Below are 50973 nucleotides of genomic sequence, written 5' to 3'. Positions count from 1 at the left end.
AGCCCCCCTCAAGATGAGATTTCCCAGTATGTAAGACCCCTTGTAGACGACGAGGTAGATAGGTTCGAGGTGGAAGCGCGGCAACGTGTGGAGCTGACGAATACTAATCGGTCGAGGGCTTAACCTAAATAGCCCCGGAAGGTCAACACCTGAAGGGCACAACAAACTCACACTTTACGCAAGTTTCGTATCTAGTTTTCAGGGATCAAACAACCTCTTATATGGCGGTCGTGGCGAAGGGGTTAACGCACTGCATTGTGGCTCCAGCATTCGTGGGTTCAAGTCCCATCGATCGCCCTTTTCCATTCCATGTTGGGGATTAGCCAAGCGGTAAGGCAACGGACTTTGACTCCGTCATGCCTAGGTTCGAATCCTAGATCCCCAGTTTTAATTTCATACGCGGTCGTGGTGGAACGGCAGACACACCATCTTGAGGGGGTGGCGCCCACTGGGCGTGAGGGTTCAAATCCCTCCGACCGCATCCTTCTTGAAAACACAGAAAAATCCCGCAACAACGGGATTTTTCTGTGTTTTTGCATTTTCGTTTCGGTAAATAAATGGATGAAGACCGAGAGTGGGTGGCATCTGATTCTGGGCAAAAGTGTTGGTTGCAACGTAAGCGTCAAACAGCCCCCACCATGCGATCATGATGAGGGCTATCGTATATTGTAGTTATTGTTGTTTAAAAACGCGGCAAACAAACGGCAGCGTCGGCGAACACGAATCAAGGACAACACGTTGTATGGCTGGATGAAGAAGTTCGGTGGTGAGCCGGAAATCGCTCAGCAGCAAGCGTACAAGTCGGAAGATCACCAATTGCGGGGAATGCAAAAGCAAATACGAGAACTACAAGAGGAGAACGAAATCTTAAAAAAGGCCATGCGCTTCTTCGCGAAAGACCGTCGGAAAATATGCTTTCATCCACGAATACCGCTCCGAGTACCGGCTGGAGAAGTTGTGCAGAGTAATGAATGTATCTTGCAGCGGATATTACAAATGGCGTGATCGCCCCGAAAGCGAGCGAGAGCGTCAGCACAAAGAATGGATGGAGCAGGTCAGGGAAGTGTTCGCCGATTCCCATCAGCTTTATGGAGGTCCAAAGGTCACACAGAAGCTGCATCAGCAAGAGTCAGTATTTCGGAACGGACCGTGACAAGGATCATGAAGAAGCAAGAATAGGCGGTCTAGAACCGTCAAGAAATATAAAGCCACAACGAATTCCAAGTACAACCTGCCGGTACAAGACAACGTGTTGAACCAAGACTTTACGGCAAGTAAACCGAATGAAAAATGGGTGACGGATATTACGTATGTCGCGACCGGTGAGGGCTGGCTGTACCTGGCAAGCGAAATGGATCTATACTCCCGCAAGATCGTCGGATGGCATATGAGCGACCGCATGACAAAAGATCTGGTGCTGCAGGCGCTGAGGCAAGCCTACGGCCGTCAGCAGCCCGATGGAGAAGTGTTGCATCATTCCGACCGCGGCAGCTAGTGCGCCTCTCAAGACTACCAGAAGCAGCTTCAGGTCTATTCCATGATGGGGAGCATGAGCCGAAAAGGAAACTGCTACGAGAACGCTTGCATTGAATCATTTCACAGCATCATCAAAAAGGAACTTATCTACTTGAACAAATATGAGACCCGTGCTGAGGCGGAGAAAAGCATCTTTACATCAAAGTTTTTTACAACAATGAGCGTATTCACTCGACGATCGCTTACTGTACGCCGACTGATTTTGAACGGCAATTCTACTTTAATACGGTAAATCGTTAAACTGTGTGTCTACTATCTTGACAGAGGTCCAGATTCTCAGCGCCTCGCGACGGGCAGTACTCACAGAACGATGGCAACGTCCATAAGCCCCGTACGGTACAGCCACATGTAGGCATTGGACTGGGCGTCGACTCGTCCGCATGGGCAATGCCCTTCTCCAGCAGATGCATACGCATCCGGTCAGTAAGGCGAACGAGCCGCTGCTCCGGGACGTAAATCATCCGGTTTGCGAGCGTCTGCCGCGAAAGGATGAGACCGAGCCGCGCGAACTGCTGCTCCTGCCTGTACAACGGCTGGCTGTCCACATACTTCTGGCTCATGACATGCGCCAGAATGGACGGGGAAGCTAAGCTCCCCGGGGAGACGGCTTCGGCATGGAAGGGTCACGATGGGCGTACGAATTTCTTCGCGCCTGCAATGACGACACCCGTAGACCTACCGCATGTGACGCACGATCTTGACTTCCACGGGAACGATTTTGAGCTCGTTACACGTCTCGATGCTCATCTCGTGTAGCCGAACCGCCGCAACACACGCATGTCCACTCATCTTCAGGCAGCTCGTAGTGAATGGGCTCCACCGGGAAGTGTTCGAGCTTGGCCTCGCGTTTTCCGGGTTTCTTGCGGGAGTAGGTGACCTTATCAAGGGAAGGCTCTTCACCTGCCGTCGTCGCCAGCGTCTCGGCTTCGTTAAAGAGATTCAGTGTGAGTTGATCGGGATGCGTCTTCTCTCTCGAGGCACCGGAACACTTGTGCTGCGCCAGACGGAACTGTTCTTCGTACCACTTCAGCTTGGTCGTAAGCTCGGCGATTTGTGCATCTTGTTCCGCGATCTTCGCTCCATAGTTTTCGGTTTGGGATTGAACATTCGCTCGATTTTCCATACGAGATGAATTCAAGAAGCGGACCTGCTTTTCCTGGCGAAACGGCGAACATTGCCCGTTAAATGACCGAATGGCCGTAATCTTGGCGTGCGCCTGCCGCTGGCTGAGAGAAAGATCGTCGAGCAGCCAGCGTAGCTCACGCGAAGAGACGGCTGTGGTGCGCTCCGTGCCAGTCGGCCATTGAAATGTTCCACGCTCAAGGCGGCGATAGAACAGCCCAAAGCCGTTGTGCTCCCCGTACAGATCTTTAGTTGATTGCAGAATACGAACAAAGAGGGAGCGAACGGGTCGAGGACGAAGCCCTCCTGAACGAGGGCGGCATGACCGTCGATGGACTTGCGCAGATCCGTTGACCACAGGCAAGGTAGACGCGATGGCTACTTGAGAGCGTCAGCATAGCGGCTCTAGCGCCTGTACGATAAACTGGAGTAAGGCGGGGGGAGAATCCGGGACAAAGTTCTGTGATTTTTTCCTTTATTTCGTCAGAAATAAAGGGCATTTTTGCATACGAAAACCCCCAGTACGACTGGGGGTTCAGGAAAGCTTATAGCTATGAGTAGTCAATCCTTTGACCTCCATGATAAGATGAGTGCCGGTCTGCCAACCGCACAAAAGAAATCAAAGGAGAGCAAAGGATGGACAACAGCAGTCTAGCACATACGAAATGGAACTGCAAATACCATATTGTATTTGCACCGAAATATCGCAGACAAGTGATTTACGGAAAGTTGAAACGGGAAATTGGAAGGATCATTCGTCAGCTGTGTGAGAGAAAAGGGGTAGAAATTCTGGAAGCGGAAGCATGTCTGGACCACATTCATATACTAGTGAGCATCCCCCTGAAGTTAAGTGTCTCAGAATTTATGGGCTACCTGAAAGGAAAAAGCTCGCTGATGATCTTCGATCAATTTGCGAATATGAAATACCGATACGGTAGTCGCCAATTTTGGTGCCGTGGGTATTACGTGGATACGGTAGGTCGAAACAAAAAAAGTGATTGAGGCGTACATTCGCAATCAACTTAGTGAAGACAAGAACTACGAGCAACTCACGATGAAAGAACTCATCGACCCGTTTACGGGGGAGTCGGCCAAAAAGGGTAGGTAACGTAGCCCCTTTAGGGGCCAGCCCGTGAAAGTCTCGCGGTTGGCAGACTTTCAAAATGCTGAAAACCATCCGTCAATTGCCTCTCAACTTGCTTTTCAATACGGACTACGGCAGCAGACTAGTTGTCGTACCAAATCCGCCGCGGAACGCCTCCCATTTGTTCAAACATTTTTTAGGGCTTCCAAGAAGAAGCACTCCTGATTCTCTGCTGGTGTGGGGGGACACGAATGCTGCATTGCTGTAAGGAAGTGATACGACCAGCAACTTTTAGGTCAACAGCCGACGCCCTTGACTACCTCCATGGTGGCAAAATCCACTTGCGCTTCACCTGGCGGATGTTCTAGAAGCTCATTAGTTTTCGCACGCCCTAGCTCCAGCCCGGTCTTTCTTTTGCATACATAAGTGAGCACGGTTCGTTACCCGCCTGTAAATTGATGTTCATCACGAAACCGTTGAAAGATTCGCACTCCAGTATGCCGCTATTTGCGAAGGAGTAACCGATCTTCCTCCAGCCATGTATCAATAATGTCTGTAAACGGTCCTATCACGAGGCTCATTGAATCCCTTGAAACGTACAAATCGTTTCTATCCGAAAGTTGTCCTCGCGGGTCAAATTTATCGTACTCGCGAGAACCGAACATTCTGCAAACTGCACGGTATACGGCTTAGCGGACCAGCCAGCTAATCTTTGCCATTTTGGAATCGTCCAGCAAGTCTTAATTATGTTTAGATTTAACAAATTCTTTAATTTTGAGTACCATATATTCTACCATTTCATCTGTCAGGCCAGGATAAACACCTACAAGGAATGTGTCATTTAAAATTTTGTCGGTATTTGTTAAATCTCCATGAATCCTGTACGTAACTCCTTGAAAAGCAGGTTGCCTTGTTAAATTTCCAGCAAACAACATACGTGTTTGAATTCTATTAGATTCTAGATAATGAACAATTTCATTTTTTGTAAATCCGACATTTTCACGAAGAGTTATAATAAATCCAAACCAGCTTGGCGTAGAATTTTTAGTTGCTCTAGGCAAGATGAAATAATCATTAAGATCTTTCAATCCTTCTGAAAGTCGATTGAAATTTCGTACTCTTGCCTCAACAAAAGAAGGCACTTTCTTAAGTTGTTCAATTCCAACAGCAGCTTGCATGTCTGTTACTCTAAGGTTATAACCAATGTGTGAGTACGTATATTTATGATCATAACCGTATGGTAGCGTTCCAAGCTCCCAGCCAAATCGTTTTTTACATGTATCATCACATCCGGAAGGACACCAGCAATCTCTTCCCCAATCTCTGAAAGATTCAATAATCATTTTAAGCTGAGGATTATTTGTATAAACGGCTCCCCCCTCCCCCATTGTCATATGATGTGGGGGATAGAAGCTAGATGTGGCAATATCGCCAAATGTACCAGTCAATTTCCCGTCAAATTTTGATCCAAGTGCATCACAGTTATCTTCGATTAGCCAAAGATTATATTTCTTAGCAAGATCAACTACTTTGTCTAGCTCAAATGGATTACCCATTGTATGGGCTATCATAATGGCTTTGGTTTTTGAAGTAACGGCACCCTCAATTCGGTCTACCATGATGTTATATGTTCCTAGCTCAACGTCGACAAAGACAGGAACTGCCCCGTTCTGTACAATTGGAGTGACTGTTGTAGGGAAACCAGCCGCTACGGTAATCACCTCGTCCCCAGGTAGTATTTGACGATCTCCTAGCTTAGGTGAGGTTAGTGCTGAAAACGCTAATAAATTTGCTGATGATCCTGAGTTTGTTAGCAAAGCATATCTAACACCTACATACTCTGCAAACTCTTTTTCGAATTGCTTACTAAACCTTCCTGCGGTTAGCCAGAAATCCAAAGATGAATCGACAAGGTTTTTCATTTCTCTTTCATCGTAAACACGTCCGCCATAGGCAATGGAGGATGACTCTGGATTAAAGGACTCTTTCTTCTTATGAAATGTTTTATAGAACATCTCTACTTTAGAAAGTATCTCAAGTCTCATGATCTTCTCTGCTAGTTCTCTAGGCAAATCTCTTAAATAAACAACTTCTTTCTTTTCAACATACTCCTTTTCTCTTACATCAAGTAGAACATTGGAGGTATCGTCACCCTCAATATCAATAATCAATTGAAATTTTGGATCGGAAAGTTCTTTTATACTTAGTTTTAGAACTTCATATTTTTCCATTGTTACATTTGTAATAATAGCAAATTCATTTGTTGATTTCTTTTTTACCAAATCATTTATTTTCAACATCTGCTCCACTCCTTTGATGTGTGCTACTAACTTTAAAGCTCCAATATTTATGACCAGCGAAACTAAGTAAAGTTGTTAAGAATAAAAACTCTCTATACCATATATTCGACATGAGAGTCTGTTTACCCTTCAAGTATTTTATGAGGTGGAACAAAGAGATCGATTTCAAGCCATTTTCTCTGCGATGAACATCGCTCCAGTGTTACGTTTGGTTAATAAAAAATCACTATATGGAGCGCCAGTTGAAGTCAACTTTCAAGCAATGATTTATTCGTTAATCGCTAGGATTGTGGAGCGAGTTTCGACAATCAATGATTTATTGAAACGACTTCGTGATGACATCCTGTTTAGCATGGATTGTTTTTTTCCCTAGCTGAGAAGATCCCTTCTGCAGCTTCATATTCTAGACTCATTCAGAAAATAAGTCAAAGTGATGTTCTTGAATCCATTCAGGAACAAACTTTTCAGCAAGCCCTGAATGAGGGCTTTGTTACAGAAGATACTGTTGCGATTGACGGTACACATATCGAAGATCGAGACCAAGCGCCGGCAAAACTGGATAAGCCAGAACCCAAAATGAATCTTACGCTACCTTAAGAGGGGAGATTCCACTTGCCCTACAATGGGGAGTGAAGAAAAGTAGCGAAGGAAAAACATGTTTTGGTATGGATACAAAGGTCATTTGGCGGTTGGATCCCAGAGTCAATATAATCTTGGCTCACTGCTTTCTTCGGGAAATCTTTTCGACGGGATCGCAGCTTAAGGGTTATGCGATCAAGTATACCACAATGGACGCAGTTTACGATTACGAACCGATCAACAAGCAAGTTCGTTCGTTTGAAGGAATGTAAACGTTGTCCGTTGGCTCAGGATACACTATGTCAAAGAGTTTACAAGTTAAAGTTGACAACAGATCTTCGCAAATATACGGCCCCAGCACGTGGATCGCAGTCATGGAAAGATATTGCGAAGAAGAGGTACGCGGTCGAACGAGTCAATGCTTATTTGAAAGAGTTCTTTCAGCTAAACAATGTACGGTTTCGGAAAGGACAAAAAGCTAAAGTTCATTTCAATCTTGTAACTCTGACATACAATTGCATGAAATTAGCTTATAAGAAATTTGTCAAGTGATACATAAGTCACCTAAAATACTCCGCAATATCATATTTTGGATAATCTTTTAAATTAAGATGCTTGCTCCTTAAAGCACTCAAATCTTTATCATCTATCCTAAGGATGTGATCTGCATGAGAGCAAATCAACTTCCCATTAGGATTAACAATAATTTGTTTTTCACTGTTAAAAAGCTTTAGACAATAATCAACATCAGAAAACGATGTTTTGAACGTCTCAACATCAAAGCAATTTACATTTTCAAAGTTTTTTTTGCTTGTCATCATTCCCAAGTATGAAAGGGCGTTTACATTATGCAACAAAAACCCTTTGCCATAGTATCCTGGATAATTTGCCTGTTCATCTTTCATTCCATGTTTTATTGTGGTTGGTGTGGTAAAATATATTCCTTGGCTTTCCACTTTTTTTCCTGTGGTGTTAAGAATTTTCGATCCTACTGCACCTACGTTATCTAATTGGCAATAGCCCAATAATTCTGAAATGTATGAACTGTCAACACACCTGACGCTTGAATGTAGGAATAATAAATACTCCCCAGTTGCTGCTGAGACAGCAATATTAAAACTTTCAAATATATCTAAATGATCAGTAGAGATGTATCTCAAATTTTCAGCATAAAAGGGCTTTCCTACAATAATAATTTCATGGTTTTTATATGAATCCATATTTATAGAATTTAAGCAGTATTTAAGCTCTGTTGAATTTTCATTGTAAATGATTATTGAAACTTTTTTAATACACAAGCTAAATATGGGCCTGTATCTGCCTTTTTGTGAATATTCAATAATGCTGACTGTGCGCGTAGGCTCAAATGAATTAAAGTAGCTTGATAATGTACGTATAGCCGATTTTTGCGCATAGTCCTTGTTGTCCATGGTTTGCGCCACAGAGTTTGAATGAACTCTCCAATGATACAATATTTTTCTTATGTGCAGTACAAGATTTGCCTGTTTAGTAGCGTTTAAAACAAGATCATAATCCTGACTTCCGTCAAACTCACTTCTTAATCCTCCAGTTTTTTTTAGTAATTCTCTTTTTATAGTTACAAAATGGCAAATATAATTTAGACAAAATAAGTAATATGGGGAATAGTCAGGCTTAAAAAAAGGTGATTTTCTTTTTCTGTTTTCAATCATATCTTCGTCAGAATATATAAAATCAGCATCTCTATTCTCATTAATGCCCTTAACCACTTCAAACAGTGCAAAAGGAGCCAATAAATCATCATGGTCTAAAAAAGAGATGAAATCTCCCTTTGCTATAGATATGGCATGATTGGTATTTTCAGCTATGCCATAATTTTTATCAAGTTTAATGTATTTTATTGATTTGTTCTCGAACGACTTAACAGTCTTTTCTAAATCAAAATCATCACTGCTTGCATCTGCAAGGCATAATTCAAAATTTATATAGGTCTGTGCCAGAACAGACTGTATCATTTCAATCAGAAACTTTTCAGGTGTGTTGTATAAAGGGCAGACTATACTTATAAGGGGCTTGTATGCAAATTGGCAAGTTTTTTGCTTTTCTAATGTATTTGCATTGGGCTCATGTTTTTTTATCCATAGAGGATAAAATATGGTTTCATTTATTTTTAGAATAACTTTGCGAAATACATACTTCATTCCATATTTTTGAAATGCGGTTTTAAATTTGGGGAAAATACGCATGGATACATGAAACCCCTTATATAATCTATGTGATTTCTACTGCATGTTTTTTCATAAAATCAACTCAAATCAATAAATTTTAAAGTTCGGGTGTTTCGGCTATTTTTAGAACAGCCAATGCATGAGCTATTGGATTGTTATTGGTTTTTTTGCCTAGATATATATCAATAAAATAATTCATCTCATTGATATATTTATCATTTGGTAATTCTTCATATTTAGCAATAATATTGTTATTCTCTATGATGTTACCCTTTGCAAAATCAAACTTAACAGTGGCTCTCTCTGAAAAAATTTCTACATAACGTTGGGTTTCTTTTCCAAAATAATCTAAATGAAGTTCGATAATCTTGTCTTTATATTTGCCAATATAAACGGCTAGGTCTTCACTGTCTATTTCAAGATTAGAGTAGTTACCGAATACGTTAAAAACTTTTAGTGGAAAGCCAAACAAATCAACTAGGTAGTCCCATTCATGTATTATATCAATGCAAACACCGCCACCTTGCTTTTTAAAAGCGCTGTAAACTTGTCTGTAATCAGCATCCGGACGCCAATTAGGTAGATAAGACGAACAAATGCTACGTGCAGAATATACAGTGTTTTTTGAGACAAAGTCTTTTACCGCCCCAAAAATTTTAGTATACCTAAGGGGACAAGCTATATAATAGATGCTGTCAGTTGATAAATTTAGTTCTTCTAAAGCTTTGCTGCTGCTTTCAAATAGCGGCTTCTCAATAAAGAAACATTTAGAAAAGGCGCTAAGCTCTGCTATTGTTTGAAAGTGTAGACTGGTTGGGTTTGCTATAAATATAATATCATAGGGGGGAGTTAATTCGTCTATGCTATAAGCTATATTGATATTATTATCAATAGGTCTACCTTTTGAATGGCGCAATGCTGTTATATTTAACGGAATACCTCTATTGGCACATACAGTGGTCAGATTGTCTATATGTCTTTTACCTATAGAGCCTGTCCCAACAAAGCAAACCTTCATTACTGATTCCCCTCAATGTGATCGATTAATTTTAAAGTGTATAAGTCATCAATAAAACTATATCTAGCAACATCTTTGCCTTCGATAACACCAAAGAATGTTAAAATTTCATCCGTATAGGCATTTTCTATTATGTTATTGCTGTATCTCTGGTCTTTTTGAATTTCTTCATAAGTTTGAATTTGTTCAAATTGCTTTGTATCTAGATTCAGAATTTGTAGGGAGTTTGGTGTTCCTTCCCAAACTATATATAAATCCTCGGAAAAAACGACGAGTCTACGAGTAGGCTTACGTGATACAACATCAACACATACAGAACCAGTTGAACCAGATGTGTGCTCAAAGGTAACAAAATAGTAATCATTATAATTAACTTCAAGTTCACTGATTTTCCCTTTGGAAACTGTAAAATTCTCAACCTGTCCCATGGCACTCAGTATCCATGGAAGGTCGATTGCAAAAATTTCCCGGCAAGCATTGCTTCTTATATCGTTTACGAAGAAATCCTTATAATTTTCCCATGGATGCCAATCGGGAAGGTACTGCCCCGAATGATAAATATAATTTACCTTTTTATTTTTTGTTGCATTTATTACATATTCAAGGTCTTTTCTGTATAGCAATGTTGATGATAAAAACAAGGTGAGATTGCGCTCGCTAGCCTTTTTGACTAATTCCTCGTATTGGTCACTTATGAGATTCAGCTCTGTAAAGACGTGTAGACCCAAATCAAGACATGTGCTGATTATTTTATGGTGTGAAGTTGGAGAAGTACAAACAAAGCAAGCATCAAGCCTTACATCTAAAAAAGCCTCATCAACTGATGGGTATGATTTTAAAATTCCAATGCTAAGAGCTTCTTCACGTCTTTTTTCTGAAAAATCAACACCATATACTTCTATGTCAGTAAATGCTTTCATTAACAATCTAGTTCGTCTTTTTCCCATTGAACCTAATCCAATAACCAAAACTTTCATGATTCATCACTCTTTCAAAAATAAAAGTTAAAACATAAGACTATCTAATTCTTCTTTATCTAAAAATGGCCACATATCATGCAATGCTGGTGTTGAAAATGTGCCATCTTCATTCATACGAGACATGACCTTTGGAGAAACCGGATCATCAAATTTTTGAAGAACCTCCAAGAAAGCGCGGCCCTTTTGTTCAAATAACCATTTCAAAGACTCGGCTATTTGACCGTTGGTTTCACATTTTTTATATGGAAATGAAAAAGTTTCAGCCACTTTTTCAAATGGAGGAAAACTTAGTCCAGAATCCTCAGTGCAACCAATGTATACTCCATTAAAGAAATTCTTTGAGGTTTGTCTAATGGCGCCGTACCCTTCATTATTAAAAACAACTATTTTAGCTGGCAGATCATAATGTGCAATAGTTTGTAGCTCTTGTAGATTCATCATGATATTGCCGTCTCCAGTTAGACAGATTACCGTATGACCTGATGCAACAGCAGCGCCAATTGTTTCTGGCAAGTCCGCACCCATTGAGCCGCAATTATTGCTAGCAACTATACGCTGTTTCTCTTTTTTTACGCCGATTTGAAGTTTTGCAGAATTGGCCGTATTAGCTCCCAAAATAGATATACTGTCTTCAGGTTCGTATTCTGCATATACTTCCCAAAATTTGTATGAAGTAACTCTTTCTTCATCAGAAACTGACTTAGCTGGTTCAAAGGGAGAAAATCTGTTTTTTAACATTTTACAATAATCCAGCCATTCTTTTGAAACAGAAATATGTTCTGTGGTTGGTAGTACTTCTTGGAAGAACAGTGATAAATCTGTATGAACAAAATGTTCTATATTAAAACTAAGCTTTTTCATTTCATCTTCTTCGATGTCAATCATAATAATCTTGGCACTAGGCGCAAAATATTCTGGTGCAAATCCTGTTACCTTGTAACCAAGAGGAGAACCCAAAGATACGATAACATCTGCATTTTGAAGTATAAAATTACCAGGCCTTGGGCCTATAGAACCTGACATTCCAAAAAACAAGGGGTCATCATAAAACATTACATCTGCGGCAATACATGATGCAATAACTGGAATTCCTGTCTTTTTTGCAAACTCGCGAAACTGCGCGGTGTTTCCACTGTTTACAACACCATTGCCTGGCAACAAACAAGGTCTTTTTGCATCTTTGATTAGACTCCACATTTTGTCTAAAACGTCCTTACTTGCATATGGAAGTTCTATGTAATTATTATCCTCTACAGGATAAAGCTCGTCTTCATTTACTTTTGCACTTTGTACATCAAGCGGAATGTCTACCCATACAGGGCCGCGTCTACCGCTCATTGCAATATTGATTGCTTTTTGCACCTCACGCTTAACAGCAAGGGGGTCTTTAATCATCACAGTATACTTGGTCATGTTTTTAACTGAGTTAATTATGTCAAATTCCTGAATACCTCTATAACGAAGATTATTAAGACCGATGGCTTCTACTGTTGTTGCATATCGAACTTGACCTGAGATTACAAGCATAGGAAGGCTGTCTTGCCATGCACCCAGTACTCCGGTAATGGCGTTTGTTCCGCCAGGGCCGCTTGTCACGCAAACCAAAGGCATTTTACCGCTGATTCTTGCATATGCATCTGCAGCCATGGAGCAAGCTTGCTCATGGTGATTAAAGTACTTGTTTATTTTGTCGTTAAGTGCTAAGGCATTATTTAAATGCATTGCACCACCACCTACAACTGCAAAGCTATCTGTTATACCATTTTCAACAAGTATATCCATTATTATATCAGCGACTCTTCTCATTTCTATGACTCCTTTGCCATTCTATTTGCATTTGTATTCCTTTTACTAAAGAAATTAGATCTAGATCTTTTCCGTACTCAGTCTTCAACCTATCATTTGAGCCTGTGTACTCCTTGTTAAATCCATCGCTCAAAAGAGTAATTTCAAGTGAGCTGTTTGTTTGCCTGCGCACTTCCTCCGCTATTTGAAAGAGAGTATAGCGTGTACCTGAGCAAGAGTTATAATCATGATATTTAAGTGGTGATTCAATTAGAAACTCTGCAATTTTTGCAACGTCGAAAACGTGCATATAATCGAAATAGCAGTCTTGTCTAATCGTTATAGGCTCATTATTATCACAACAGTTTATGCAATGAGTTATAAACTTGGAGTAATGATCTGTGGGGCCGTAGCAAGCAAAAATTCGCATATTAACTATGTTCTGGGACTTTAATGCTATCTCATTCATTATATACTTACCAAAACCGTATATATCTTTTGGAATACTTCTGCCAAACTCAGTTTCCTTTATAGACGAAATATCCAGAGTTTTATCAAATTCGGCACCTGAGCCAGAGTAAATCATTTTCCCATAAAGATCTTGGCATCTTGATAAATTTAAAAATCCGGTTAAGCTATCTTTTAGCATATTAGACTCTGCATCATTTTCTGAATTTTTTACTGGGTTAGGGTTTGCCAGATGAAGAATGACATCAAACTTGCCACTTTTTAAATATTCATAAACTGAATTTGAGTCTAATAGGTTTAGTTCCTGCCTAGAAGGGGCCCAAACATCAAATTTTTCAGTTAATATGGGATAAATATTTCTACCAATGAAACCAGTTCTGCCAGTGATAAGTATTTTTTTCATGAAAACCTCGAATTTTATTATTGACTTAGTCTATCATAAAGCATGATTGCGAACAAATCTATATCATCATCTTTTCCATGTGCAGAATTAGCTTTGCGTGTTTAGTGGTATATAAAACAAGGTCATAATCTTGACTTCCGTCAAATTCACTATTTAAGGGACGTATGCATGAAACTCTTATATAATCTATTTGATTTCAACTGAAAAATATCTCTGTGCCATACATTGGTCTTTTTTGCGTTTTGAAATTCTAACATTTCCTGTGCTATCCCTAATGACAACACTATCTGATTCTATTGCCGTATTGTGTACTAAAGCATCAACTCCAATTGAAACTCTAGCCCCAATAGGTTTGTTCCCGATTATTTTAGCTCCAGCTCCCAAAAATAAACCTTTACCCAAACAAGGTGCTGGGTTTCCATTTCCATCTTCATCTGTATTAATTGTTACATTCTGGAAAATTACTAAAAAATTTGAATATGACGCATTACCGATAATGGTACCCACAGGATGTCCAAACAAAAAAATATCTGGCAGTCCTGATTTGTACGAGTAAAACAATCCGTTTAAAGTTTTATTTAAAAAGATTAATTTATCACACAAAGGCCTATTTTCAGATATTTTCCATAAACTATTGGATAAAAAAAACAAAAACTGACTATATTGATCAGAATGAAGATGTGAAAAATAAGCTTGTCCATCTTGGGAAAAGCCTCTTAAAGTAATATGTTTAAAACAATACTCTGTACGTTCAAGTGCAAGATCAATTGCCGAGTCTACATCTTGACCTTCAAACTTATATTTGTCAGGAAAATAAAGATTAAGTTGAGAAGATATATAATTTTTAAGTTCCGCTTTTGTAAGTGACGTAATCATGTAGCCATTATCCCTCCTTCATTTTACGTTTCTTAAACACCCACAGTTTATTCAGACAATAGTTCAAAGGGATTGTGAATGGCAAAGATATAAATGGTGCAATATACTTATTCAAATGTAGTATATCAATATATAGATATAAAAGAACTATACCTAAAAACAAATTTAAAGTATATACACTAACATATTTTATAGCTCGTCCAGGAGCTTTTGACTTTGCCTGGTTTTTAAAAACCCAAAAACAGTTCAGCAGGTATCCATTTAATACACTTAGCCCAAAAGAGGTTAAATTTGCTACCTGATGATGAACATTAAGATAAATTAAAAAAGCGTATATTAAATATGACAGTATCATATTGATAAGGCCAACAATAGAGAAATTTAAAAACTGCATTATCCAAGGGAATTTTGTGAAAATATGCTTAGTAAATGGAAAATACTTAATAATATAATCCGTTAGTTGTTCGTTACTCGTTTCTTCCATCTTCGGCCACCGTATCAAAATTAATTCGTTCTTTTTCAACTACTAAAGGTCTTTTGGTTACTCTTTGTAGAATTTCATAAATATATTCTCCAATAATGCCAACAAAAAGCAGTTGAATAGAGCCTAAAAAGAAGAGCCCGATGACGATAGGGGCTGTTCCAATATCAAAACTGTTCCAGAAAATAATTTTTAGTATAAAATAAAATAGTCCCACTAAAAAACATAAGCCAGAAGTCAAGAAACCCATGGTTACAGCGAATCTTAGAGGTGCTTTTGATGTATTGACAAACGAAGTTATGGCAGTATCAAAATATCTAATTAAATTATAGCTGGATTTTCCTGCTTTGCGCAGAGGTTGAACATATTCAAAAAATCCAATTTCATATCCAAAGTCAGCAATCAGGTTTCTGAAATTTGGAGAAGGTTCTTCTGCACTTCTCATTAAATCGACTACTTCTTTATCGTATAAACCAAATCCGGTGACGTGGTCATATTGAGGAGCGTCTGAAAAGCTTTTAATTAACTTATAATACAGAGACCTGAAAGCAAATTTTAATTTACTTTCCTCACTTTTATGCTTTTTTCCCCAAACAACTTTATAGCCTTGTTTCCAGAGCTTTAGGAACTCAGGTATCAATTCTGGCGGGTCCTGAAAATCACAGGCAAGACATATATTGCAGCTGCCTGTTCCAGCAAAGAAAGCATGGCTTCCAGAACGACCAGGTCCGAAATTCCTAGTGTTAAATATAACTTTAACATTCTTATCTTCTTTTGCAATGTTTTTTAATATTTCGCGGGTATTATCTTTTGAACAGTTGTCTATAAAAATGTTCTCATAGGAATAATCGGGTAACTCCTGCATGGTTTTTTTAATAGCCATATACATGTTGTACACGTTACCCTCTTCGTTATAGCAGGGGACAATTATGCTGATTCTAGTCATTTCTTACTCCTATCTTCTACAAATACTGCAAGCAGAAATTAAATCGGACATCTTCCCTAATAAGGCATCTTAGTAAATGTGTTTAAATTTTTGGGTGTGAGACGTACCTGATTCTAAAAAGAAGTTCTTGTCTGTATGTTGTCATATATTTTCAAATGATTATCCATTTCCCCTCAGAGGATTCCAAAATTCCGATATCTGCTCTTCCATACATTTTATAACATCACCGTTTGCAACAAATACTTTTGACCATTCTACGGTCTTTTCAACCGCTTTTTCTATATCCCAACGTGGTTCCCAATTTAGAGCCCTTTTTATCTTTGAACAATCAAGTTTCAAGAAATTTGATTCATGTGGACCTTCATTTTGACCTGTATGCCATGTTATTCCATCTCCCCAGTTTTTACAGAAAAGGTCTGCAAGTCTGCCTGTGGTAATACAGTCGCTATCGTTTGGTCCCACATTATAAGAACCTTGAAAATCAAAATTTTCATACTGCTTTTTTATAATTTCAAGATAGACGCTCAATGGCTCTAAAACGTGTTCATATGGGCGGACTGAATTAGGATTTCTAACAAAAATGTCCTTTTTGTCTTGTGCAGATCTTACACAGTCAGGAATGATTCTATCAACCGAAAAGTCCCCCCCACCGATAACATTGCCAGCTCTAGCCGTAGATACGGGCAATTTTCTCTCGCGAAAGAAAGAACGTTTATAGCTATTAGTAACTAATTCTGAGCAAGATTTGCTGTTGGCATAAGGCTCAAACCCATCTAGACTGTCGTGTTCACGATAGCCCCATTCCCACTCGTTATTATAATATACTTTATCGGTGGTTACATTTAAAACTGACTTGACACTGTTTGTAAGGCGAATGCAATCCAATACATTTACTGTACCCATAATATTTGTTTCATAAGTATAGACAGGGTCTTTATAGCTCTCTCTAACTAGAGGCTGTGCCGCCATGTGAATAACAATCTCTGGCTGTTCTTTTTCAAAAACCTCCATAAGTTTCTTAAGATTTCTTATATCCTCAATATACGATTTAACAATGGTGTCGATTTTACATGCATGATATAAACTTGGGTTTGTAATTGGCTCAAGTCCATAACCTATAACCTTGGCACCAACATCTGATAACACTTTGCAAAGCCACGAACCCTTAAAACCTGTGTGGCCTGTTATTAAAACAGTTCTATCTTTATAAAATGATAAATCCATCATTGTCACCATACTTTCCAAGGTGCGTTGTCTTCTCGCCATAGCTCTTCCAGTGTGTTTTTATCTCTTAGTGTATCCATGCATTGCCAAAACCCCTTATGTTTGTAGGCTGCAAGGTTATTGCTTTCTGCTATCTGTTCAAGTGGTTGTCTTTCAAAAATGGTATCATCGCCCTCAATATAGTCAAAAACTTCGGGTTGCAAGACCATAAAGCCACCATTAACCCAACCACCGTCTTCTACGGACTTCTCTTTAAAGCTTGTAATTGTATGATCTTTGTCAATATTTAAAACTCCAAATCTGCCTCCTGGTTGTATGGCAGATATGGTCGCAATCTTTCCATGTGATCTATGGAAACTTAGTAGAGCAGGGATATCTATATCACTGACCCCATCACCATATGTAAGCATAAAAGGCTCATTTCCTACGTACTCTTTTACTCTCTTTATTCTTCCGCCTGTCATGGTGTTAAGCCCTGTGTCAATAAGTGTTACCTTCCATGGTTCTGCAAAATTGTTATGAATAGTCATTTTGTTGTCGTTTGAAAAATCAAAGGTAATATCCGAATTGTGAAGATAATAGTCCGCAAAAAATTCCTTGATTGCATAAGCTTTATAACCGCAGCAAATGACAAATTCATGGAATCCATAGTGGGAGTAGTACTTCATAATATGCCATAATATTGGCAAATCACCAATTTCAATCAATGGTTTTGGTTTAAGATGTGATTCCTCACTTATTCTGGTGCCAAATCCTCCGGCAAGAATAACAGTTTTCATGACAGCCCCCTCTAATCTGTTAAATGTTATAAATATCTGGCTTATACTTTTTAAGGTTGTTTGGAAGAGACATCCATTTTATTACTTCTTCTAATCCTTGTCTTATGCTATATTCTGAGGTAAACCCTGTCAGTTCTTTAATCATAGTATTGTCGCAGACCAATCTCATTACTTCACTGCCAGTAGGTCTGATTCTCGATTTATCTTCTACATAACATGCATCTATGTTCATTATTTCTTTTACAATTTCAAAAACCTGTCCTACGCTATATTCTGTATTTGAACCTATATTTATAGTTTGTCCAACACACTTGTCGTTTTCAGAGAGAAGGATTAGCCCCTTGCAAGTATCCAAAACAAAATTCAAATCTCTTGTTGGTGTTGGATCTCCTAACTTTATCTCCTTTGTGCCATTCAATAATTGAGATATGATTGTAGGGATAAAGGCTCTTGCAGATTGTCTTGGTCCGTAGGTATTAAATGGTCTTGCAATTGTAACTGGCAGTTCAAATGAATTGTAATAGCTCATAGCCAAAGCATCCGCCCCAATTTTACTAGCACTATATGGAGATTGTGGTTGAAGGGGGTGAGTTTCGTCTATGGGAACATATTTTGCTGTACCGTATACCTCACTAGTGGACATTTGTATAACCTTGCTTACGTTATTTTTCAATGCCGCTTGGCAAATGTTCAAACACCCATTAACATTAGTATCTATGTAGCTGGCAGGTGCTACATATGAATATGGTATAGCGATCAAAGCCGCCAAATTGAATACGGTGTCAATTCCTCTTGTTATGTTGTCGCAGAGAAAAGAATCCCTTACATCACCGCTGACAATTTCAATGTCTTTTTTGCAATCAACGTCCTCAAGCCATCCCCAATCATTAGCGGAATTATAAATTGCAAGGGCTCTGACATTATATCCGTGTTTAACCAACAACTCTACCAAATGTGAGCCAATAAACCCATCTGCACCTGTTACTAATATATTTTTAGCATTCATAGATTTCACCTTTCTATTTTGCTTCATTTTACTAAGGAATTATAATAGTTTGACACTGTAAAAGTCAATGTATACACTCTTCTGATGTCGTTGTTCTGTGATAGTGTCACCCTATAACTGTTCTGAGATAATGTCACTATGGGACGGGAGATAATCACATTGACTAACACAGAGATGAAGAAAGTACTCGTTGTGGAAAAAATCTTAGATAGACAATTGACAAATGTGGAGGGGCAGCGGTGTTGGGGATAACTCCCCGCCAAGTTATACGCTTGAAGAAAAAGTACCTGGAAGGGGAGCGGCGGGAATTGTTCATCAGAACAGAGGCAGAAAGCCCGTTCATGCTTTGGAGGATAACCTAAAGGAACGTGTGGCCCAATCGTACACAAACAAGTATCACTGCAGTAATAGTTGTCATTTAGCCGAACCATTCGAAGAACATGAATCTATTACACTCAGCAGTCCGAGTGTTCGGCGGATTCAATTGGAGCGTGGCATGAAGCAAGCTAAGCAACGGCGGCGTAACAAGGCTCATCAGCCGCGCAAACGTAAACCTCAAGCAGGCATGCTCTGACAGATCGATGCTACGCCGTATGCGTGGCTTGAAGATCATGCTTCTGCCTTCGCTTTGCATGCAGCCATTGATGATGCCACAGGCACTGTCGTAGGGGCTATCTTCTGTCAGACAGAATGTCGAGAAGGCTATTCGCTTGTATGCAACAAGGAATCATCAAGTATGGGGTTCCTTTAGGCTTATATAGTGACCGACATACCATCTTCCGTTCACCGAACGAAAAATTATCGCTAGAGCAAGAGCTTGCCGGGGAAACTAAGCCTCTCTCTAACTTCGGTAAAGCGATGGCTGAACGTCACATTGAACACATCAAGACCGTAACTCCTCAAGCGAAAGGCCGCGTAGAACGACTCTGGGTAACCCTTCAGGATCGTCTGGTCATTGAATTGAGGTTGTTGGGTGTAACCGCGATTGAAGAGACAAACCAAGCCCTTCCGCGGCTCATTCAGAAGCATAACCGCCAGTTTGCAGTGAAGGCCACAGAAGCTGAATCCGCCTATGTGAAACTGGATCCGAGCATCAAACTAAGCTATATCTTTACCATTCGCGAGCACCGAAAGTTAGGCACAGGAAATACGCTCTCTTACGGCGGAAAGCTCTATACGTTAGCCAAGCCAGCTTCTTTTCCGTTCAGCACTAAAACGACTGTAGAGGTTCGTGAAACTTAGAAGGTAACCTCATTCTCTGGCATCAAGGTCAAGCCTTTGAGCTTAAAGAAACCGAAAAGGTGCAACGCATAAAGGAAATAAAAAAGGCGAGTTCTGCGCAGTCACGCAAACCCGCGGCAAGCCTTCCTTGGAGGGCTTGGAACACGGAACACTCTCAGAATAATATAAAAGCCAAAGCAGTCCAATCCCCTAAAATGGGGTCTTGGACTGCGCAGAAAGACATTTTCATGAACAAGTTAAGGTGACATTTTCTCAGATAATTGACAGGATGTAAGCCAGTGATGGCTTGAATAACCGGATTTTTTAAAAAATTCAATTTGACTTCAAATGAAAGTAGATGGGTTCGTGATTTCGCCGTAACAACGACTCCCAGTAACATTGTGTAATCCTCTATAATATGATAAAGTTCTTGTGTGTAGGATTATTTTACATGTGAGGATTTTATGAAACAGTTTGATTCGCTAACTGGCTTGTATTTTTTTGCCGCATTCGCTATTGTAATTAACTATTTAGAACCCGTAATATTCAAGATTGACAAAAGCGTACCGTTTATGAGTTTCTTTCATGGGCTGGCACTGCTCGGGATGTCGCTGTTTTTTATCCTGAGTGGGTTCATCATCCATTACAATTACAACAGCAAGATCATTACGTCCGAGGGCGGTACATATAACTTTTTGGGGGCACGGATTGCAAGAATTTATCCTCTTTTTGTTCTAGCTCTTTTCTATGATCTGGCTTCCGGAAATTTTCTACTATAACAGGAATGCCGCGGAACGAGCTAAAAAACCATAAGGCAATCCCCTACTTTCTGACAATGACACAAAGCTGGTTTTATTTGTTTATAGGCAACCATCCGATAGCATTTCCCTTTGAAAATACCCATGTTGCCTGGTCGATCAGTACAGAGTTTTCTTTTATCTATGCTATCCACTGATTTGTTTTTTGCTGATGAGATCTTCATCCCTGTAGTCAAGGTGGAGTGTTGCAATTTCATCATTTTTAGCAACAACGCTACTGTTTGCATGGGGCAGGCTGAACATGGAGTTCATCAATGGGTTTGGCAAAAACATACTGGGGATCATAGAAAACCCGAACGCAAATCATGGAGTGATGTTTGCAGATTGGTTTTTTATACATCGCCATATTCGAGAATATTTGAGTTTGTCATAGGGTGTAGCCTAGCGCATCTGTACATGAAAATGTCGGAGGGTCCAGTAATGCAACAGGAGCGCAACGTTTCGAAAATCCTGATTCTGATAGCACTCGCAAATATTACATTGTTGCTGTTTGGAAGCCTCTCTTCATTTCCGAAAGTTGCAAGTGTTATTGCCGCCATAAGTTTTACACCAAGTTTGGCGATACTAATATTCTGCTGTGCGAGGTATGAAAACTGGCTGACAAAACTGCTATCGAAGCCTATGCTGGTAACATTAGGTGATGCGAGTTATTATATATATATATCCTTCACATTATCATAATTCAGAAGTCGGCCGTACCTTATCCATTGTCAGGAACAGGAAAAATGTTCTACTGCTTACTTCGAGGTCTACAATCATTATTGTTGCTATACTGATCATTTCGGTGTATTCATACAATGTTTTTGAAGTTCCATCAAGAAAATTTGTAAGGAAAATGCTTGCCAACATAAAAGCAAAAAAGAAAAGTGATGTACGTGAAATTGATAGTTAAGTTGATAAAAAAGAACGGTACAGTTCTTTTTCATTTCATAATTAGGATACTATTACGATATACTTTTATCGTATCGCATTTTAGAAGAACAGCTTAAACAGAAGTTCTTTTTATATCTCCATATTGGTGCTAACCAGTAGTCCCCAATTATGCAATGAAGGAAGGTAGCAAATTGACAGGATTTGTATGAGAACCTGCTACCGAGCAATCTGGCATCCATTTTTGAACGGGACAACATTAAAGGTCAACCAAATACATCGCCATGCTCATTAGACACTGGGAATTGCCCTGATTTTTACAGTTCTTCTGTGTGGATTACGTGCTTGTTAGATTAGAATCACTGGCGTTCGAAATTCAGTTCAATTTTCCTCAAATGGAAGTAGATGGGTTCATGATTTCGACGTATTATAAACACAAGTTACACATTTACTAATGTTTTGTTTAAATGTATAATTCAGCTACTTTAATTTAAAAGGAGCACATTGATATATATGAAGAAGATATGTGTATTAACTGGGACTCGTGCGGAATATGGATTGCTTTATCACACAATAAAATCAATTGAAAAAAGTCATAAATTGCAACTCCAACTTATTGTAACTGGCAGTCACCTAAGCGCAAATCACGGATATACAATTGATGTAATAAAAAATGATAATATCAAAATCGATTGTGAAATAGATATGCTTATAGATTCAAAAAGTAAAAGCTCAATATCCAAAAGTATGGGGCTTCTAATGATACAATTATCTATGTGTTTCGATAGTCTTAACCCGGATATGATTCTAATACTAGGAGATAGATATGAAGCTTTGGTTTTCGCCACTTGTGCTATGTCCATGAATATACCTATTGCTCATATGCATGGTGGAGAAGCAACAGAGGGAGCAATAGACGAACAAATACGTCATGCAATTACAAAAATGTCCCATGTTCATTTTGCAACAACAGAAGAATACAAAAACAATATACTTAAAATGGGCGAACAAGCCTTTAGGGTGTTTAACGTTGGAGCACCTGTAATGGAAAATATACGCAACTATAATTTTATATCAAAGGAACAGCTAGAAAAAGAATTGAATGTGCAAATAGAAGAGCCTTTGTTTTTGGTAACATATCATCCTGTTACTCTGACGGATTCAAATGTAGAAGAACAAGTTAATAATTTATTGGACGCACTGGGACAGTTTAAAGGTACATTTATATTTACAGGTGCTAATGCTGATTTTGGTGGAAATATAGTCAATGGACTAATAAAAGACTATGTAAGTAAAAATGACAATTGTTATTTCTTCCAAAGCTTGGGTAGACTATATATGGACGTTTGCAAATATGCAAGTGTAATGATTGGCAATTCTTCTAGCGGTATTATAGAAGCACCTTGTTTCAAACTTCCCGTTGTTAATATTGGGGACAGGCAAAAAGGAAGGCTTAGACATGCCAATATAATTGATGTTGATTATAGCACAGATCAAATAGTTCAGGGAATAAACACAGCGTTACAGGACAAAAAATTTAGAGCGAAAATGGAAAGTATGCAAATACTATACGGCAACGGTACAACAAGCAGCAAAATCGTAGAAGTTTTAGAAAACTTAGAATTTAACGATGAAATGCGGTATAAATGTCTTGATTTCAGCTCGTTCAATTCATAGCAGGATATATTTCGGAAAGGAAGATTCAACCATGGCATTCATTCCTCTATCAGTTCCCAACATGGGAGAAAAGGAACAAGAATATGTTTTAGACGCTGTATCAACCGGCTGGGTATCTTCGGTGGGTTCTTATGTTGAACGATTTGAGCAGGGAATTACTTCTTATGTAAATACGCCTAATGCTGTGGCTTGTCAAAGCGGCACTGCTGGCCTTCACTTATCATTAATTGCCTTAGGCGTTGTGACGGGTGATTTGATAATGGTTCCAACTCTGACTTTTATTGCTGCAGTAAATCCCATTCGCTACATAGGGGCAGACCCTGTCTTTATGGACTGTGATGATTCACTTTGCATTGATCCCAATAAATTGCGTTCTTTCTGTGAAGAATGTTGCTATGTTAAGGATGGCACATTATTTCATAAAGATACCGAGCGTAGAATTCCAGCCATAGTTGTCGTTCATGTCTTTGGAAATATGGCTGATATGCCTGGAATTTTAAAAATAGCAGAAGAGTTCCATTTTAAAGTGCTTGAAGACGCAACAGAAGCATTGGGAACTAAATATTCAGAGGGTCCATTTAAAGGACGCATGGCTGGTACCATGGGTCATCTTGGCGTATATTCCTTTAATGGAAACAAAATTATAACAACCGGTGGCGGTGGAATGGTTGTTAGTCAAAATGCAGAAATACTTCAAAAAATCAAATACCTTTCCACTCAAGCAAAAAATGATGAGTTATATTTTATACATGATGCAGTTGGATATAACTACCGCATGACCAATGTTCAAGCCGCTATGGGCGTTGCACAATTAGAGCGTTTGGAATCATTTATAGCTACCAAAACAGAAAACTATAAATTGTACAAAGAATTATTAGGTGATATACCTGATATTACTATGATTCCTATGAGTGAGGGGATTCGTTCAAACTATTGGATGTATAGCGTTTGTTTTGAGAACAGTGATGTAAGAGATATGGCTTTAAAAGAACTTGATAAAAACAAAATACAGACTAGACCTGTTTGGGGATTGATTCATGAGCAAAAACCTTATGTTAATAATATCACTTATAATTTAGAAAAAGCCATTTTTTTTGGCAGACGCATACTTAATATTCCTTGTAGTTCGGGACTTACAAAAGATGATGTAAAAACAGTCTCAACCTTTATACACAAGCTACAATTATAAGAAATCCTATTTTAAATTGGCAAAAATCTTAGGAGGCTTTATTATGGAAGTTAAACAATATACAATATTACCAGGCACGACTGTTAGAGATGCTATAAAAAAAATAGATGAAAAAGGTAAAAAAATTATTTTTATTACCGATTCAAATCTAACTTTGCTTGGTATTTTTTCAGATGGGGATATGCGTAAATATATATTGCGTAATGGAGATTTGGACGCTCCAATTGAACTGGTTATGAATAAAAATCCTAAGGTTTTCAAGGATATACACGAAGCCAACAAAGTATCTAAAACCGAAAAACTGGTAGCTTATCCAATTACTGATAAAGACAATAAGTTTATAGATGTTCTATTTTGGAATGATGAAAAAAATCGTGTTACTACAGAAAAAACCTTAGCTGACATTCCGGTTGTTATTATGGCTGGTGGTAAAGGTACTAGACTTTATCCATATACTCAAATTCTTCCTAAGCCTTTAATACCTATCGGCGAATACACCATCTCAGAACGAATAATCAATAATTTTAAGCGTTATGGCTGCAACTCTTTTTCGTTTATACTTAATTATAAGGGAAGTATGATTAAGGCTTATTTTGGTGACCTTGAAAAGGACTATAATTTAAATTTTTTTGATGAAACCACTTTTCTGGGAACAGGCGGAGGCCTTTTCCTTTTAAAAAATAAAATTAAAACAACTTTTTTTCTTTCAAATTGCGATATAATGATTGATGCTGATTATGGCAGTGTCTATGAATTTCATAAGCAACAGAAAAATTTAATAACCTTTGTTTGTGCTTTCAAAAACTTTACAATACCCTATGGTGTTATTAATTTGGACAATGCTGGAAAAATTCAAAGCTTATTGGAAAAACCATCTTACTCTTATCTCACCAACACAGGATTTTATATAATCGAACCAGAAGTTATACAAGACTTAAAAGAAAATGAGTTTATAGATTTGCCAGACATTGCCTCAAACTATATTGAACAAGGCAAAAATGTGGGGGTTTATCCTATTTCTGAAAATGCTTGGCTTGATATGGGTCAGTTTAGCGAAATGCAGGAAATGCTTAAAGCATTAGGGATTGAATAATGGAGAAAATTATATTAATTGGTGGCGGTGATCATTGCAGGTCAGTTCTTGACACTCTGAGCAAAAACACTGATTTTGAAGTGTTTTCTATAGTAGACCATATCTCTAAAGTTGGTACTAATATTTACGGCTATGAAATAAACCACACTGACGATGATTTGCAAAGCTTATATGACAGCGGTATTAGAACCGCTTTTATAACAGTTGGCACTGTTGGTAACTTTAGCATAAGAGAAAAGCTATATAGTCGTGCTAAAGAAATAGGCTTCACTTTCCCTGTAATTATAGATAAAAGCGCAGTAGTTTCTAATTTTTCTAATATAAAAGAGGGAACATTTGTAGGAAAAGGAGCCGTTGTATCAATAGGTTGTACCATAGACGAAATGGCTATTATCAATACAGGGGCTGTTATTGATCACGATTCTACAATAGGCAAGTTTTCAGTCGTATCACCGTCTGTGGCCATAGCTGGAAGCGTTAGTATTGGTGAGTTTAGTTATATTGGAATAAATTCCACTGTTATTCAGAATACTAGTATAGGCAACGGTTGTTTAATAGGCGCAGCCAGTAACGTTGTAAAAAATATTCCGGACAATGTTAAAGCATACGGAAACCCTTGCAAGGAGGTTGGAATATGGAAAAGCAGGTCTTTATAATAGCTGAGGCTGGCATTAATCACAATGGCAGTATGGAAATAGCTAAAAAAATGATTGAAAAAGCAGCAGAAGCCGGGGTAGATGCTATTAAGTTTCAAACCTTCGTTTCGAAGAAATTAGTTTCTAAATTTGCAAAAAAAGCGGAATATCAAGTGAAAAATATGTCAACTGAATCAGATAGTCAACTTGATATGCTTGAAAAGTTAGAACTAAGCCCATCAGATTTTGCCTGTCTCAAAGAATATTGCAAAGATCATAATATAATGTTTTTATCAACTCCTTTTGATTTGGAAAGTATTGATGTTCTTAGAGATTTAGATATAAACCTGTGGAAAATACCTTCTGGAGAGATTACAAATCTGCCATACGTTGTTAAGATTGCAAAATTGAATCACCCAATAATAATGTCAACAGGTATGTGTAATATTGAGGATATTGAAAAGACATTACACATTATTAAAAAATTTAATTCACAGCCAATAACCATACTTCATTGTAATACGGAATATCCAACACCGCTTGAAGATGTTAATTTAAAGGCCATGCTAACATTAAAAAATATTTTTAATACTGAGGTTGGATATTCAGACCACACAGTTGGCATAGATGTACCTTTGGCTGCAGTTGCAATGGGAGCATCCATGATTGAAAAACACTTTACTCTAGATAAAAATATGGAAGGACCTGATCATTTGGCAAGTTTGGAGCCTGATGAATTATTGCAAATGGTTAAGTCTATCAGAAATATTGAAAGAGCAATGGGAGATGGGAAAAAAACTATCTCCTCTTCAGAACGCAAAAATATTGAAATCGCAAGAAAAAGCATTGTTGCTGCAAGACCAATAATTAAAGGTGAAATATTAAGTGAAGAAAATTTAACAACCAAACGCCCAGGCAACGGATTAAGCCCAATGGAATGGTTTAATGTTCTTGGCGTGCCAGCAAAAAGAGACTTTGCTGAAGATGAGCTTATAGAAATTTGAACAATTAAAACACTAATTTTTTTGGAGGCACCTGTGCAAACGAAGTCACCAAATGCTAAAAAACTAATTATAATTACAATAGCACTTATAACTGCCTTATTGGTACTGAGATTTGTTCATATAGATAGAGATTTACCCCCATGGGGATTAACATCCTATCAGCCAATTGACGAGGGCAGTTATGCCATGATGGCATTAAATAAAATTAATTACAACACGGTAAACCCCACGGGGGGGGATTTTGAATATGATTTTTATACTCCTCCGCATGTCAGAACGAATTTATTAGGAAATGCTTTTGATTATGTTGGCTTGACTATACTTGGGGATAACTATTATGGTTTACGTATTCCATACGTAGTATTTGGTATCATAAACCTTTTGCTTTTCTTTTTGATTGTTAGAGAAATAATTAAAAAATATGGCGACAATGATTTAAACAAAACATTCATAATGTGTGCAACTTTATTGTTGCTGGTTTCAAATTTTGTCTTTTTTATTGCTAGCCGAACTGTGGAACCCTCAATTGTTAGAATGATCTTTACACAACTGGTATTTTATTTATATCTAAAACTTGATAATAGTTATAGATTGAGATTTTTTTTGATGGGCTTTTTTGTAACGTTTTCGGTTTTCTTGGTATATATAACCAATGTATTTCTTTATTTGCCTTGCGGACTAGTTATACTCTATTTGTTGATTAATAAAGAAAAAATGAAATTTATTAAAGCCCTTCTATTCTTTATTCTAGGCTCTTTGCTCATGTATGGAATATGTGAGCTATATTATTTTACAGTTTGGAAAACATCTGCTTTGTTCAATATGTTTAATGCAGTATTTGATTTTTCATCATCTGCTGGCTATTCATCAGTCATATCGATTAAAGCTATAATTAAAATTATAATTAGGTTTTTTAGCGCTAATCCAATTCTATATAATTTAATCGTTATATATACATTTTTGCTATTCCTGCCAGTCTCAATTATTACCTTTATTAAAAAGAAAGATACAGTGCTTCTTTTTCTACTTACGGCTATTTTAGGCTTTTTATTGCAAACAATAATTTCAGAAGACTATATTACTAGAAAACTAATTCTTCTCTATCCATACTTTATATTTATGGCTATAATTTCTTATTTGTGCAGAAAAATTATTTTCACAAATATTAATAGTATCTGTGAGAGTTTTAATAACTCTAAACAATTTAATGTACTTTCGAAAAAACCATATTTAATAAAACTGATAGTTGGATTATATTTAGTATTCATTATTCTGACAGTATTCATTCTCTTTACTTATCGAATTATGTTTACAAATGATATTTCGAGGCTAGATTATGACTCTCTAGATAAATTACTTTTATTCATATTAGGTTTTGCACCATTTACTGTTTGTCTGTGTTTGATGCTATATGATCTGTATAAGAATTCAATAATAACTTTAAGAAAAAAAAGTATTGTAATAGCCGTTTTGACCTGTGTCATTCTGAATATTAGCTTCATTGCTAAATATGTAATTATTAATCCAACATTTTCGGAACGCGACACAATGATTGAACTGGGTAAGCTTGCAGGAAATAACTATGTATTAGGTGAATATGAAAATGGATTTACCCTTTATAATAACATTCGACCTGTGCTTAATACATATCATAAGCTTAAAGAATATATGGAGGAGAACCAAAATCTACTCTATTTTGATTACTCCGATAAATATTCCAGTGCCAGTATGAGAAATTTCTTCGATAATATAATTTTTGAGAACAGTGACTATTCTATTACGCTCATAAAAGAATTTCCAAGAGAATTCAACACATACAGAGAAAATAGAGCAATGGCGTTATATAAGGTAGTTCCAAAATATGAAGCAGTTAAAATAATGAAGGATGAATACTACCGTTGGTTCTCTGAAGAAAAGAAAAAAGATGTTTCTAAAAAGGGCAAATCCCCTATGGAAAATGCTTATCCAGACGTATATTCAAATTATTATGGTGATGTTGAGTATCCTGTATATGTAGATATACATGGAGATATATACGGAAATGTAAACGAAGAAATATACGGAAATGTATTTGGGGATATATACGGTAATGTTAATAAAAAAATACATGGTAAAATTTACGGAAAGATTTATGGCTCTAATAATGCAGAATAACATACGCCGAAAACTAAAATTCTGAAATACAAGATACCATATTATCTCTTGAATTAAGTAACATCCTTTAAAAAGATGTTGAGCAGGGAGTAAATGTTTTAATGGTTATTATTGGGAAAAATGGGATAATCTTTACTTTGGAGACATATTATGACATAAAAACAGCCACATATATTAATGCGTTAGCAACTAAAATAAAAGAATGAATAATAGGAAGTTGAGTGTGTTTGCATTGGAAAAAATATTTGCGAACATTAAAAAATATTGGTTTATTTGGTTGCTATTGGGCATGAATATGCTGTTTTTCTTTAATATTGTCGTTTCCAGGGTTATATTCGGAAGATATAACCCTGCGACGTCAATATCCATGACTACCACACTAAAAAGCAGTATTATAATATGTTGCTTTGTTTTTTTATTGTATGGATTATACCGTTATTTTAATAAAATCTGTACAAATGGAGATTATATTAATTTGCTCATAGAGCAAAGATATTTAGTTTCCTGTGCTTTGTTTATATTTACTTTAATCTTTTCATTGAATGGCTTTTCCTTTAGTATATGGGATCGATTTGTAAATACCGAAAACGGCATAAATATAATATTTGGCATGTGGCGTGATATAACGAGCGATGTGTGGGGCATAGCCCTACCAGCAATATTTAGCCAGATTGATAACGGATTTCCCCTCTATAACAAGGATATAATGACACAGGGAGCAAATGCAGTTGTAATGGGGCTTCCGGTTTGGGATATAACAATGATCTCTAAACCGTTTATGTTGGGCTATTTATTTTTTGGCAAGACAATAGGTATGAGCTGGCATTATTTTTTGAAACTCTTTGCGCTCATTTTGTCATCTTATGAGGTTTGCAACTTTTTCTCTGGCGGCAGGAAAAGGCTATCAATGCTTTTTGCTTTATTAATTGCCTTAAATCCTGCTATGCAGTGGTGGTTTGGGCAAGGACTAGTTGATATAATAATATATTTCCAGGTTTGTATTGCTTCGTTTATTTTATACATAAACAATCCAACCAATTTAAATAAAAAAATTCTTGCTGCTTTACTATTGCTTATAGGTGGTGCAGGCTTTTTACTGGCTATGTATCCCCCATTACAGGTTCCTCTTTCTTATCTCTTTTTGATGATTGTTGCATATGAGCTTAGTTCCAAAAGGGATTTAATAAAGTTTAATAAGAATGATTTAATTATTTTTATAGTCTTGCTTCTGTCAGTTATGCTTGTAGCATATAGATTTTTTGTAATATCCAAAGATGGTTTATTGCTTATTTCACAAACGGTATATCCAGCGTCTAGAGCGTGGTCGGGTGGGGGATATAATCCCGAATACATTTATTATTATTTCATGCAATGGCTATTGCCTATAAAATCAAGCAACATTGCCAACAACTGTGAAGTAGCAGGGTTCATACCATTTCTGCCTGTTATACTAATTGTATTTCCTGTTATAATATATAGAACTGGCAGGTTATTTTATAAGGTCTTGTATGGTTATGAACTGTTTTTAATATCTCTACTTTTCATTGAATATCCTGCTTTTATTTTAAAATATAGCTTGTTTTCCTTTGTGACACCAAACCGACTAACCATGATAATTGGTCTTATTTCTATATATTTATCAATAATTGCTGTTACTGAATTTTCCAAGTCAAAGTGGCTTAATAAGAGAATGGCTGTGTTAGTTTCTTTGGCTGTGGTTCTAATAGTTGCATTTTTTACTTTAAGATATAGCGGAGGAGGATTTCTCAATTTTCTTGGAGTTGCCGCTATTGTACCAATTGGAATGACAGTTTCATATTTTGCATTATTTTCCTTCTCCTTTGCTAGAGGCTATAAGAAAACAGCAATGTTTTTAGTATGCGCTATGGTTGTAGTTAGTGGTTTGACAATAAATCCAATAAGTATAGGAACAGGGTCATTTTTTACAAGTGGACTATCAAAAGAAATAGTTAAAATAGAAAGTGAAAACCCAAATAAACTATGGGCTTTTAATGCTGAATTTCCTTACAGCAACTATCTTTTAGCAAATGGAATACGATCTATAAACGCTATCAATTCATATCCTGATTATGAGAAATGGAAGCAATTAGACAAAGAGGGGGCATATGAAAACATATATAACCGATATGCTCATACTGGCGTAGAGTTGACGAATGACAAAACAGATATATTGCTAATGGCACCAGATTCAATTAAAATAATTTTAAATTCAGAAGATGCGAAAAGAATGGATATAGAATATATTGTCTCTAAAACAGATTTATCACATTTTGGTTATGATTTAGTGTATAATGATAGCGTTTCGGGGTTTGGGATTTACTATCATAAGCAATAGAATTAATTTGATGTAAGAGTGAGTTGCCATATGAGACTTGATTCAACACTAAAAAACAGTATATCGGGTTTAATATATCAGTTTTCCTATGTTATATTCGGTTTTTTAAACCGTATAATTTTTATACGAACTTTAGGTCTTGAGCTAACGGGATTAAATACAACAATCACAAGCATTTTGGGGCTTATGACCCTTGCGGACTTGGGCTTAACGTGGGCTGTATCTTATAATTTATATTTACCTCTTGCAAGGCATGATAAAGTGCAAATATCAGCTTTAATGAACCATTTGCGGCGAGTATATATTTTTCTTGCGGTATTTACACTAGTAGCAGGCATTGTTCTAACCTTTTTCATTGGAGATATTATTGAAATAACCCTAAGCTTGTCATATTTGCGTTTGGTATTTGCATTATTTGTACTTGAAAGTGTAGTAACATATTTATTTTCATATAAATCTGTTATTTTGATATCTGACCAAAAAAATTACGTATCCACCATGTTTGAAGCTGGCACAAATACGGTAATATTGATTGTTCGCATTATTGTATTAATATTGACGAAGGACTATGTTTTATATATATGTTCGGGCATAATTATCAAAATAGCAGGAAATATATTGCGTTCTAACTATGTAGACAGGGCTTATCCCTTTCTTAAAGAAAACAGAAAAATACCTTTACTGCCAGAACAAAAACAAAAAATAATAAAAGACACAAAAAATACTGCAATTTATAGTATATGCGCAGGGTTGGCAACATATAAAGATTCGTTGGTAATACAGGTTTTTGGGGGATTGGTTACTCTTGGTCTATATACTAATTACTTTCTAATACTGAACATAGCAAACGGTGTTGCAGGACAATTTGTTGATTCATATAAGGCAAGCCTTGCAAATCTTTATGTCACCAATGGCAAGGAAAGAGCCTATGAAATATTTAAAAAAAGCACATTTATATGTTTTTTCGTGGTTTCTATAGTAGCTTGCGGATTGTATGCCCTCATGGGTGATTTTATTTCCCTTTTCTTAGGGGATCAGTACAAAGTAGTTGATTTTTCAATAGAATTGGCTGTGTTGAATCTTCTGCTAAATTTGCTATTCGACCCATTAAAGAAAATAATTAATGCAGTAGGGTTGTTTGAAAAAGATAAGATAAATGCAGTAATAGAAGCGCTGTTGAGCGTTTCTTGCTCCATAATATTGGGTTATTTTTATGGTATGACAGGAATTTTTGCAGGTACGGCAATAGGTATTATTGTATGCTCTTTTTTAAGGAGCAAGTATATTTTTAAAAGTTTCTTTGAGCTAAGCTATGTAAAATATTTAAAGTTAATTTTTATATACTTATTAATAACGGTAATGGACGTTGCTGTTTCAATTTATATTTGTAGCCTTTTTGATATAAGCAGCAAAATCATTGGCTTTATTGTTAAATCAATGATATGTATAGCTATTCCCTGTGTCATTAATTCTATTATTTTTAGAAATTCAAATGAATATCAGTTTTTAAGAAATATAATAAAATATTCGATCAAGCGATAGGCAAATGTAGGAAAAAGGAATAATCGTAAGGACAGTTAATAAACCGGAGTTCAAAAGGGTACGAAAATTCTCATACAAGAAGTACATGATCCGCAGCGTTTTGGAGTTGCTGAACTGAATGGTAATAAAATTGTATCAATTAAAGAAAAGCCTGATCAGCCTAAAAGCAACTATGGCATTTATATGTACGACAGTACCATATTTGATATTGTTAAAAAATTAAAGCCATCAGACCGAGGTGAACTTGAAGTCGCTGATGCAAACAATGCGTATATTCAGCGCGGTGAACTGACTTACGATATCCTCAAAGGCTGGTGGACTTACGCTGGCACACATGCCTCTTTAGCGAAAGCTAATGAATTAGCCAATAACATTGTGTTTGGTAAGGAATTTGGTAAACTAAAATTATAAGCGTAATATTTCTAAAGAATTAAAATGAAGTAAATAAAAGCGTTAGCCGTGGGGAGAAAACTCAATCGTGGAGCAGCAAAAAATTTGCATTCTATTATCTACATATAACGGTGAAGCTTATTTGCAGGATTTTTTGGATTCATTATTACAGCAAACATATAATAATTTTCATCTATATGTTCGTGATGATGGATCGAGTGACAATACAATTGAGTTAATCAAAAAATTTAAGGTATCTCATCCTCAGACTATTCTTATTGAGTCGAATCAAAACGTCGGAGCTTGTATGAGTTTTTGCTTGTTGTTGCAGTTTGCACTACAAGAAACCCGCAATCAGTACTTTATGTTTGCTGATCAAGATGATATATGGCTACCGGAAAAGCTCGAGGTATCCTTAAACAAGATGCAATCCAGTGAGAATAAGAATAATAAGCTACCTGTATTAATTCATACGAATTTAAAGGTTGTAGACGTCACGCTTAGGGAAATTGCACCTTCTTTTTGGCTATACCAAAATTTAGATCCAAGTAAGGATTCAATAAATAGACTACTCGTCCAAAATGTGATTACAGGTTGTACGATGATGATAAATCGATCACTAGCGGAAAAATGTGTACCGATCCATCAAGACGCAATCATGCATGATTGGTGGATAGGATTGGTTGCTAGTGTTTTCGGGGAAATTGTACCGCTACATCAGAAAACAGTCTTGTATAGGCAGCATTTTGATAATAATGTTGGTGCTAAGAAGTTTAATCTTCAATATGTTGTTAAGAAAGCATTTGAAAAGGAATACACGCTAAGACCGAATTTCTTGCAGGCAGAGAATTTTTTGAATTCCTATGGTACGAAACTTGACCAGGTTCATAAAGAAGTTATAACGGAGTTTTTAAAGCTTGAAAGGGCAACTTATTTAAAAAAAGTTTTTACAGTGCTCAAACATAAATTTTTTAAAATTGGTTTTTTAAGGAATGTCGGATATTTATTGAAATTATAATTAATATTATAAGAGGTGCTCTCCGTGCAAGTTATTTCAACAAAGCTTCAAGGACTGTAAATTATTGAGCCCGATGTCCATGGTGACAATCTTTTTTTTATGGAAAGCTATAGTAGCCGAAAATTCGCGGAACATGGGATTGATTTTCCTTTTGTACAAGATAATCATTCATTATCCGTAGAAACGGGTGTCCTGCGCGGTTTGCATTATCAGCTAGATCCAAAAGCCCAAACAAAGCTTGTTCGAGTGGCATCTGGAGCGATTTTTGATGTTGCGGTTGATATTCGCAGGGAATCACCTACTTTTGGTCAATGGGTTGGGGTTATTATCAGTGAAGCCAATAAGTGCCAGCTTCCTGTTCCGAAAGGTTTTGCTCATGGGTTCTGTACGATTGTGCCGAATACACAAGTATTTTACAAAGTTGATGACTACAATTCACAAGAGCATGATCGCGGTATTATGTGGAATGACCCGGCTCTTGATATTGATTGGCCAACTTCCAAACCGATTCTTTCGGATAAAGATCAAAAACACCCGCTGCTGAAAGACACAGAGATCAATTTTTAGAAGAGGGAGAAAGCAGCAGAGCCTTGGCCTGCAGGTTATTGCAATAACAGATCAAGTTAAAGATACCTTTGACGGAGTTATAGAAGCTCAATGGATTGGCCATGAGATTGGCGCAGAAGTATAATTTCCGAAGTAGAATTAAGCACCAAGTATAAAGGTAAAACAATAGATATTCTAGGGCACCAGTTGACTAAGATTGAGGAATTAAATCAACTTCTGACAAGAGTGCGCAGGACAAGGGAAAATCGTGCGCGAGTGATTATTGAAAAGTTTTCCGAGATTGGTATGAACATAATAATGGACGATATTTTGGAGTTTAGTCAGGGCGGTATCGTTGCACGTCCGCATAATGCCAAAGCGATTATTACGCCAGAGGAAGGCCTTCAACTTCCTCCTGGTACATAATTAGCCTCTTGGCATTCGCCAAGGCAGATGGGACAAGGGGTTCCTTGAACCATCAAACTTGCTAGGGCTGCCCCGAAAGTAATTTTAGCTACTGCTCGTTCAGCCCCGTTCTTTATTTGCCAAGATATTTGTGAAATCAACCGCTATGCAAGGGGTTAACCTTGCATAGCGGTTATGCTTTTGTTGCATATTGCTGCTTTTTTCAGCAAATTGTGGGCAAGCGAAAGCCACCCGACCTCTAAGCCTACTTTGGGTAAGCCGCGAAGCAGGAATCGACGGAAGCCCTGGTTGTTTTCCTCTGACCAAACACACTTTCACATTCTATCATCCGACGCACAGATAGGGCTCTGCCTTCTTCACTCCATAGTTGTTCTCTAGCTTGTTCTTTGTAGCGAAGATAGGCTATACCTATTCTAAATTCTCTGTTGCCTGCCGCTTTCGTGCATTTCTCATATGCGGGAATATTGGACGATTGAGAACCTGGAAATTACAAATGACGCTGCATTGCCGGACAAAAGAAACGGAATTTTCGTTCATGGCAACGAGTCCGGCTCGACAGGCGCACCTTTGCATGGCATTCAACTGCTGAATCTGGATGTTCATAACCTAAAAGGCATTCACAAAAGCACCGATGGCGACGTTTGGCGATCAGCCGCCATACAATTTTACGGCATTTTTAACGATGTGCTCGTATCAGGCAACAATGTGCACGATGTAACGAGCGGGGGCATTTTCCATTTTTCTGAAGGCACTTCCGATGGAATCGTCATAAGCAACAATATCGTCAACAAAACGGGACGTGACGGAATTATCGCAGCGCAGGCCAAAAGCGTGCTGGTCGAGTACAATACGGTTTTGGCCGCCGGGATCAACGGCTAAGGGTTTAAATGGATTGCGGGCATGTTCCCGACTTGCGTAGAAAATGCCACTTTTCAATATAACGAACTGGCCAGAACAGTGAAAGAAATTTCAGACGGCCAAGGGCTGGATTCGGACATTTACAATGGCGGCAGCATCGTGTTCCAGTACAATTACAGCCACGACAATTTTTTCTGACCATTGCCAACGATATTTACTGTCCGGCTTGTTTTATCAAAATAAGCAGCGACGGCGGCACAGACTACAGCGAGGGCGCGAAAATATGGAACAATATTTTGTTTGGTGCCGGAGGCATGTACCAGTAGGATATTGTATACGATTTCAACGTTTATACCGGGACCGGCGCTATCCCCGACGATCCTTATTCAATCACAGCGGATCCGTTATTCGTGGCTCCGGGGCAAGGCGGAGATTGGAAGACAGGTCTCGACGGATACCATCTGAAGCCGGAGTCGCCGGCGCTGAACGCCGGCAAAGCAGTACCGGGCAACAGCGCAAAGATTTCTGGGGCAATCCGTTGTACTACGGGCAGCCCGATATCGGCGCTTTTGAATACCAGGCAGCCGACAATAAACCGCCGGGCGGAGCCGCCGGCCAGAGGCCGACAAACCTGGTGCTGAACCCCGATTTTGAAATTGCAACTACAGGCACTGTGCCCTGGTCTTATGGCTATGGGGACGCGGCTTCTCCATTTTCTTTTACGACAGAGCAAAACCATACGGCAAACGGCATCCAATCCATGAAGCTGTCGGGCAAGGGTGGCTATAGAGGAATCAGGCAGGGTATCAGTGTAAAACAAAACACGGATTACATATTTTCCCTTTATGCCAAAACGAACAAAAACGGGGATTCCACGAAAGTAGTCGTATTCAAAGTGCTGGATACGGCGGAGAAAACGATAGGGCAGACGATTATCGGAAACAGCGGCGATTGGAAGTTATTCACGATAAAAGTGAACAGCGGCAGTCTTACGCGTTGCGAATAGCGCGGTGCTGGACGGAGGCATAACAGGCTATTTCGATGCTTTCAGTGCTGCTCCGCGGATTCTGTGGCCTCGGTGTGGCCTGACGGAAGCCTGCCACGGCAGCGAATGTGGGCCCCGCGTCGCTTACTTTAAACTGGCCCACAGCAGCGGACAATGTAGGCGTCGCTCAGTACCGGATTTATGCGGAAGGGCGTTGGCTCGCCACCGAAGCGGGAAATGTGTACGCTTGCGATGTATCCGGACTTGCGGAAAACACGAATTACACGTTCAAAGTAACGGCTGGCGACAGCGCCGGGAATTGGAGCGCAACCGGTTTGACTGCATCGGTAAGAACGGCGGATGCGACTCCGCCAACCGCTGCCATTACCTACAGCAGCATTGCTCTGACAAGCGGCAGCGTGATTGCGACGATGACGCCGAGTGAGCCTGTAACAATTACAAACAACGGGGGTTCAAACAGCTATACGTTTTTGTATAACGGCAGCTATAAGGTGAACATGAACATGTGGTGGGGCAACAACGGCGCCGAATATCGTCTGTATGAAAATGGCGTGCTCATCGATACGCAGACGCTGACCGATCAAACGCCGCAGGCGCAGAGGCATCAGTGACGACGATTGCGAACAAGCAGCCCGACACCTATAAATATCGGGCCGAGCTGGTCAACTATGCTGGAGTCGCCTCCAGCGAACGGGTGATCGTACAAGTGAAAGGATAGCGGCCTGAGTAAATCGCTGTAAGCGCTAACAGCATTGCAGGCACTGCATTAATATTGCACAAAAAGCCTTGATGATCAAGGCTTTTTGCTTTTTTTGCGGTCGCGATTGCAGTTGGCTTTTAAAAAAGAAGAATTCTGAAGAATGATGTCGAATCTGTGATATAGTAAATGTTGGATGGATTCTTTTGAAAGGATGAAGAGTGTTATGCCCGATAATCCTTTTCCAATTAGTGCCCTCTATTTTCTCATTGCCATGTTCGGTTTGTACGCCGTTTTAACGTATTGGTTGCATGCGAGAAAAGCGAGACTTTCGAAAGAATATCAAGATTTGTTTCTATCGTTACATAATAATGATTTGACGGCTATTTTTTCTTTTGATGCGGAAGGACGCATTACCCGAGCTAACGAAGTGGGATTGTCTGTGTTCGGATATGCTTTTGCTGAAATTGAAAATACCGATATAACGGATCTGTTCCGGTCCGACGCTGCTTTCCACGCGCGTTTAAAAGATATGGTTGCAAATCCGCGGCAGTATGCGGAAACAAGCAAGCGGCCGCTCTCCGCAGCGTGTACATGCAAGGACGGCAGGGTCATTTATTTAGACGTATCCGTCGTTTTCCGTTTGCAAATGGGGGGACATAAGGGAGGCTTTCTTCTCGCGCAAAATGTGACCGAGCAGAAAGTATCCGAGCAGTTGAAACACGAACAGGCTCAAATACTGGAGACGATCGTTCAAGGAACATGCATGAACGAGATCATGCACAGCATTGTATCGATCATCGAAAAGAATCATCAGAACCGGATTTGTTCGATTTTGCTCGTGGACGAGGAGACAAATACGCTGCATACGGCGTCGGCGCCTTCGCTTCCGGCGGCGTATACCGCTTTTATTAACGGAAGCCGCATTGCGTCTGATGTCGGTTCTTGCGGCAAAGCCGCATACTGCGGTGAAACGGTTATCGTGGAGGATATTGCAACCGATCCCTTATGGATCGGTTACAGCGAAATTGCGCTGGAGCACGGCCTTCGCTCCTGCTGGTCTACGCCTATTTTTTCGCACAGCGGCAAAGTGCTGGGTACATTCGCGATGTACGCCGGAACGGTGTCCAGACCGGAGCTGCGCCATGTCGAGAGTCTAGAGGGCTATTCCAGGCTTGTGGGCATGGCAATTGACCATAAGCGATCGGAAGACAAGCTTAGGGAAAGCGAATTTCGGTACCAGCTGATCGCCGATAATATGTCCGATTTCATCTGTCTGCGCGATATAACAGGCAAGCTGACCTTTTTGTCCCCATCGTACCGGAAATTTACTCAGAATGAGCAAATCTCGATGCAATCTTTGATTCATGAAGAAGATTTGCCTAAACTTATCGATCACTATCAGAGAAGTATTCGCGAGCGCAAATCTCTTACGCTGGAAGCAAGAGTTTGGAGTGTGCAGGAAAATAGCTATGCATGGTTGGAGACCCATATCAACCCGATTATGAACGTCGAAGGCGAAATCGAGTATGTTATGTTCGTTTCCAGAGATATTACCGCCATTAAAAATTATGCTCATTCCTTGGAGCAAATGGTTTACTTCGATTCGTTGACGGGATTGCCCAACAGGCGGTTTATGACGTTGAAAGTGGCCGAGCAAATAAAGCGCGTTAAAGACCGGAAAGAGTCGTTTGCCCTGCTCTATTTGGACTGCGATCGGTTCAAAAATTTGAACGAATCGCTAGGTTATGAGGCTGGAGATTATTTTTTGCAGATGATGGGGGCCCGGCTTAAAGAATGTATGCTGGAGCAGGACACCGTTGCTCGCGTAGGGGGCGATAGTTTTATGCTGCTTCTGTCGGGCCTTCATGCGGAGGAGGAGGCTTTGCAGGTAGCCGACCGGCTGCTGAATGCCTTGCGGAAGCCTTGGGAAATTAACGGGGAGGTGTTTTACTTAACCTCCAGCATCGGTTTGGTTTATTACACGGGGCAAAGCGAGTCGGAAATGATGCAGCAGGCGGAGGTTGCCGGTTACAGCGTCAAGCGCTCTGGCAAAAACAATTTTAGAATTTATCAGCCATTTGCCGAAAGAACGGCGTCGTACAACTCGTTTTTGCTGGAAAAAAATCTTGCCGGCGCGTTGGGCCGGGGCGAGTTCGAAGTTTGGTACCAGGCCCAGGTGAACAACCAAACGGGGGAGATCGTCGGAGCAGAGGCGCTGCTGCGCTGGAACCATCCTCAGTGGGGGCTTATCTATCCCGGCGAATTCATACAATTGGCGGAAGATACGGGCCAAATCGTAGAGATCGGGTTATGGGTTTTGAAGTCGGCCTGCCTGCAAATGGTGGAATGGCAATCCAAAGGGCTGCCGAGGATGCATATTTGCGTCAATATTTCTCCGCGGCAGCTTCATGAGCCTGGATTTATTTCCGCGGTCCGGAGAGTGCTGGTGCAAACCGGGCTGGACCCCGGGCTTTTGTATCTGGAAATTACGGAAGGCATGCTGCTGCGGGACGATCCCGGAACGCTTGAGCTGCTGAATCAATTGTGCCAAACCGGCCTTCATCTATCGGTTGACGATTTTGGGACAGGTTATTCATCTTTGTCTTACATTAAAAGCTACCCGATTGATCTCATAAAAATCGACCGCTCTTTCATCCGGGATATTCCTCACGATTCCGATGATATCGCCATTATTAAAGCGATTATCGACATGTCGAAATCGATGGAAATTTCCGTGCTGGCGGAAGGGACGGAGAGCAGGGAGCAGGTTGAATGCTTGCGCGAGCTCGGCTGCGAAGTCGTGCAGGGCTATTTGTACGCCAAGCCGATGAACGCGGAAATTTTCCGGCATAAATACGCGGAAATAGCCGATTATGCCAGAGATATGGGAAAAAGCACCTTCTAACGGCGGTTAGAAAGGTGCTTTTTTTGCGTTGTGCCGGCTCTTATCTGGCGGCAACGGTTTCTATATCTTTGACGCCTTGATAGATCAAGTTGAACAGATCCTCGATTTGAGATTCGTCGATGCAGGAGAATGCGACGCGAAGGTCCGTTTCTCCGAGTGCGATCGTGCCAACGCCGTATTGCTCAATCAGGTGAGGGCGCAGCACTTTCGCATCGACGGTTTTCAAGTTCAGGCACATGAAGTAGCCGGAATTGAACGGATAGTAGCTCCATGCATCATCGAATTTGCCGCTGTCGAGGACGGCTTTGGTGCGGTTGGCGCGGCCTTTCATAATTTCGAATTTTTCTTGTTTTTGTTCGCTGAACTCAGGCGAATTCAAGGCGTGCAGCACGAACGTTTGCGACGGGTGCGGTCCGCTGGAAATCGTGGCGCGGATAATGCCCATCGTTTTTTGTTCCAGAGCGGCGAGAAGCGCATCGCTGCCGCCGGCGTAAGTGATGAAGCCTACGCGGAAGCCCCAGACGTATTCTTCTTTCGTCGCGCCGTCCACTTTGACCGCCAATACGCGCGGATGAAGACCGGCCAACTGTCCGAAGAGGGACTCCTGCAAGGAACCTTCGAAGAAAAGGCCGAAGTAAGCGTCGTCCGTCAACGCTACGACGTTAATGCCCGCCTCTGCGGCTTCGCGGATCGCTGCGGCGATTTCCCGGCCTTCCTGCGCATCAGGCGTATACCCGGTCGGATTGTTCGGGAAGTTCAGAACGACGATGGCTTTGCCTTTCGACTGTTGAGCCAGCAAAGCGTCGCGCAGTCCCGCTGCGTTAAACCGGTTGTGCTCGTTATAGAGCGGGAAATTGACGATTGTTGCTCCGCGGCGGATTTCGAAAGTCAATTCGTAGTTATCCCAGTTTTTGTCGGGAATGATAACGGCATCGCCCGCGTCCGCGAACAAATCGGCCGCGATGCTGAGCCCATGGGTAAGAGCGTTGGTGACGATCGGATTGCCGATCCGTTTGTCCGCGATGCTCGGATTTTCCTCGAGCATTTTTTTGCGCCAAGCGGCGCGCAGCTCCGGTTTGCCGGCAGGAGGAGCGTATTCATATATATCTTTTGGCGCGTAAGTGGAGAGGGTGTCTTGGATGACCTTCAAGTGCATAGGCTGTCCATTTTCAATGGCGATACCGATAGTAGCATTGTATTTCTTGGCTTTCGCCTTGGCTTCAGCGGATTGGCTGAGAATGCCTTCCTTCGGAAAGTAAATGGATTTGCCTAATGCCGAAAGCATGTCGTACACGTGAGAATTTTCACGTTCCAAGGTCTCGTTTAACTGTCGTGCCAGAGGATTCATAGGTTAGGGTCATTCCTTCCAATGAGCTTTTCATTTTTAGGAATTATTATATCATCTTCGAAAGGGAACGTCACGGCGTACGCCCATTTTTTTTGTTCAGAAAGTTTTCCAGCCGTTCTTTCACATCGGGCCACTCCCGATCAATGATGCTGAACATGACCGTATCGCGGATGTAACCGTCGTGCAGCACCCGATGCTGCCGCAAAACGCCTTCTTTGTGCGCGCCGAGCCTTGCTATGGCGGTCTGCGAACGAAGATTGCGAAGATCGGTCTTGATTTGCACCCGTACGGTGCCCAGCGCCTCAAAGCAGTGGCGGAGCAGCAAAAACTTGCATTCCGTATTTACGCGCGTCCGCCATACGCCGGGATGGTACCAGGTGTGGCCGATTTCCAGATGGCGGTGGGGCACGGAAATGTCAAACAGCCGCGTGCTGCCGACGAGCTTGTTCGTATCTTTATCAAAAACGCTGAAGGGAAGGCCGAGGCCCGCCTCCTGCTCTTGCAAGGCATGCTTGACGAAGCGCTGCAAAGCGGCCGGCTCGAGCAGCGGTTCCATATAAGTCCAGATGGCCGGATCGCCCGCCGCTTCCGCGAGACCTGACAGGTGCGACAGTTCCAAAGGAAGGAGGATGACGCGCTCTCCTTCCAGGGTAAGAGGGGTGAGATTCATTTCATGTTCTCCTTGTCATTTGCGTTGGATTCGTTTGTAATAGAATAACGGACATATGGGTTCGTCAAAAGATCCATTTTATGCGATTTTTTATGTACCACTTTTCAGATAAAAGACAGGAGGGGCCGTATGGACTTTCATCTTCCTTTTGGTTCGTACCGGGACATGTACCCGAGTAAATATTTGGCTCTGTACCATGCTTTGCATGACGCGATCGTGCGGGGGGCGCTGGAACGGGATTCGAAGCTGCCGTCGACCAGGGAGCTTGCCGCCATGTACCGGATTTCGCGCGGGACGGTCAATCAGGTGTACGATATGCTGATTGCCGAAGGCTATTTGGAGGCGAAGGTCGGCAAAGGCACGTTTGTCGTCTACCAGGGCGGCACGGGCGAGCGCAAACCATCCCCTGGCAAGCCGCTGGAGCTATCGGGTTGGGCCAAGCGGCTCGAAACGGACGATGGGTGGCCCGGCGATCCGGCGGAAGACGGGCAAACGGGGGAAGTCGAGAGGGGGCGGAGCATCTCGTTTCAGTTCGGACAGGCGTCGCGCGCTTATTTTCCGCGGCAGCAGTGGAACCGCTGCGTGTATGAGCAGGTGCGGCGGATGACGGAATCGCCGCACGAGGAAGAGTATGCCGCGGAGGGGCATCGTGCGCTCCGCGAAGCGATCGCCCGGCACCTGCGGCGATCGCGGGGGATCGATGCGCCCGCGGAGCGCATCGTGATCGTGAACGGGTCGATGCAGGCGATCGCGCTGCTGACCCAGCTGCTCGTGGAGCCGGGCGATCCGGTCATCGTCGAGCGCCCGGGCTATTCCGGCGCCGTCCGCGCCGTGACGGCGGCCGGAGGCGTGCCCGTCCCGGCCGAGGTGGACGGGCAAGGGCTTGTGCCGCAGCCGTGGGACGCGAGGCTGCTGTTCGTCACGCCCAGCCGCCAGTTCCCGACGGGGGCTGTGCTGGGCCTTGAGCGCCGCCGGCAGCTGCTGCGGTGGTCGGCGGAGCAGGGCGCTGTCATCGTCGAAGACGACTATGACAGCGAATTCAGGCACCGCGGGCGGCCGATCGAGCCGCTCAAGGTGCTGGACCAGGAGGGCCGGGTGGTCTACATCGGCACCTTTTCCAAAACGATGCTGCAGAACCTGCGCATCGGTTACGCCGTGCTGCCGGAGGCGCTGCACGCCGCTTTTGCCGCCGCGAAGCGGCTGTTCGAGCCGCACCCTTCGGGGCTGCTCGAACAAAGATCGCTCGCCGCCTTCATGGCGAGCGGCGGGTACGAGCGTCACCTGCGCCGCATGCGGCGGGTGTACGCGGGCCAGTTCCTGCAGCTGCAGGCGCTGCTGCAGGAGCAGCTCTCCACCCCCTTCGAGTGGGTGGAGAGCGATGCGGGGCTGCATCTGTTCGGCTGGTGGCGGGGGGACCCCCGCGCCTATGCCCGCTATGCAGCCGAGTGCCGCCGCGCCGGCGTGTCGTGGAGCGGCGCCGGCCGCTATGGGCTACCCCCGGGGCGCGCGGGGGCATGCCTCGGATTCGCGCATCTCTCCGCGGAGGAGATGCGCCTTGGGGTGGAGCGGATGCGGCAGGTCTGGGCAGAAAGTTATATTAATTTTTAAATGATTTTGTCAAATTATGTCGGCATTTATGCCGGCATTCATGTATAATTTATTTCATACGATTTCAAAGATTTGCTAGTTTAGGAGAGTGGACAATGAGGATGAAAATGTTGTACCGCACGGCTCTTTTGGCTTCTTTGCTGGGGGCGCTGTTCATGCTGATGCCCGTGGCCGGCTTTGCCCGCTTGCCGGGCGCGGGGGACATTGCTCAGCATTTAACAGAAGTATCTCCCGGCGCCAGAATCCAGTATGGGGATTACAACTGGAAGTTGACCGACCCGGCCAGCGGGGAGCTGCTTTTGAGCGAGGTCAGCAGTTCAAGGCAGCGCGTGTGGGGAAGCCAGGCTTTGTTTAACCCCGGCACAGCCGGCTCCGTTGCGGAATACTTGAATACCGATTTTTACAACAACTTGTTCACTTATTCCGGTACGCCCGAACAGCTTGCCTGGATTCAAAATTACAACTGGCCGACGACCGATAACAATCCGAACATGACCGTGCAAGCGAAAGTCGGGCTTTTGTCCAAAGACCGCTTTTTGGCGATCAAAGATTCACTCCTTGGCGGAGAAGTTTCGGAAACTTTTCCGTACAGGGGCAATTGGTATTTGATGACTTCCTCCGTTACGGGAAGCGTCTACTATGTGAGTCCGTATAAAAGTTTGCTGGAGACGTCGGCTCTGAACGAGGCGATGATCGTCCGCCCGGTTATTCATGTGAATCCGGATTTATTTGCGCTTTCGGACGGTGACGGAGGTTACAAGCTTGCGGCTTCCATTCCCATGCCCGAACATTTGAGCGATGCGCGCCGCGGCGCCATCGTCAAATTTGCCGATAAGGACTGGATTGTGATCAACCCTGAAAGGGGCGAGTTGCTCTTGAAAGACAGCTTGGGCGCAATGCCCTGGGAAAGGCAATCAGGCGGCGGCGGTATTTATCAGTGGGAGCAGGCAGGCGATCTTCTGGAATTTAAACAAAGCGTGCCGGGAACGGTCGCTTATTATGTAAACCACGATTTCTACGAAAGTTTGGGGGCTAACAAAAAGTGGATCGTTCCCTACGAGTTTGACAATACCCCGTTGAAATACGAGGGGGGCGACAATCCTAACGCGGAGTACGATTCGAACTACGAATCCCATAGTGTGACGGCGAACGTGGGACTTTTATCTTTTGACAAGTATGAGGAATTAAGGGATAGGGGCGTCAGGCTGTACTACGGCACAGAGAACAAACCTTGGTGGCTGATGAATCCTATTCATGGAAGCTCTTACGTGTATTGGTACATAGCAGGCGTATACGACGGCATGGAGCGCATTTACTTTTATCCGATGGATCACGACGTGCGGCCTGTCATTCATTTGAAAGAAGGGTTTACGGTGCTTTCGGGAATCGGTTCGGAGGCCGAGCCTTATCTGATTATGGAACCGGCAGGGGATACGAACGGGGACAATCGGCTTGGCATCGAAGACATTCTTGCCATGATTTTAAAATACAGCGGGTCGCTGAGCCAGGCACAAATAAAAAGCTTGCTTGAAAAAATAGCTCCGATCTATGTGTCCGGTTCCTAACGATTCCGGCTGCATATATTGGTTTCAGCGTCGAAACGGACGGGACTTTTGTTCGAAGGAAGCAATTATGCTATGATTGTAAAGTTCAATGGCAATCAAAATTCGCATAGGAGTGATCCTTTTTATGGCGGGGCTGAATGGTGGCGGCACCAGTATCATTGTGCGTCTGGAAATGCACAAGGAACAGGTGACTTTTGGTAAAGTTGCAACAGCGATCGGAGACGCCGGCGGCGATATCGTGGCAATTGACGTGACCCGGGCTAGCAAAACGACGACAACGCGCGATATTACGGTAAAAGTTAGCGATCCGCAGCAAACGGACAACATTGTAAATGCGTTAAAAAGTCTTCCCGGCGTGCAGCTCGTCAACATTTCCGATCAGACGTTTCTGATGCATCTTGGCGGCAAAATTGAAGTGAGTCCGAAAATGCCGATCAAAAACCGGGACGATCTGTCCCGCGTGTATACGCCGGGAGTCGCCCGGGTCTGTATGGCTATCCACGAAGATCCTGCAAAGGCGCATTCTTTGACGATTAAACGGAATACGGTTGCCGTCGTATCGGACGGGACGGCTGTGCTCGGACTTGGCAATATCGGCCCTGAAGCGGCGATGCCGGTCATGGAGGGCAAGGCGATGCTGTTCAAACAGATGGCGGGCGTCGATGCTTTCCCGATCTGCCTGGATACGCAGGATACCGAAGAAATCATTCGCACCGTAAAAGCGATCGCTCCTGCTTTCGGCGGGATAAATTTGGAGGATATATCTTCTCCGAGATGTTTTGAAATTGAGAACCGGCTTATTGAAGAACTCGACATTCCGGTGTTCCACGACGATCAGCACGGAACGGCGGTCGTTCTGCTGGCGGGTCTGCTCAACGCGGTCAAATTGACCGGAAAACGGCTGGAGGACTGCAAAGTGGTCGTTACAGGCATTGGAGCCGCAGGGATTGCCTGCACGAAAATGCTGCTGGCCGCAGGCGTCACGAACGTGATTGGCGTCGACCGTCAGGGAGCGCTCGTGCGTGGTGAAAGTTACGCCAGCGAGGCGTGGGAATGGTACGCGCAAAATACGAATCCTCATCAGCAGCGGGGCGCTTTGAAGGACGTTATTTCCGGGGCTGATATTTTTATCGGGCTGTCGGGTCCCGGCGTTTTAAAAGTCGATGACGTAAAGCAAATGGCGGCGGATCCGATCGTGTTCGCCATGGCCAATCCGACTCCGGAGATTACGCCGGAGGAAGCGGAGCCTTACGTCCGCGTTATGGCGACAGGGCGTTCGGATTATCCGAACCAGATCAACAACGTGCTCTGTTTTCCGGGCATGTTCCGCGGCGTGCTGGATTGCCGGGCTTCCCGTATTACCCAGGAAATGAAGCTGGCCGCGGCCAAGGCGATCGCTTCCGTCGTGAGCGACGACGAGCTGAACGAATACTACATCATTCCGAGCGTGTTCAATTCGGCCGTGGTGGAAAAAGTGCGCGAAGCGGTCATGGAAGCGGCCTACGAGTCGGGCGTGGCCAGACGCAAAAGCGCCCGCGAGCAGGAAGCGCATCACGAATAAACCAAAAAACCTTGTACGTCGAGCGCTGCGTTATGAAACGCGGGCTTCGCCGGACAAGGTTTTTTTGCGTGGAGCGGGCGGCGGTTATGCCGCGCTTTCTTCCGTCCATTCCTTCAGCTTGCGGTCCGAAGGGAGCAGGAAGGTCAGGATGCCGATCAGCGGCAGGAAGGCGCACAGTTCCATCACGCGGGTCGTGCCGAGCGTATCGCACAGATTGCCGAGGACGACGCTGCCGATCCCGCCCATCCCGAAGGCAAGCCCGGTCACTAGACCGGACACGGTGCCTACTTTGCCGGGATACAGCATTTGCGCGTAGACGACGGTCACGGAAAAGCTCGAAAGCAAAATGAAGCCGATGATGAGGAGAATGATATAAGACCATGTGTAGCCGACGTGCGGCAAAAGCAGGGCAAACGGCGCCGATCCGAGCATGGAGAAGAAAATGATATTTCTTCGGCCGAACCGGTCGGCCAGCGGCCCGCCGAAAAACGTTCCGACAGCTCCCGCGGCAAGGAAGAGGAAAATGAAATCCTGCGCGCGGTCTATGGACATTCCGTATTTATCCTGCAGGAAAAATGCGAAATACCCGCTCATCGCCGCTCCGTACCAGGAACGGACAAAGACGAGAAAAATCAGGATGCAGATCGCAAACAACACCTGCTTGCGCCGCTGCGGATTGACTTTGCTTTTGACGGCTTGCTTGACTTTCGCAGGGGCGTCCCGCAATACGGATTTGTACCAGCTTGCGATGTACATTTGCACGACGATCGCCAGCGCCGCGACGCCGGTGAACCAGATCGAGCCGAACAGGCCGAGCGGAATGAAAATCCATTTGGTCATAACGGGAGCCAAAGACTGCCCTGCATTGCCGCCGACCTGAAAAATCGATTGGGCCAAGCCTTTGCGGTCTCCGGCCGCCATATGGGAGACGCGCGATCCTTCGGGATGAAAGGCCGCCGAACCCAGACCGACCAGACAGACGGCCAGCAGCACGGCCCAGTAAGCGGGCGCAAAGGCGAGCAGCAGCATGCCCATCAGCGTGGAGGCCATACCGATGGGCAGCATGTAGGGAGAAGGTTTGCGATCCGTATATAGGCCCACAACGGGCTGCATGATCGATGCCGTAAAGTTGATGGCGAACTGTACCCATCCGACCTGGGTGTAGCTTAAGCCCATCTCACTTTTTAAAATAGGAAAGATGGCGGGTATAACGGATTGTATCGAATCGTTCAGCAAATGCACGAGACCTATCGCAAACAAAATGCGGTATACGGTCGGTTTGACATCTCCTGTGCCATGCAGCCGGTGCGAACCGGGTTTCGGAGACGCAGTTGTCGATGAAGCCATGTTCTCTTCACTCCTTTCGAGCGGCCGGCTGTTTATTTATGTAGGAAGATGCCAAGCGATTCTCCCATATTCACCTTGCTGTCCACCTGTAGGTCCGCGCGGGGCCGGAACATGCCTTCTTCAAGCAGCAGCACGACCGTCGAGCCGAATTCGAAATAGGCGAGCTCTTGTCCGCGCTCCAGATGGCTCGGCAGCGGTTCGGCATATCGAATGCTGCTGACGTTCAGCGCTCCGACTTTGACGACGGCCACTTCGCCGGCTTCGTGCCTGATGAAAGTAATCAGCCTCTCGTTGCGGCTGAGCACTCTGCGCATGTGGCGCAGGCCGAATTCGTTCACCGGGTACGCTTTGCCGGGCACATGCTCCTTCTCCAGCACTTCTCCGGTCACAGGGGAGTGAATGCGGTGATAGTCGGTAGGGCTTAAATAAAGAACGAAATAAAAGCCGTTCCGGTAGTTTACCGTCCGCGGAGAGCGATTCAGCAGTTCGTCGATCGTATAATCCTGACCTTTTACGTTCACGATCAAGCCGTCCTTGATGTCGCCTATGCCTGTAATCTTCGCATCGACCGGACTTACGAGGCGGGTGGTGTCTTCATCGACGGGCCGCAGTCCGGGCTTCAGCCTTCTGGTGAAAAAATCGTTCAAAGAAGCGTATTCCTTCATATGCTTCTCGGCGTCCTCGATGCGAATTCCGTACGTTTGGGCAAATCGCGGAATGAACAGCCTGCTCGCTTTGGATTTGGCAAAAGCTCCGGTCAACTGCGACACCCATTTGCGTGACGACAGCTCCGTTAGCAATCGGAAAAACGGTTTGGACATAGATGAATGGCTCCTGTTCTTTCAATCGTTGTTAGGTTCTTCGATTATCTTGCCACAGAATGCAACAAGAAGCAATTGCTCTTCCAGCTATTTCTAATTTTAAAAGCGGTTGACCGAGCGTCACGGATGGCGCAGCCGGTTGTCTAAAAGCGATCGACCGTTCACCTTCGCAGACGGCGCAACCGGTTTCGGTGGAGTTTGGTTGACATGGTGTGTATGGTGTGCGTGGCGTGGGCGTGAAAAGCCTGCGGAAGGGTGACCCGCCCGCCGCCTGGAGCAGGTGTATCGTGTGCGACGCGGAGAAAAGCTGCAAAAGCCCCGTGGCGCTGTGGGCGGCAACCCATGAAGATGAAAATCGTGCATCGCTAGTGCAGCGTCAGCTCTGAAAATGTGGGTGATCGTTTGATAGTTTCAGAGCTTTAAGTATGTACGGTTTCCTGTTAATCCACCGATTTAGATCTGGCTGCATTTGCTCGGAGGCCTGCCTGCCTCGAAAAATGCCTGCAATCGTGTGGTTTTTTGCGGATATTCGGGGCTCAGCCCCATCATGACAGGAGACATCATGCACTATTGCAGGCTTTTCCTCAAACCAATCGTTTCCGTCGAAAAAACTACACGTGCGCAGGCTGCCTAGACTCACACGCCTGAGCTGGTCGCACAATCTGCCCGGTTGCACGAAGAAAACCTGCAAAAATACAGTTTTTGCTCGATGGAAACGCCGGCAGGGTAGCGTCAAGAAGTTTGTGTAAGTCAGTAGGGTAGCTCGTCGAAATAATGGATGAACTGTTATTTTGCGAATATTCAGAACAGATGGCCGGCGGCGGGTGTAGCCCAAGCGAAGGCGCGGGAGT

38 protein-coding genes, 3 tRNA genes, 1 rRNA gene and 7 pseudogenes are annotated in these 50973 nt (G+C 42.0%); 29 read left to right on the top strand and 20 right to left on the bottom strand.

From position 1 onward, the window contains the following. The 4 genes from AC3G2T_RS35605 to AC3G2T_RS35590 all read left to right on the top strand — a co-directional run. A 23S ribosomal RNA gene (locus AC3G2T_RS35605) occupies window positions 1-127 on the top strand; the annotation flags it as partial. Between the two features lie 97 nt (window positions 128-224). Next, a tRNA-His gene (locus AC3G2T_RS35600) sits at window positions 225-297 on the top strand. A gap of 16 nt (window positions 298-313) precedes the next feature. After that, window positions 314-385: transfer RNA gene (locus tag AC3G2T_RS35595), tRNA-Gln, on the top strand. 14 nt (window positions 386-399) lie between these two features. Next, window positions 400-481 (top strand) — tRNA-Leu (locus AC3G2T_RS35590). Here AC3G2T_RS35590 and AC3G2T_RS35585 read toward each other — a convergent pair. Beyond that, window positions 463-648: a hypothetical protein gene (locus tag AC3G2T_RS35585; protein WP_474680687.1), complete on the bottom strand. Its 186-nt coding sequence runs from the start codon at window positions 646-648 to the stop codon at window positions 463-465. The genes AC3G2T_RS35590 and AC3G2T_RS35585 overlap by 19 nt on opposite strands. 601 nt (window positions 649-1249) lie before the next feature. Between AC3G2T_RS35585 and AC3G2T_RS35580 the strand changes: the two genes are divergently transcribed. Further along, window positions 1250-1495, top strand: coding sequence for a DDE-type integrase/transposase/recombinase (locus AC3G2T_RS35580; protein ID WP_474680686.1), 246 nt, complete (start codon window positions 1250-1252; stop codon window positions 1493-1495). Between the two features lie 313 nt (window positions 1496-1808). On the opposite strand, the pseudogene AC3G2T_RS35575 reads toward AC3G2T_RS35580, so the two are convergent. Together AC3G2T_RS35575 and tnpB are read right to left on the bottom strand one after the other, a co-directional pair. Next, window positions 1809-2659, bottom strand: a pseudogene (locus AC3G2T_RS35575) (transposase); the annotation flags it as partial. Window positions 2660-2764: 105 nt separating this feature from the next. Beyond that, window positions 2765-3003 (bottom strand): annotated as a pseudogene (gene tnpB / locus AC3G2T_RS35570) (IS66 family insertion sequence element accessory protein TnpB); the annotation flags it as partial. A gap of 291 nt (window positions 3004-3294) precedes the next feature. Here tnpB and tnpA point away from each other — a divergent pair. After that, window positions 3295-3766 (top strand): annotated as a pseudogene (gene tnpA / locus AC3G2T_RS35565) (IS200/IS605 family transposase). 716 nt (window positions 3767-4482) lie between these two features. Here the strand turns inward: tnpA and rfbH are convergent. After that, entirely contained in the window at window positions 4483-6042 is a 1560-nt protein-coding gene (gene rfbH / locus AC3G2T_RS35560) for a lipopolysaccharide biosynthesis protein RfbH (RefSeq protein ID WP_488438424.1), read from the bottom strand. A 381-nt stretch (window positions 6043-6423) separates the two neighbouring features. Here rfbH and AC3G2T_RS35555 point away from each other — a divergent pair. Then, window positions 6424-7173 (top strand): annotated as a pseudogene (locus AC3G2T_RS35555) (transposase); the annotation flags it as partial. Window positions 7174-7181: 8 nt separating this feature from the next. Here AC3G2T_RS35555 and AC3G2T_RS35550 read toward each other — a convergent pair. The 11 genes from AC3G2T_RS35550 to AC3G2T_RS35500 all read right to left on the bottom strand — a co-directional run bounded on the left by AC3G2T_RS35550 (window position 7182) and on the right by AC3G2T_RS35500 (window position 18794). Next, window positions 7182-8846 carry a glycosyltransferase family 2 protein gene (locus AC3G2T_RS35550; protein WP_474680684.1) on the bottom strand — a complete coding sequence of 555 codons (1665 nt, stop codon included), beginning with the start codon at window positions 8844-8846 and terminating at the stop codon, window positions 7182-7184. Window positions 8847-8925: 79 nt separating this feature from the next. Beyond that, window positions 8926-9846: a Gfo/Idh/MocA family protein gene (locus tag AC3G2T_RS35545; RefSeq protein WP_474680683.1), complete on the bottom strand. Its 921-nt coding sequence runs from the start codon at window positions 9844-9846 to the stop codon at window positions 8926-8928. Beyond that, window positions 9846-10823: a Gfo/Idh/MocA family protein gene (locus AC3G2T_RS35540; protein ID WP_474680682.1), complete on the bottom strand. Its 978-nt coding sequence runs from the start codon at window positions 10821-10823 to the stop codon at window positions 9846-9848. The genes AC3G2T_RS35545 and AC3G2T_RS35540 overlap by 1 nt, the downstream gene beginning before the upstream one ends. A gap of 27 nt (window positions 10824-10850) precedes the next feature. Then, window positions 10851-12632 carry a thiamine pyrophosphate-binding protein gene (locus AC3G2T_RS35535; RefSeq protein WP_474680681.1) on the bottom strand — a complete coding sequence of 594 codons (1782 nt, stop codon included), beginning with the start codon at window positions 12630-12632 and terminating at the stop codon, window positions 10851-10853. Beyond that, complete coding sequence (locus AC3G2T_RS35530; RefSeq protein ID WP_488438423.1) at window positions 12616-13482, bottom strand: NAD-dependent epimerase/dehydratase family protein; 867 nt, start codon at window positions 13480-13482, stop codon at window positions 12616-12618. The genes AC3G2T_RS35535 and AC3G2T_RS35530 overlap by 17 nt, the downstream gene beginning before the upstream one ends. Window positions 13483-13668: 186 nt before the next feature. After that, window positions 13669-14358, bottom strand: a complete 690-nt coding sequence (locus tag AC3G2T_RS35525; RefSeq protein WP_474680679.1) for an LbetaH domain-containing protein — start codon at window positions 14356-14358, stop codon at window positions 13669-13671. 7 nt (window positions 14359-14365) lie between these two features. Beyond that, entirely contained in the window at window positions 14366-14752 is a 387-nt protein-coding gene (locus tag AC3G2T_RS35520) for a GtrA family protein (RefSeq protein ID WP_474680710.1), read from the bottom strand. Window positions 14753-14825: 73 nt separating this feature from the next. Continuing rightward, on the bottom strand, window positions 14826-15785 hold the full coding sequence (locus AC3G2T_RS35515; protein WP_474680678.1) for a glycosyltransferase family 2 protein: 960 nt from the start codon (window positions 15783-15785) through the stop codon (window positions 14826-14828). 159 nt (window positions 15786-15944) lie between these two features. After that, window positions 15945-17021, bottom strand: coding sequence for a CDP-glucose 4,6-dehydratase (rfbG, locus tag AC3G2T_RS35510; protein WP_474680709.1), 1077 nt, complete (start codon window positions 17019-17021; stop codon window positions 15945-15947). Then, the gene (rfbF, locus tag AC3G2T_RS35505; RefSeq protein WP_474680677.1) at window positions 17015-17788 is read right to left on the bottom strand and encodes a glucose-1-phosphate cytidylyltransferase; all 774 of its coding nucleotides are present in this window, start codon (window positions 17786-17788) and stop codon (window positions 17015-17017) included. Before rfbF ends, rfbG begins: the two co-directional genes overlap by 7 nt. A 19-nt stretch (window positions 17789-17807) precedes the next feature. Continuing rightward, on the bottom strand, window positions 17808-18794 hold the full coding sequence (locus tag AC3G2T_RS35500; protein ID WP_474680676.1) for an SDR family NAD(P)-dependent oxidoreductase: 987 nt from the start codon (window positions 18792-18794) through the stop codon (window positions 17808-17810). A gap of 159 nt (window positions 18795-18953) precedes the next feature. Between AC3G2T_RS35500 and AC3G2T_RS35495 the strand changes: the two are divergent. The 14 genes and pseudogenes from AC3G2T_RS35495 to AC3G2T_RS35430 all read left to right on the top strand — a co-directional run bounded on the left by AC3G2T_RS35495 (window position 18954) and on the right by AC3G2T_RS35430 (window position 35733). Continuing rightward, window positions 18954-20281, top strand: a pseudogene (locus AC3G2T_RS35495) (ISNCY family transposase). 198 nt (window positions 20282-20479) lie between these two features. Beyond that, window positions 20480-20794, top strand: coding sequence for a hypothetical protein (locus AC3G2T_RS35490; RefSeq protein ID WP_488438422.1), 315 nt, complete (start codon window positions 20480-20482; stop codon window positions 20792-20794). A gap of 1422 nt (window positions 20795-22216) precedes the next feature. Beyond that, window positions 22217-23380, top strand: a complete 1164-nt coding sequence (gene neuC / locus AC3G2T_RS35485; protein WP_474680674.1) for a UDP-N-acetylglucosamine 2-epimerase — start codon at window positions 22217-22219, stop codon at window positions 23378-23380. Between the two features lie 31 nt (window positions 23381-23411). Further along, entirely contained in the window at window positions 23412-24569 is a 1158-nt protein-coding gene (locus tag AC3G2T_RS35480; RefSeq protein ID WP_474680673.1) for a LegC family aminotransferase, read from the top strand. A gap of 43 nt (window positions 24570-24612) precedes the next feature. Then, on the top strand, window positions 24613-25662 hold the full coding sequence (locus AC3G2T_RS35475) for a sugar phosphate nucleotidyltransferase (protein ID WP_474680672.1): 1050 nt from the start codon (window positions 24613-24615) through the stop codon (window positions 25660-25662). Beyond that, window positions 25662-26318 (top strand): acetyltransferase, encoded by a 657-nt coding sequence (locus tag AC3G2T_RS35470; RefSeq protein ID WP_474680671.1) that lies wholly within the window; start codon window positions 25662-25664, stop codon window positions 26316-26318. Before AC3G2T_RS35475 ends, AC3G2T_RS35470 begins: the two co-directional genes overlap by 1 nt. Next, window positions 26297-27301: an N-acetylneuraminate synthase gene (gene neuB, locus AC3G2T_RS35465; protein ID WP_474680670.1), complete on the top strand. Its 1005-nt coding sequence runs from the start codon at window positions 26297-26299 to the stop codon at window positions 27299-27301. The genes AC3G2T_RS35470 and neuB overlap by 22 nt, the downstream gene beginning before the upstream one ends. A gap of 33 nt (window positions 27302-27334) precedes the next feature. Continuing rightward, window positions 27335-29455 carry an ArnT family glycosyltransferase gene (locus tag AC3G2T_RS35460; protein ID WP_488438421.1) on the top strand — a complete coding sequence of 707 codons (2121 nt, stop codon included), beginning with the start codon at window positions 27335-27337 and terminating at the stop codon, window positions 29453-29455. 223 nt (window positions 29456-29678) lie between these two features. Beyond that, window positions 29679-31811, top strand: a complete 2133-nt coding sequence (locus AC3G2T_RS35455; protein ID WP_474680668.1) for a DUF7657 domain-containing protein — start codon at window positions 29679-29681, stop codon at window positions 31809-31811. A 30-nt stretch (window positions 31812-31841) separates the two neighbouring features. Continuing rightward, window positions 31842-33353 (top strand): lipopolysaccharide biosynthesis protein, encoded by a 1512-nt coding sequence (locus AC3G2T_RS35450; protein ID WP_474680667.1) that lies wholly within the window; start codon window positions 31842-31844, stop codon window positions 33351-33353. Window positions 33354-33407: 54 nt separating this feature from the next. Then, window positions 33408-33764 (top strand): annotated as a pseudogene (locus AC3G2T_RS35445) (sugar phosphate nucleotidyltransferase); the annotation flags it as partial. Between the two features lie 67 nt (window positions 33765-33831). Further along, window positions 33832-34761 carry a glycosyltransferase family 2 protein gene (locus AC3G2T_RS35440; protein ID WP_474680666.1) on the top strand — a complete coding sequence of 310 codons (930 nt, stop codon included), beginning with the start codon at window positions 33832-33834 and terminating at the stop codon, window positions 34759-34761. 60 nt (window positions 34762-34821) lie between these two features. Continuing rightward, window positions 34822-35328, top strand: a complete 507-nt coding sequence (gene rfbC, locus AC3G2T_RS35435) for a dTDP-4-dehydrorhamnose 3,5-epimerase (protein WP_474680708.1) — start codon at window positions 34822-34824, stop codon at window positions 35326-35328. Window positions 35329-35583: 255 nt separating this feature from the next. Further along, window positions 35584-35733 carry a hypothetical protein gene (locus AC3G2T_RS35430; protein WP_474680665.1) on the top strand — a complete coding sequence of 50 codons (150 nt, stop codon included), beginning with the start codon at window positions 35584-35586 and terminating at the stop codon, window positions 35731-35733. A gap of 155 nt (window positions 35734-35888) precedes the next feature. Here AC3G2T_RS35430 and AC3G2T_RS35425 read toward each other — a convergent pair. Next, window positions 35889-36193: pseudogene (locus AC3G2T_RS35425) on the bottom strand (transposase); the annotation flags it as partial. Here AC3G2T_RS35425 and AC3G2T_RS35420 point away from each other — a divergent pair. From AC3G2T_RS35420 to AC3G2T_RS35400, 5 genes are all read left to right on the top strand, one after another. Then, window positions 36187-36612 carry a right-handed parallel beta-helix repeat-containing protein gene (locus AC3G2T_RS35420; protein ID WP_474680664.1) on the top strand — a complete coding sequence of 142 codons (426 nt, stop codon included), beginning with the start codon at window positions 36187-36189 and terminating at the stop codon, window positions 36610-36612. The pseudogene AC3G2T_RS35425 and the gene AC3G2T_RS35420 sit on opposite strands and share 7 nt — an antisense overlap. A 21-nt stretch (window positions 36613-36633) precedes the next feature. After that, complete coding sequence (locus AC3G2T_RS35415; RefSeq protein ID WP_474680663.1) at window positions 36634-36789, top strand: hypothetical protein; 156 nt, start codon at window positions 36634-36636, stop codon at window positions 36787-36789. A gap of 235 nt (window positions 36790-37024) precedes the next feature. After that, window positions 37025-37597, top strand: a complete 573-nt coding sequence (locus tag AC3G2T_RS35410) for a carbohydrate binding domain-containing protein (RefSeq protein WP_474680662.1) — start codon at window positions 37025-37027, stop codon at window positions 37595-37597. A gap of 107 nt (window positions 37598-37704) precedes the next feature. Next, window positions 37705-38208: a fibronectin type III domain-containing protein gene (locus AC3G2T_RS35405; protein WP_474680661.1), complete on the top strand. Its 504-nt coding sequence runs from the start codon at window positions 37705-37707 to the stop codon at window positions 38206-38208. A 312-nt stretch (window positions 38209-38520) separates the two neighbouring features. Then, window positions 38521-41202, top strand: a complete 2682-nt coding sequence (locus AC3G2T_RS35400) for a bifunctional diguanylate cyclase/phosphodiesterase (RefSeq protein ID WP_488438420.1) — start codon at window positions 38521-38523, stop codon at window positions 41200-41202. A 40-nt stretch (window positions 41203-41242) separates the two neighbouring features. Here AC3G2T_RS35400 and AC3G2T_RS35395 read toward each other — a convergent pair whose 3' ends face one another. Then, entirely contained in the window at window positions 41243-42550 is a 1308-nt protein-coding gene (locus tag AC3G2T_RS35395) for an aminotransferase class I/II-fold pyridoxal phosphate-dependent enzyme (RefSeq protein WP_488438419.1), read from the bottom strand. Between the two features lie 70 nt (window positions 42551-42620). After that, window positions 42621-43220 (bottom strand): GNAT family N-acetyltransferase, encoded by a 600-nt coding sequence (locus AC3G2T_RS35390; protein ID WP_488438418.1) that lies wholly within the window; start codon window positions 43218-43220, stop codon window positions 42621-42623. 129 nt (window positions 43221-43349) lie between these two features. Between AC3G2T_RS35390 and pdxR the strand changes: the two genes are divergently transcribed. The 3 genes from pdxR to AC3G2T_RS35375 all read left to right on the top strand — a co-directional run bounded on the left by pdxR (window position 43350) and on the right by AC3G2T_RS35375 (window position 47954). Continuing rightward, window positions 43350-44828, top strand: coding sequence for a MocR-like pyridoxine biosynthesis transcription factor PdxR (gene pdxR, locus AC3G2T_RS35385; RefSeq protein WP_488438417.1), 1479 nt, complete (start codon window positions 43350-43352; stop codon window positions 44826-44828). 95 nt (window positions 44829-44923) lie between these two features. Next, on the top strand, window positions 44924-46393 hold the full coding sequence (locus AC3G2T_RS35380; protein ID WP_488438416.1) for a hypothetical protein: 1470 nt from the start codon (window positions 44924-44926) through the stop codon (window positions 46391-46393). A gap of 124 nt (window positions 46394-46517) precedes the next feature. Further along, window positions 46518-47954, top strand: a complete 1437-nt coding sequence (locus tag AC3G2T_RS35375) for an NAD-dependent malic enzyme (RefSeq protein WP_488438415.1) — start codon at window positions 46518-46520, stop codon at window positions 47952-47954. 84 nt (window positions 47955-48038) lie between these two features. Here the strand turns inward: AC3G2T_RS35375 and AC3G2T_RS35370 are convergent, their stop codons facing one another. Beyond that, the gene (locus AC3G2T_RS35370; protein ID WP_488438414.1) at window positions 48039-49301 is read right to left on the bottom strand and encodes an MFS transporter; all 1263 of its coding nucleotides are present in this window, start codon (window positions 49299-49301) and stop codon (window positions 48039-48041) included. Between the two features lie 32 nt (window positions 49302-49333). Next, window positions 49334-50122, bottom strand: coding sequence for an archaetidylserine decarboxylase (gene asd / locus AC3G2T_RS35365; RefSeq protein WP_488438413.1), 789 nt, complete (start codon window positions 50120-50122; stop codon window positions 49334-49336). Window positions 50123-50973 lie beyond the last annotated feature (851 nt).

The sequence above is a fragment of the Paenibacillus sp. sgz302191 genome (assembly GCF_057749925.1).
This window is presented reverse-complemented; position numbering and strand designations above follow the sequence as displayed.

Bases quoted from the DNA above. Each gene is read 5' to 3' on its own strand.
- AC3G2T_RS35585 (WP_474680687.1), bottom strand. From the start codon at position 648: ATGATCGCATGGTGGGGGCTGTTTGACGCTTACGTTGCAACCAACACT.
- rfbH (WP_488438424.1), bottom strand. From the start codon at position 6,042: ATGTTGAAAATAAATGATTTGGTAAAAAAGAAATCAACAAATGAATTT.
- AC3G2T_RS35550 (WP_474680684.1), bottom strand. From the start codon at position 8,846: ATGCGTATTTTCCCCAAATTTAAAACCGCATTTCAAAAATATGGAATG.
- AC3G2T_RS35545 (WP_474680683.1), bottom strand. From the start codon at position 9,846: ATGAAGGTTTGCTTTGTTGGGACAGGCTCTATAGGTAAAAGACATATA.
- AC3G2T_RS35540 (WP_474680682.1), bottom strand. From the start codon at position 10,823: ATGAAAGTTTTGGTTATTGGATTAGGTTCAATGGGAAAAAGACGAACT.
- AC3G2T_RS35535 (WP_474680681.1), bottom strand. From the start codon at position 12,632: ATGAGAAGAGTCGCTGATATAATAATGGATATACTTGTTGAAAATGGT.
- AC3G2T_RS35530 (WP_488438423.1), bottom strand. From the start codon at position 13,482: ATGAAAAAAATACTTATCACTGGCAGAACTGGTTTCATTGGTAGAAAT.
- AC3G2T_RS35525 (WP_474680679.1), bottom strand. From the start codon at position 14,358: ATGATTACGTCACTTACAAAAGCGGAACTTAAAAATTATATATCTTCT.
- AC3G2T_RS35520 (WP_474680710.1), bottom strand. From the start codon at position 14,752: ATGCAGTTTTTAAATTTCTCTATTGTTGGCCTTATCAATATGATACTG.
- AC3G2T_RS35515 (WP_474680678.1), bottom strand. From the start codon at position 15,785: ATGACTAGAATCAGCATAATTGTCCCCTGCTATAACGAAGAGGGTAAC.
- rfbG (WP_474680709.1), bottom strand. From the start codon at position 17,021: ATGGTGACAATGATGGATTTATCATTTTATAAAGATAGAACTGTTTTA.
- rfbF (WP_474680677.1), bottom strand. From the start codon at position 17,788: ATGAAAACTGTTATTCTTGCCGGAGGATTTGGCACCAGAATAAGTGAG.
- AC3G2T_RS35500 (WP_474680676.1), bottom strand. From the start codon at position 18,794: ATGAATGCTAAAAATATATTAGTAACAGGTGCAGATGGGTTTATTGGC.
- AC3G2T_RS35490 (WP_488438422.1), top strand. From the start codon at position 20,480: ATGAAACAGTTTGATTCGCTAACTGGCTTGTATTTTTTTGCCGCATTC.
- neuC (WP_474680674.1), top strand. From the start codon at position 22,217: ATGAAGAAGATATGTGTATTAACTGGGACTCGTGCGGAATATGGATTG.
- AC3G2T_RS35480 (WP_474680673.1), top strand. From the start codon at position 23,412: ATGGCATTCATTCCTCTATCAGTTCCCAACATGGGAGAAAAGGAACAA.
- AC3G2T_RS35475 (WP_474680672.1), top strand. From the start codon at position 24,613: ATGGAAGTTAAACAATATACAATATTACCAGGCACGACTGTTAGAGAT.
- AC3G2T_RS35470 (WP_474680671.1), top strand. From the start codon at position 25,662: ATGGAGAAAATTATATTAATTGGTGGCGGTGATCATTGCAGGTCAGTT.
- neuB (WP_474680670.1), top strand. From the start codon at position 26,297: ATGGAAAAGCAGGTCTTTATAATAGCTGAGGCTGGCATTAATCACAAT.
- AC3G2T_RS35450 (WP_474680667.1), top strand. From the start codon at position 31,842: ATGAGACTTGATTCAACACTAAAAAACAGTATATCGGGTTTAATATAT.
- AC3G2T_RS35420 (WP_474680664.1), top strand. From the start codon at position 36,187: ATGCGGGAATATTGGACGATTGAGAACCTGGAAATTACAAATGACGCT.
- AC3G2T_RS35415 (WP_474680663.1), top strand. From the start codon at position 36,634: ATGTTCCCGACTTGCGTAGAAAATGCCACTTTTCAATATAACGAACTG.
- AC3G2T_RS35400 (WP_488438420.1), top strand. From the start codon at position 38,521: ATGCCCGATAATCCTTTTCCAATTAGTGCCCTCTATTTTCTCATTGCC.
- AC3G2T_RS35395 (WP_488438419.1), bottom strand. From the start codon at position 42,550: ATGAATCCTCTGGCACGACAGTTAAACGAGACCTTGGAACGTGAAAAT.
- AC3G2T_RS35390 (WP_488438418.1), bottom strand. From the start codon at position 43,220: ATGAATCTCACCCCTCTTACCCTGGAAGGAGAGCGCGTCATCCTCCTT.
- pdxR (WP_488438417.1), top strand. From the start codon at position 43,350: ATGGACTTTCATCTTCCTTTTGGTTCGTACCGGGACATGTACCCGAGT.
- AC3G2T_RS35380 (WP_488438416.1), top strand. From the start codon at position 44,924: ATGAGGATGAAAATGTTGTACCGCACGGCTCTTTTGGCTTCTTTGCTG.
- AC3G2T_RS35375 (WP_488438415.1), top strand. From the start codon at position 46,518: ATGGCGGGGCTGAATGGTGGCGGCACCAGTATCATTGTGCGTCTGGAA.
- AC3G2T_RS35370 (WP_488438414.1), bottom strand. From the start codon at position 49,301: ATGGCTTCATCGACAACTGCGTCTCCGAAACCCGGTTCGCACCGGCTG.
- asd (WP_488438413.1), bottom strand. From the start codon at position 50,122: ATGTCCAAACCGTTTTTCCGATTGCTAACGGAGCTGTCGTCACGCAAA.